The sequence below is a fragment of the Pseudomonas sp. BS3782 TE3695 genome, assembly GCF_050435305.1.
In the GTDB taxonomy this organism is placed as follows: domain Bacteria; phylum Pseudomonadota; class Gammaproteobacteria; order Pseudomonadales; family Pseudomonadaceae; genus Aquipseudomonas.
Map to the genome: position 1 here is coordinate 1,380,101 of NZ_JBNDKB010000001.1, position 57,671 is coordinate 1,437,771.

Consider the following 57,671-nt stretch of genomic DNA (forward strand, 5'->3'; position numbering starts at 1 on the left):
TTCGGCGTGCTGGCGTGGACGCTCGGATTGCCGGCGACCACAAACAGGTCCCAGGCAAAGCTTTTCGAGCCGTGATCATCGCGGTCGGTACGCCAGCGCAGGATCTGCCCGTAGACGTTCTTCGCGCGCGGGTTCGGCCCGTCCACCGGTTGGCCTTCTTCGCCGCGTTTGGCGTTGTTGGTCAGGGTGCAATAGACCTGGCCATCCTTGGGGCTGACGACGATCCATTCCGGACGGTCCATACGCGTGGCGTTCACCACGCTGGCCGCGAGGCGTGCATGAATCAGCACTTCGGCCTGATCGGCAAAACCGCTGCTGGCATCAATGCCGTTCTTGCCATGGGTCAGTTCGATCCACTGGCCCTGGCCTTTCGGGTGATCGGCGTTGCCGTCGCCCGCGTCGAAACGCGCCACGTACAAGGTGCCGTGATCCAGCAGGTCGCGGTTGGCCTTGGGGTTTTTGTGGTTGATCTTGTCGCGGCTGACGAATTTATAGATGAACTCGCCACGTTCGTCGTCGCCCATGTACACCACGGCGCGACCGTCATTGGTTTCGGCCAGGGCGGCGTTTTCATGTTTGAAGCGGCCCAGCGCGGTGCGTTTGACCGGCGTCGATTGCGGATCGAAGGGGTCGATTTCCACTACCCAGCCGTGACGATTGAGTTCGTTGGGGTTTTTCGCCAAGTCGAAGCGCGGATCGTGCTGGTGCCAGTTGATCTCCTTACTGGCCGCCACTGCACCGTAGCGTTTCTGCGCAGCGTCGAACTTCTGCTCGGCATTGCTGCTGCCGAAGCAGTCGGTGAAGTTTTCTTCGCAGGTCAGATAAGTGCCCCACGGCGTCTTGCCGTTGGCGCAGTTCTGGAAAGTACCGAGAACTTTCTTGCCGTGTTTGTCGGCGCTGGTTTTCATCAGCTCGTGACCGGCCGCCGGACCGCTCAGGCTCAATGGTGAGTTGCCGTGAATGCGGCGGTTGTAGCGCGAGCCTTGGACGAACTGCCACTGGCCATTCTTGCGCTGCACTTCGATGACCGACACACCTTCGCAAGCCAGGGCCTTGCGCACATCTTCCGCCGATTGCGGCATACCACCGTGGGGGTAGAGGTAGCGGTAGTTGGTGTATTCATTGTTGATCGCCATCAGCGCCCGGTCTTTTTCACCGGGAAATTCGAACAGGCTCATGCCGTCGTTGTTGTCGCCGAACTGGACTTCCTGCGCCTGGGCCGTGCCGTTGCCGCTCGGGTCGAACGCCGGACCATTCTTTTGCAGCGGCTGGCCCCAGCTGATCAATACCGAGGATTTGTAGCCCGGCGGCAAGGTAATGGTGTCGGTCGTGGCGGCGGCGATGCTGTCAAAACCCAACAGGTTGCTGGAACCGGCGCTGACGCTGGCGGCCAGCACGCTGCGACTCAGCAGGTTGCCACCGAGAAACATCGCCGCACCGCAGAGGGCGCCCGCGCTGATGAAGCCACGACGGCTGAGGCCGACCATTTTTTCGAGGTCGGTGGGTTGGTTGTCTTCTAATAAGCTCACATCAGGCTCCCTGCGGGTTTTTGCAGCCACCTTAATGGTGGTCGATGAAGCTTTTGTTGCAGCCGATGCTTTGATCTTCGTAGGAGCTGCCGAAGGCTGCGATCTTTTGATCTTAAATTCAGGATCAAAAGATCGCAGCCTTCGGCAGCTCCTACAGCGGAGTGCCCAGCAGAATGTTGGATGGCGCGAATTGCACCAACACCGGTTTTCCGGCGGTGAGTTCGAGGGTTTTCAAGTGCCGCTGCTCGACCAGGGCGCAAAGTGTCTGGCCATTGGGCAGGCCGATGCGCACTTCGCTCGGGCCGTCGTCGGCGTCAAGGATTTCTTCGATGATGCCCTTCAGGCAATTGTTGCCGGGCGTCGCGGTTTGATCGATGCCCAGCAGTTCCAGCCAACCGGCCTTGATCAGCGCCACTACTTCGGTGCCGGTCTGCAGTTCCAGGCGCAGAGTGCTGTCGTGGGTGATCTGCGCATCGATCCGCAAACCTTCAGCCAGTTCAAGACGGATGCGGTCGTTGCGTCCTTGTGCATCGATCGCCACGACCTTGCCGTGCAGTTGGTTGCGCGCGCTGGTTCTGAGCATCAGGCGACCGAGCAGGTCCAGGTCACTGGCCTCTTCGGCGGCTTCCAGCACCTGAGTCTGCAAGGCTTGCAGTTTTTGATACAGGCGCAACACCCGTTCACCTTCGCTGGACAGTTTGGCGCCGCCACCGCCCTTGCCGCCGACGCTACGCTCCACCAGCGGTTTCTGCGCGAGGTTGTTCAACTCGTCGATGGCGTCCCACGCCGCTTTGTAGCTCAGGCCGGCGCTTTTCGCAGCGCGGGTGATCGAGCCTTGTTCGGCGATGTGTTGCAGCAACGCGATGCGTTGCGGGCGACGAGCAATGTGCTGGGACAACAACGTAGGCAAGGACATGGCGAGACGCTTTGGGCTGTGACGATGGACAGGACGTTGGCGGCTTGAGGTGCGGGAGTCAAGTCAGTCCCCATCGCCAGGTTTTGGGGTACGGGCCAGGCAGTAGACATCGACCCGCGCGGCCCCCGCCTCCATCAACAGGCGAGCCAGGGCCTGGGCGGTGGCGCCGGTGGTCAGCACGTCGTCGACCAATGCGAAGTGGCGACCCTTGATCGAGGCAGTGGGCACCAGGGCAAAGGCGTGACGCAGATTCTTTTTACGGGCGTCGGCATTCAGCTCTTGTTGCGCGCTAGTGTCCTGAATCCTCAGCAACAGCGTTTCATCGCAAGGAATGTCGAGGCTAACGCTGAGCCAGCGGGCGAGCATTGCCGCCTGGTTGAACCCCCGCTGGCGCAGACGTTTGGCGGCCAGCGGTACAGGTATCAGCGCATCGGGCCGATCCAGGTCTTCATCGAAGCGATGTTGCAGAAACTGAGCGAGAAGTTCGGCGAGCAGGCGGCCAAACGGCCACTTCGCGCTGTACTTGAAGCGGGTGATCAAACTGTCGACCGGAAAGCTGTAAGTCCAGGGCGCGGCGACTCGCTCAAAGGCTGGCGGTTGTTTCAGGCATTGGCCGCAGGTCAGGCCCGTGGCAGGCAAGGGCAGGGCGCAGGTTTGGCAGTGCTCGCCCAGCCAGGGCAACTCGGTTTCGCAGGCCGTGCAGATAGGCGTGGTGTCGTCTGCGGCTTCTGCACAGAGCAAACAGGTCTGTTTGTTTTTTAACCAGATGTAAACCGGTCCTTCGTATCGTGGTTGACAGCGCATCGCTCTTCCTTAAATATGCCGAACATCCGTGTCGCGTCTGTGGGTATTCCATTCCCCAGCCGCAAGCCATGCATAAAACAAGGAAACGCCCATGAGCGCCAGCACCACTGCAACTCTGCGTCATGACTGGTCTTTGGCCGAAGTCAAAGCACTCTTCGTTCAGCCATTCAACGACCTGCTGTTCCAGGCGCAAACGGTGCACCGCGCGCATTTCGACGCCAACCGTGTCCAGGTTTCGACGCTGCTGTCGATCAAGACCGGTGCATGCCCTGAAGATTGCAAATATTGTCCGCAGTCCGGCCATTACAACACTGGCCTGGAAAAAGAAAAACTGATGGAAGTGCAGAAGGTCCTCGAAGAGGCCGCGCGCGCCAAGGCCATCGGTTCGACCCGTTTCTGCATGGGCGCCGCGTGGAAACACCCGTCGGCCAAAGACATGCCTTACGTGCTGGAAATGGTCAAAGGCGTGAAAGCCATGGGCCTGGAAACCTGCATGACCCTCGGTCGTCTCGATCAAGACCAGACCGTCGCCCTGGCCGAAGCCGGCCTGGATTACTACAACCACAACCTCGACACGTCGCCGGAGTTCTACGGCAGCATCATCACCACCCGTACGTACAGCGAGCGCCTGCAAACCCTGGCTTACGTGCGTGATTCGGGAATGAAGATCTGCTCCGGCGGCATTCTCGGCATGGGCGAGTCCCTCGACGACCGCGCCAACCTGCTGATCCAGTTGGCTAACCTGCCTGAGCATCCAGAGTCGGTACCGATCAACATGCTGGTGAAAGTCGCCGGTACCCCGCTGGAAAATGCCGACGACGTCGACCCGTTCGACTTCATCCGCATGCTCGCTGTCGCTCGCATCCTGATGCCAAAATCCCACGTGCGTCTGTCCGCCGGCCGTGAAGCGATGAACGAGCAGATGCAGGCCCTGGCGTTCTTTGCCGGCGCCAACTCGATTTTCTACGGCGAAAAACTGCTGACCACCGCCAACCCGCAGGCGGACAAGGACATGCAATTGTTCTCGCGTCTGGGCATCCTGCCGGAAGCCCGCGAAGAGCACGCCGACGAAGTGCATCAGGCCGCCATCGAGCAGGCGCTGGTGGAGCAGAAGAGCAGCGAGATGTTCTATAACGCGGCTGTCTGAAACCTTCACCGATTCCTCTGAAGGAATGCAAAACCCTGTGGGAGCGAGCCTGCTCGCGATAGCCATTAGATATTCAACACAGATGTTGGATGTCATGGCCTCATCGCGAGCAGGCTCGCTCCCACAAGGAACTGCGTAGAACCTGTGGGAGCGTGGCTTGCCCGCGATGGCCGCGACTCGGTTTGCAGCCAAGTCCATTGTTCCTGCATCAGATTGTCAAATGACCGTCGAGGCCTGCATGTCTTTCGATCTCGCCGCACGCCTTGCTGCCCGTCGTGCCGAAAACCTTTATCGCCAGCGTCCGCTGCTCGAAAGCCCTCAGGGGCCGGAAGTGGTGGTCGATGGTCAGCCGTTGCTGGCCTTCTGTAACAACGATTACCTGGGCCTGGCCAATCATCCGCAAGTGATCGAAGCCTGGCGCGCCGGCGCGTCGCGTTGGGGCGTGGGCGGTGGTGCTTCGCATTTGGTGATTGGTCACAGCGGCCCGCATCACGCACTGGAAGAAGCCCTCGCCGAGTTCACCGGTCGCCCGCGAGCGTTGCTGTTCACCACCGGTTACATGGCCAACCTCGGCGCGGTCACTGCATTGATCGGGCAGGGCGATACGGTCCTGGAAGACCGGCTTAATCATGCGTCGTTGCTGGATGCAGGGTTGTTGTCCGGTGCGCGTTTCAATCGTTATCTGCATAACGATGCGGCCAGTCTGGCCAAGCGCCTGGAGAAGGCCACCGGCAATACGCTGGTGGTCACCGACGGCGTGTTCAGCATGGACGGTGACGTCGCCGATCTGCCGGCGCTGGCGCGGGAAGCCAAGGCCAAAGGCGCCTGGCTGATGGTCGATGACGCGCACGGTTTTGGTCCGCTGGGTACCAATGGCGGCGGGATCGTCGAGCATTTCGGTCTGAGTCAGGAAGACGTGCCGGTGTTGGTCGGCACCCTTGGCAAGGCTTTCGGTACGGCCGGTGCTTTTGTCGCTGGCAGCGAAGAGCTGATCGAAAGCCTGATCCAGTTCGCTCGCCCTTACATCTACACCACCAGCCAACCGCCGGCGCTGGCCTGCGCGACGCTGAAAAGCCTGGAGCTGTTGCGCAGCGAACACTGGCGACGTGAACATCTGCAGACGCTGATTCGTCAGTTCCGCCATGGCGCCGAACAGATTGGCCTGGAGTTGATGGACAGCTTCACGCCGATCCAGCCGATCATGATTGGCGATGCCGGGCGCGCAGTTCGACTGTCGCAGATGTTGCGCGAATGCGGGCTGATGGTGACTGCGATTCGTCCACCGACTGTGCCCGCGGGCAGCGCACGTTTGCGCGTAACCCTCACCGCCGCTCACAGCGAGGCGCAGGTACAGCTATTGTTAAATGGACTGGCCGATTGTTTTCAACAACTGGGACCGGAGCCAAGCCATGCGTGATCGTCTGATTCTGCTGCCGGGCTGGGGGCTCGGGATTTCGCCGCTGGAACCCTTGGCGGCGGCGTTGCAGGGTTTGGATGAGCACCTGCGTGTCGAGATCGAGCCGTTGCCGGAACTGGAGTCGAGCGACCTTGAAGAATGGCTCGATGAGTTGGACTCGACGTTGCCACAGGATGCCTGGCTCGGTGGCTGGTCATTGGGTGGCATGCTGGCGTCCGAGTTGGCGGCACGACGCGGTGACCGCTGCTGCGGCTTGGTGACCCTGGCGAGCAACCCTTCCTTTGTCGCCCATGAACAATGGTTAAGCGCGATGCCCGGCGAAACCTTCGATGCGTTTCTGGCCGGCTGCAAGGCTGACTCGCGCATGACGTTGAAACGTTTTTCGCTGCTGTGCGCCCAAGGTGCCGAAGACCCGCGCGGAATGTCGCGACTGTTGCTCGCTGGCGCACCGCATACGTCTTCGCCGGTGCTGATGAGCGGCCTGGAATTACTGGCCCAACTGGATACTCGGCAAGCGTTGCAAGCGTTTCGCGGGCCGCAATTGCATTTGTTTGGCGGCCTCGACGGGCTGGTCCCGGCCGAAGCGGCGGGGGATTTGCTGGCGCTGCTGCCGGATGTCGAAATCGGTCTGATTGAACAGGCCAGTCACGCGTTTCTTCTGGAAGACCCTCACGGTGTGGCGGGGGCGATTCAGGCCTTTTTGCATGAGTTCGGTGATGACTGATTTATCCCTTCCCAACCTGCCCGGCGGTTTGCCCGACAAACGCCAAGTGGCGGCATCCTTTTCCCGTGCGGCGGCGAGCTACGACAGCGTGGCCGAATTGCAGCGCGATGTGGGCAGCGAGTTATTACGTCGGTTACCGGAAGATTTTGTCCCTGCTCGCTGGCTGGATATGGGCTGCGGCACCGGGTATTTCAGCCGAGCCTTGGCGCAGAAGTTTCCTGCGAGTGCCGGCGTGGCGCTGGACATCGCAGAAGGCATGCTCAATCACGCTCGTCCCTTGGGCGGCGCGACCCATTTCATCGCGGGCGATGCCGAGCGCTTGCCGTTGCAGGACTCGACCTGCGATCTGGTCTTCTCCAGCCTCGCGGTGCAATGGTGCGCGGATTTCGCCTCGGTGCTTGATGAAGCGTATCGGGTACTGAAACCGGGCGGAATCTTCTCGTTTGCTAGTCTGTGTGTAGGCACGCTGTACGAATTGCGTGACAGCTGGCGTCAGGTGGATGGCATGGTGCACGTCAACCGCTTCCGCGAGTTCAGTGTTTATCAACAGCTTTGCGCGCAAAGTGGCTTGAGGGTCATCAGCCTCGAAACGCAGCCACATGTGCTGCATTACCCCGATGTCCGCAGCCTGACCCATGAGCTGAAGGCGCTTGGGGCGCACAATTTGAACCCAGGTCGGCCGGGCGGTTTGACCGGCAGGGCGCGGATCCTCGGCCTGATCGAGGCTTACGAGCAGTATCGTCAGGCACAGGGATTGCCGGCGACTTATCAAGTGGTTTACGCCGTGTTGGAGAAACCCTTATGAGCGCAGCCTATTTCATCACCGGTACGGACACCGATGTCGGCAAGACCACCGTCGCCGCAGGGTTGCTGCATGCTGCGCGGTTGGCGGGCTTGAGCACGGCAGCGGGCAAACCGGTGGCCTCGGGCTGCGAGCTGACGCCCAAGGGGTTGCGCAACGCCGATGCGCTGGCACTGTTTGCCGAGTGCTCGATTCCGTTGACCTACGATCAGGTCAATCCGGTCGCGTTCGAACCGGCGATTGCACCGCATCTGGCGGCGCGAGAGGCTGGCGTGGCATTGACCGTGCAATCGCTGTTGACACCGATGCGGCAGATTCTCGATATGCAGGCGGACTTCACCTTGATCGAAGGCGCTGGCGGCTGGCGCGTGCCGTTGGCAGATCAGGACAATCTGTCGGACCTGGCCATGGCGCTGGGTCTGCCGGTGATCCTGGTGGTTGGTGTACGGCTGGGTTGCATCAATCACGCGCTGCTGACAGCCGAGGCGATCGCCCGGGATGGTTTGCAGTTGGCAGGATGGGTGGCCAACATCATCGATCCGAAGACCTCGCGCCTTGAAGAGAACCTCGCGACATTGGCCGAGCGCATCCCCGCGCCATGCCTGGGGCGAGTGCCAAAACTCAAGTCGGTGACCGCCGACGCGGTGGCCGCGCATTTGCAGTTGGACTTGCTGGACTGAGACTTCCTGGTTTTACCTATGGCAAGGCACTGTGCCATTAGTGTTTTTGTCGGGCCTTTTGTCGGCGTGTCTGGTTCAATGGCCGCTGTTGATCCTTTGCAGGACGAGTTCTCCCATGGAAATCTCAGGAAACACCGCTTTTTATGCCGGTCTGAGCACTATTCAGACCGGGCAGAACCGCGTCGATCAGGCTTCGGGTCAGATCGCCAACAACACCATCGAGCGTTCGGTCACCAGTCAATCCTCCGAGATTCAGGTTGATCGCCTGCGTTCGGTAGACCGCAGCCAGCAATCGGACTTGGCCAGCAATATGGTCGAGATGTCTCAGGGAAAATTCCAGGTGGAACTGGGCGTCAAAGTCGCCAAGGCATCCGATGAAATGCTCGGTACGCTGATCGATACATTTGCCTGAATCCTCGCTGAATCCGCTACTCCAACGCCGCGCCTGTTCGCGGCGTTTTTCTGCGTAAGTCCTTCTGCCTCAACTAATCTCTCCTACATGGCGTGTTGCTCAGTCAACGGCGGTGTGCAACTGCGTGGCCGAGTTTTTGTTGACGCGATGACGAACGGCAAAAGATCGGCGCTTGACAAGAATTGGGCGTAAACGTATGTTTCAAACAACTGTTTGACCGTCACAACAAATCAACACGGTCGTTCATTCCCGGTTACATCAGCAGAGGTTTATCGCTATGCCTGACTACAAGGCCCCCTTGCGTGATATTCGCTTCGTTCGTGACGAACTGCTCGGCTACGAAGCGCACTATCAGAGCCTTCCGGCTTGTGCAGACGCAACTCCGGACATGGTTGACGCCATTCTCGAAGAAGGCGCCAAGTTTTGTGAGCAGGTACTGGCTCCGCTGAACCGCGTGGGTGACACCGAAGGCTGCACCTGGAGCGAGTCCGGCGTTAAAACCCCGACGGGTTTCAAAGAAGCCTACAAGCAATTCGTCGAAGGTGGCTGGCCAAGCCTGGCTCACGACGTCGAGCATGGCGGTCAAGGCCTGCCAGAGTCCCTGGGTCTGGCTGTCAGCGAAATGGTTGGCGAAGCCAACTGGTCGTGGGGCATGTACCCAGGCCTGTCCCATGGCGCGATGAACACCATCTCCGAACACGGTACGCCTGAGCAGCAAGAGGCTTACCTGACCAAACTGGTTTCCGGCGAATGGACCGGCACCATGTGCCTGACTGAACCGCACTGCGGCACTGACCTGGGCATGCTACGCACCAAAGCCGAGCCTCAGGCCGACGGTTCCTACAAAGTGTCCGGTACCAAGATCTTCATCTCGGCCGGCGAACACGACATGGCCGACAACATCGTTCACATCGTTCTGGCACGTCTGCCGGATGCACCGGCCGGCACCAAAGGCATTTCCCTGTTCATCGTTCCGAAGTTCCTGCCGAACGCAGACGGTTCGATTGGCGCACGCAATGCCGTGACCTGCGGTTCCCTGGAACACAAGATGGGCATCCACGGTAACGCCACGTGCGTGATGAACTTCGACGCGGCCACCGGTTACCTGATCGGCCCGGCGAACAAAGGCCTGAACTGCATGTTCACCTTCATGAACACCGCCCGTCTGGGTACCGCGCTGCAAGGTCTGGCGCATGCCGAAATCGGTTTCCAGGGCGGTCTGAAATACGCTCGCGATCGTCTGCAAATGCGCTCCCTGACTGGCCCGAAAGCGCCGGACAAAGCCGCTGACCCGATCATCGTTCACCCTGACGTACGTCGCATGCTGTTGACCATGAAGGCGTTCGCCGAAGGCAACCGTGCGATGGTTTACTTCACCGCCAAGCAAGTCGACATCGTCAAGTACGGCGTCGATGAAGAAGAGAAGAAGAAAGCCGACGCACTGCTGGCTTTCATGACTCCGATCGCCAAAGCCTTCATGACTGAAGTCGGTTTCGAATCCGCTAACCACGGCGTACAAATCTACGGCGGCCACGGCTTCATCGCCGAGTGGGGCATGGAGCAGAACGTTCGCGACAGCCGCATTTCAATGCTGTACGAAGGCACCACCGGTATTCAGGCACTCGACCTGCTGGGCCGTAAAGTGCTGATGACTCAAGGCGAAGCGCTCAAAGGCTTCACCAAGATCGTCCACAAGTTCTGCCAGACCAACGAAGGCAACGACGCGGTCAAAGAGTTCGTCGAGCCACTGGCTGCGCTGAACAAGGAGTGGGGCGAGCTGACCATGAAGGTCGGTATGGCTGCCATGAAAGACCGCGAAGAAGTTGGCGCCGCGTCGGTGGACTACCTTATGTATTCCGGTTACGCCTGCCTCGCCTACTTCTGGGCTGACATGGCGCGTCTGGCTGCCGAGAAACTGGCCGCCGGCACTACCGAAGAGGCGTTCTACACCGCCAAGCTGCAAACTGCGCGCTTCTACTTCCAGCGCATTCTGCCGCGTACCCGCACTCACGTTGCAACCATGCTGTCGGGCGCCAACAACTTGATGGACATGAAAGAAGAAGACTTCGCGCTGGGTTACTAAGTCCTACGCTGTCTCTTCACAAAGCCGCTGCTCCCTCGGGAGCAGCGGTTTTTTTGTGCCTGACGCAAACGGGCTGCGCCTGTAAAAATTCCTGACTAAAACGCTAAGAAGAACGCCATTGCTGCCGTTAAAGAGGATGGCGATGTGACATACGTCACATTGCATGTGCTTAGCTGCTCAAGTTGCAGGCACAACGCCATCTTTGTTTGACGGGTCGGAGCTTTACCCTTGCTGCGTTCTTCCGCTTTACGTTTCAGTCATTTTTTGCCATCGCTGCTGTTGTTGCTGGCGGGGCTTGCAGCTGCCTACGTCAAGGATCTCAACGTCTTCTTCACCTCGCTGTTCAACGTGCTGCCGACATTGGTGCTGTTGCTCGGCGGGGCGTATTGCGCGGTTTATCGACGTCAGCGTGAACTGTTTCTGATGGTCACGGTGTACATCGCCTACTTCCTGCTCGACACCCAGACCGACTATTACCGGGACAACGGCAAAGTCCGTGAAGACGCCGCTGTAGTCTTCCATTTGTGCTGTCTGTTGCTGCCATTACTCTTCGGCTTGTTCGCCGCCTGGCAGGAGCGCACCCATCTGTTTCAGGACATGGTGGCGCGTTTCGCCGTGTTGCTGGCGTTTGGCAGCGTGGCGCTGGGGCTGGAACAGAGTTACCCACAGGCGCTGTTGATGTGGCTCTCGGAGATCCGCTGGCCAGCCCTGCATGGTGCCTGGATGAGCCTGATCCAATTGTCCTACCCGGTATTCATCGCCTCGTTCCTGTTACTGGCCTGGCAATACTGGCGCAACCCAAGACCCTTGCATGCCGCGCAATTGGTCGGTCTGTTGGGATTGTTCTGGATGTTGCCGAAAACCTTCATCCTGCCGTTTACCCTGAACATCATGTGCAGCCAGGTGATGTTGATGATTGCCGCTGCAGTTGCCCATGAAGCCTATCAAATGGCGTTCCGCGATGAACTCACCGGTCTGCCGGGCCGTCGTGCCCTGAACGAACGCATGCAACGGCTGGGGCGCAATTATGTGCTGGCCATGGGCGACGTCGACCACTTCAAGAAATTCAACGACACCCACGGCCACGATGTCGGCGATCAGGTGCTGCGACTGGTCGCCAGCAAGCTGTCGAAAATCAGCGGGGGCGGTAGGGCATATCGCTACGGCGGTGAAGAATTTGCTCTGGTGTTCGCAGGCAAAACCCTCGAAGAGTGCATGCCGCATCTGGAAGTCATCCGCGAATCCATCGCCACCTACAATATCCAGCTGCGCAATCAGGACAGTCGTCCTCAGGATGACCAGCAGGGACGCCAGCGCCGCGCGGGTTCAGGCGCCTCGAGTGTATCGGTCACCGTCAGCATCGGTGTCGCCGAGCGGTTGGAGCAGCGCACGCCGGAAGAAGTGCTCAAATCCGCTGACCAGGCGCTCTACAGCGCCAAAGGCGCGGGGCGAAACTGTGTGATGGCTTTCGGTCAGAACCGCCGTGGCGCGGTGCGTATGGACGCCGCTGCGGGTTGAGTGATGATGGCGCATTCAGCGTCTGGACTGTGATTGTGAGGCGTAGTGCGCGGCAGTAGGTTTGAGCAATCTGCTGCCGGAGAAATGACCATGCCCGATTACAAAGCTCCCCTGCGCGATATGCGCTTTCTGATCGACCACGTCTTCGATTTTCACAGCAACTACGCTGCGCTGGGCGCCACCGATGCCAGCCCGGACATGATCAATGCGATCCTTGAAGAAGGCGCGAAATTTTGTGAGAACGTTCTCGCACCGCTGAACCGAAGCGGCGATGAGGAAGGCTGCCATTTCGACAACGGCGTGGTCACAACGCCTACAGGTTTCAAGCAGGCTTTCGCGCAGTACGTGGAAGGCGGCTGGCATGGTCTGGCGGCTGATCCGGCTTACGGCGGCCAGGGTTTACCCAGTTCTTTGGGGCTGGTCATCAGTGAGATGGTCGGTTCCAGCAATACCTCCTGGGGCATGTACCCCGGCCTGACTCACGGTGCGATGTCGGCGATTCACGCCCATGGCACCGAAGAACAGAAACAAACCTACCTGAGCAAGCTCACCGCTGGCCAATGGACCGGCACCATGTGCCTGACCGAAGCCCATTGCGGCACCGATCTGGGCATCATCAAGACCCGCGCCGTACCTAAGGCTGACGGCAGTTACGCGATTTCCGGCAGCAAGATTTTCATCTCCGCCGGAGAGCACGACATGAGTGACAACATCATTCATCTGGTGCTGGCCAAACTGCCAGACGCGCCAGCCGGTACCAAGGGCATTTCGCTGTTTATCGTTCCTAAATTCCTACCTAATGTCGAGGGCGAGGCGGGCGAGCGCAATGGTGTTTCCTGCGGTTCGATCGAACACAAAATGGGCATCAAGGCCTCGGCCACCTGTGTGCTCAATTTCGACGATGCGAAGGGCTTCTTGATCGGTGAGCCGAACAAGGGCCTGAACTGCATGTTCACCATGATGAACCACGCGCGGCTCGGTACCGGCATGCAAGGTCTGTGTCTGGGCGAGGCAAGTTTCCAGGGCGCGATCAAGTACGCCAACGACCGCTTGCAAATGCGCTCGCTGACCGGTCCGAAAGCCCCGGAAAAAGTCGCCGACCCGATCATCGTTCATCCCGATGTGCGCAGGATGTTACTGACCATGAAAGCCTTCAATGAAGGCAACCGGGCGCTGACTTATTTCACCGCGCAGTTGCTGGACGTCGCTCATCTGAGCCCGGATGAAACGGCGCGTCAGGAGGCCGAAGATCTATTGGCATTCCTGACGCCGATCTGCAAAGCCTTCATGACCGACACCGGGCTGGAGGTGACCAACCTCGGCATGCAGGTGTTTGGCGGCCACGGTTTCATTCGTGAGTGGGGCATGGAGCAGCTGGTTCGCGACTGCCGGATCGCGCCGATCTATGAAGGCACCAATGGCATTCAGGCGCTGGACTTACTTGGACGCAAGGTCCTTGGCAGTCAGGGAAGACTGCTGCGCGGTTTCACCAAAATTGTCCATAAATTCTGTGCGGCAAACGCTGAACATCCACAACTCGGCAACTATGTGGCGCAGCTCAATGGTCTGAATCAGCAGTGGGGCGAGTTGACCACCAAGGTCGGCATGGCCGCGATGAAAAATCCGGATGAAGTCGGTGCCGCCTCGGTGGATTACCTGATGTACAGCGGCTACATCATCCTCGGTTACCTGTGGCTACGTATGGCGTTGGTGGCTCAGGTGCAGTTGGATGCAAGCGGCGTCGATGCCGATTACTGCAAAGGCAAACTGGCGACCAGCGAGTTTTACTTCAAGCGTTTGCTGCCGCGTACGGCCGCTCATCGGGCGGCCATCGAGGCGGGCAGCGATTGCCTGATGAAGCTGCCGGCGGAGTTGTTTGCGCTCTGACGATCAGGCTTGAAAAGCATCGCGGGCAAGCCTCGCTCCTACAGGTCGTGTCGTACGCATTTAACGGTGAACGACATAGAACCGTAGGAGCTAGGCTTGCCCGCGAATGCGTTCTGGCAGGCGAGAACGATCGCAGCTGAAAGGCTGGTGACTAAAAATAACAAAACGGTCATGGGCTGACCCTATGTGTCGTAAAAGTTGTTGAGGTACACTCGGACACAACAAAATCACTATTCTACGAACCACCTGTTTAGATCTTGCGAGGTTTGCCATGGCTGACTACAAAGCGCCCCTGCGCGATATGCGCTTCGTCCTCAATGAAGTTTTCGAGGTCGCCAAACTCTGGGCCGAATTGCCTGCGCTGGCCGAGACCGTCGATGCGGAAACGGTCGAAGCCATTCTCGAAGAAGCCGGCAAGGTCACCAGCAAAAGCATCGCGCCCCTGAGCCGTGCGGCTGACGAAGAAGGCTGCCACTGGGCGGACGGTGCCGTCACCACCCCGACCGGTTTCCCACAGGCTTATCAGACTTACGCTGAAGGCGGTTGGGTCGGTGTCGGTGGCGATCCGGCCTATGGCGGAATGGGCATGCCCAAGGCTGTTTCGGCGCAGGTCGAAGAAATGGTCAACTCCGCGAGCCTGTCGTTCGGTCTGTACCCGATGCTGACCGCCGGCGCCTGCCTGTCGATCAACGCTCATGCCAGCGAAGAGCTGAAAGCGGCATACCTGCCAAACATGTACGCCGGTGTCTGGGCTGGCTCCATGTGCCTGACCGAGCCGCACGCCGGTACTGACCTGGGGATCATCCGCACCAAGGCCGAGCCTCAGGCCGACGGTTCCTACAAAGTCAGCGGCACCAAAATCTTCATCACCGGCGGTGAACACGACCTGACCGAGAACATCATTCACCTGGTATTGGCCAAGCTGCCGGACGCACCGGCGGGGCCGAAGGGCATCTCTTTGTTCCTGGTGCCGAAGTTCATGGTCAATGCCGATGGCAGCCTGGGCGCACGTAACCCGGCGAACTGCGGTTCGATCGAACACAAGATGGGCATTCAGGCGTCCGCGACCTGCGTGATGAACTTCGACGAAGCCGTGGGATACCTGGTCGGCGAGCCGAACAAAGGCCTGGCGGCGATGTTCACCATGATGAACTACGAGCGTCTGGGCGTCGGCATCCAGGGCCTGGCCACTGGCGAGCGCTCGTACCAGAACGCTATCGAATACGCTCGCGACCGTTTGCAAAGCCGCTCGCCGACCGGCGCGCAAAACAAAGACAAGGTCGCTGACCCGATCATCGTCCACCCGGACGTGCGCCGCATGCTGCTGACCATGAAAGCTGCGAACGAAGGCGGCCGTGCTTTCTCGACTTACGTGGCGATGCAGCTGGACACCGCCAAATTCAGCGAAGACGCCACCACCCGCAAGCGCGCAGAAGACCTGGTTGCCTTGCTGACCCCGGTGGCCAAGGCATTCTTGACCGACCTGGGTCTGGAAACCACGGTTCACGGCCAGCAGGTGTTTGGCGGTCACGGCTACATCCGTGAGTGGGGCCAGGAGCAACTGGTGCGCGATGTTCGCATTACGCAAATCTACGAAGGCACCAACGGTATTCAGGCGCTGGACCTTGTAGGACGCAAAATCGTCGGCAGCGGCGGGGCGTTTTACAATCTGTTCGCTGATGAGATTCGTCATTTCATCGGGACAGCCAATGCTGACCTGGCGGAATTCACCCAGCCCCTGAATGATGCGGTGGACACCCTCGATGAACTGACCGCGTGGTTGCTGGACCGTGCGAAAAACAACCCGAACGAGATCGGCGCGGCGTCGGTGGAGTATCTGCAAGCATTCGGTTACATGGCCTACGCCTACATGTGGGCATTGATGGCCAAGGCAGCCTTCGGTAAAGAAGCGCAGGACGACTTCTACGCAAGCAAACTCGGTACGGCGCGGTTCTATTTCGCACGTCTGCTGCCGCGTATTCACTCGTTGAGCGCATCGGTAAAGGCGGGCAGCGAATCGCTGTTCCTACTGGATGCAGGACAATTCTGACCTTGTAATGTTATGTAAGCATTCTCTTACATAACGTGCTGCTGTTTTCCCCTAGGCGAGGATTGGATCCAGAGCTAATCTACTTCACATGGACGTCGCGCAGGAAGCGCAAAGCAACAACACGGACACGTAGGATTCTGCCAGGACGGCGGAGTGAAATGGATGTCAGGGAAACAGTCTGCAAAGCCCCGCTTCGGCGGGGTTTTCTTTTGTCCGCAAAAAAGTATTCAGCCAACCCGTCCAATATCGCCGGACTTCTATTTCCTTCAGCAAAGTCCGCAACCAACGGCTGTAATCCGAACCCACACTGAACCCTGAAGAACACCGCAGTGTCGATAAACTGTATGGCCCATAGAGCCAACATCAATCAGGAGCTACCCCATGGATTTTATTCGTATCATCATCGCCATTCTGTTGCCGCCACTGGGTGTGTTTCTGCAAGTCGGTTTCGCTGGAGCGTTCTGGCTGAACATTCTGCTGACGTTGTGCGGTTACATTCCGGGGATCGTGCATGCGGTGTACATCATCGCCAAGCGCTGAGTTTTGCTGCGCCGATTAGATCGCATTCGCGAGCAAGCCCGCTCCCACATTTGATCTCTGGTGTTCACACATAATGTGTTCACAGAAGGTCCAGTGTGGGAGCGGGCTTGCTCGCGAATGGGGGCACCGCAAATACCTGCCCTGAGCGAAGACTCAGCCCGCCAACTCCATCACCCGCCGATAAAACAACCACTCCTGTTCCAGCGCATGGGCCTGATTGCCGGCCTTGCGAAAGCCGTGGCGCTCGTCGGCGTAGTAATGCGCTTCAACCAGAATGCCGTTGTCCTGCAACGCCTTGACCATGTCGCGGGTCTGTTGCGGCACCACCACGGCGTCCAGTTCACCCTGAAAGAAAATCACCGGAACGCTGATGTTGTTCGCGTGCAGCAAGGGCGTGCGCGCGGCATAGCGTTCAGCGTCCTGCACCGGGTCGCCGATCAACCAATCCAGATAGTCGCCTTCGAACTTGTGGGTGGCGCGGCCTAGCGCAACGGGATCGCTGACGCCATACAGGCTGGCACCCGCCCGAAAGACCTTGTGAAAGGCCAGTGCGCATAACGTGGTGTAGCCACCGGCGCTGCCTCCACGAATAAACGCCTTGTCGCCGTCGATCAGCCCTCGATCGGCGAGGTAAGCCACCACCGCACAGGCATCTTCCACATCAACATCGCCCCAGCTCAAATGCAGCGACTGGCGATACGCGCGGCCATAGCCGCTGCTACCCCGGTAGTTGAGATCGGCCACGGCGAAGCCGCGTTGTGCCCAATACTGGATCCGCGGGTCGAACATCGGGTAGCAAGCCGAAGTCGGGCCGCCGTGAATGAACACCACCAACGGCGGTTTCGTGTCACCGGTCATCGCCGGGTAGAAGAAACCGTGGGCCTCGCCCGAACCGCTGGGATAGCGCAGGGTTTGCGGGCGGCTGATCTGCTCGGCGGGCAGCGGTGCAACACCGCCGGCGAGGGTCTTCACCTGCCGGGTTTTACGGTCGATGGCGATCACCGCAGACGAACTGACCGGCGAAGCGGCAATGCAGTAGATGAACTGTTCATCCTGTGCGAGATGACGAAAACGGCTGTAGTCGCCAGTGAAATCGTCACGGGAACCATTGCCATGACAAAGCCCCAGTCGACCGAAACCTTCTTCAGTCCAACTCGCCAGATAAGTGTCTTCGTCCAGCGGCAACCAAGTGCAACCACCCAGTTGCCAAGGCGCCGGTCCATGGTCGGCGGCAGCGCTTGGGAGTGGACTCAAGCCGTTGCCGGACTCCACCCACGGCTGCCAGAAACCGCCGCGATCGGTCAGACAAAACAAACGGCCACTGGCATCGAATCGAGGTTGTTGCAGTGACTCCTGGCCACTGTCGCCCGCCACACAGCGCGGTGGCGAAAAGGTTTGATCACTCTGGCGTTCGGCAACCATCAGGCGAGTGGCGGTCCAGGGCTGATCCGGACGGTTCCATTCGATCCAGGCCAAACGCTGACCGTCAGGACTCAGGGTTGGAGCCGCGTAAAAATCGGCGCCTTCGGCCAGCGGATGACGGTGGCCTTCAGCCAGATCGATCGCTACCAGGCGATGCCGATCACGGTTCTCTTCCACCGCCAGCACCTGGCCATTGGCAAAGTGCAAATCGCCGTAGCGGCATTCACTCGAAGTCAGTACCTCAGGCGCCTCACCGGTTAGCGATTGGCGATACAGCTGCTGATCGGCTTCGTTGACGAAAACCAGCCCGTCATCGGTCAGACAAAACGCACCACCGCCATATTCGTACACCCGGCTGCGCACACTGAAGGTGGGCGGCGTCAGGCAGCGAGCCTGGCCGTCGCGCCACTGCCAGATCCGGCAGGCGGCGTCCTCGGGGCGGTATTCGTTCCAGAACAGGCCATGTTGCCCGACCTGTAACTCGGCGAAGTCGATGCCGGCCGCGACAGCCCTGGCGGCGCTCAAGGGTTCAGCTTTTGGCGATGAGGCGTGAGTTTCGTTCATTGCGAAAGGCCAATTGTTCGATGGTCTGGGTCGCGTGTTCGGCTTCTTCGCGGGCCTTTAGAATCACGCCGTGATGTTCCGACTTGCTGCACACCGGGTCGGCATTGCTCGCGTCACCCGTGAGCATGAATGCCTGGCAGCGGCAGCCGCCGAAGTCCTTTTCTTTCTCGTCGCAGGAGCGGCACGGCTCGGGCATCCAGTCGTAACCGCGAAAGCGGTTGAAGCCGAACGAGTCGTACCAGATGTGCTGCATGCTGTGGTCGCGCACGTTGGGAAACTGCACCGGCATCTGTCGGGCACCATGACAAGGCAGGGCGGTTCCGTCCGGCGTGACGGTCAGAAAAATACTGCCCCAGCCATTCATGCAGGCTTTCGGACGTTCTTCGTAATAGTCCGGCGTCACGAAAATCAGCTTGCACGGATGCCCTTCGGCTTCCAGTTTGGCGCGGTATTCATTGGTGATGCGTTCGGCGCGCACCAATTGTTCTTTGGTCGGCAACAGGCCGACCCGATTGAGCTGGGCCCAACCGTAGAACTGGCATGTCGCAAGCTCGACGAAGTCCGCTTCAAGGGCAATGCACAGCTCGATGATCCGGTCGATCTTGTCGATGTTGTGCCGATGGGTGACGAAGTTCAGCACCATCGGGTAGCCATGAGCCTTCACCGCACGAGCCATTTCGAGCTTTTGCGCGAAGGCCTTTTTTGAGCCGGCCAGCAGGTTATTCACTTGCTCGTCGCTGGCCTGAAAACTGATCTGGATGTGGTCCAGACCGGCCTTTTTGAAATCGCTGATTTTCTGCTCGGTGAGGCCAATGCCCGAAGTGATCAGGTTGGTGTAGAAGCCCAGCTTGCGCGCTTCAGCGATGAGTTCGGCAAGGTCTTGGCGCACCAGTGGCTCACCGCCGGAAAACCCCAACTGCGCCGCGCCCATCTCCCGGGCTTCGCGAAAGACCTTGATCCACTGCTCGGTGGACAACTCTTTGCCCTGCTCGGCGAAATCCAGAGGATTGGAGCAGTACGGGCATTGCAGCGGGCAGCGATAGGTCAGCTCGGCCAGCAACCACAGTGGCAGGCCGACTTCAGGCTTGGGCGGTAACTTTTCTGACGCGCAATCAGGCAAGTTCGATCCAGTGCTGAGCACGGGCGACCTCCATGAATTGCTCGATGTCTTCACCAAGCTCGGGCACGTCGGGGAATTGCGTGTTCAATTCGGCGATGATCGCCGCGACATCCCGCCGACCATCAATCAAACCGCCAATCAGCGCAGCGCTGTCGTTGAGTTTGATCATGCCTTCCGGGTAGAGCAGCACATGGCCTTTTTGTGCCGGCTCGTACTGGAAACGATAGCCTGGGCGCCAGGTCGGGGTTTTGCTGCGATCGAAACTCATACGATGATTCCTTTATGCCAGACCCGCTGTTCGGTCACGCTGTGGTACGGCGGGCGGTTCAGTTCGTAGGCCATGCTCATGGCATCGAGCATGCTCCAAAGAATGTCCAGTTTGAACTGGAGAATTTCCAGCATGCGCTCCTGGCCTTCCCGCGTCGTGTAGTGCTGCAAAGTGATCGCCAGACCGTGCTCTACATCCCGGCGCGCCTGGCCCAGGCGCGTGCGGAAATATTCGTAACCGGCCGGGTCGATCCACGGGTAATGCTGCGGCCAGCTGTCGAGGCGCGATTGATGGATCTGCGGCGCGAACAGCTCGGTCAGGGAGCTGCTGGCGGCTTCTTGCCAACGGGCCCGGCGGGCGAAGTTGACGTAGGCATCCACGGCGAAACGCACGCCGGGCAGCACCAATTCCTGAGAGCGCAGTTGATCCGGGTCGAGGCCGACCGCTTGGCCGAGGCGCAGCCAGGCTTCGATACCGCCTTCTTCGCCGGGGGCGCCGTCATGGTCGAGCAAACGCTGAATCCATTCGCGACGAATCTCGCGGTCCGGGCAGTTGGCCAGAATCGCGGCGTCCTTGAGCGGGATGTTCACCTGATAATAGAAACGGTTGGCGACCCAGCCCTGGATTTGCTCGCGGGTTGCCCGGCCTTCATACATCGCCACGTGATACGGGTGATAGATATGGTAGTAGGCACCCTTGGCGCGCAGGGCCGCTTCGAATTCGGCGGGGGACATTGCGGTGTCAGTCATTGCGGTTCTCCGGGGTACAACCGGTGGATTCTTTGGTGTCTGATCTGACGCCTTCGCGGGCAAGCCCGCTCCCACAGGTTTACGCGAACTACTGTGGGAGCGTGGCTTGCCCGCGATGGTGCCTCGCTACAACACAATACTCATGCCGTCATACGCCACTTCAACCTCGCGCCGAACCAGTTCCGCACGCTCCGGCGAATCCTCGTCGAGAATCGGGTTGGTGTTGTTGATGTGGATAAGCACTTTGCGCTGTTTGGGCAACTGTTCCAGCACTTCCAGCATGCCGCCGGGGCCGTTCTGCGCCAGGTGGCCCATTTCCCGGCCCGTGCGGGTACCGACGCCGCGGCGCTGCATTTCGTCGTCGTCCCACATCGTGCCATCCACCAACAGGCAATCGCTGCTGGCCATGATCTTCAGCAGCGATACGTCGACCTTGCCCAGGCCCGGTGCATAGAACAGTTTGCCGCCAGTGCTCAGGTCTTCGACGATCAGGCCGATGTTGTCGCCCGGATGCGGGTCGAACCGATGCGGCGAGTATGGTGGCGCGGCGCTCCGCAAGGGCAGCGGGGTAAAGCGCAGGTTCGGGCAGGCCGGGACGGTGAAGCTCTGATCGAGTTCGATACGGTTCCAGTTCAACCCGCCATTCCAGTGAGTCAGCATGGTGAACAGCGGGAAACCGGTGCTCAGGTCTTCGTGGACCATGTCGGTGCACCACACTTGATGCGGGCAACCTTCGCGCAGGCTGAGCAGGCCGGTGGTGTGATCGATCTGGCTGTCCATCAGGATGATGGCGCTGATGCCGGTGTCACGCAGCGCGCGGCCCGGCTGCATTGGCGCAAAACTCTGGAGCTGGGCGCGGATGTCCGGCGAAGCATTGCACAGCACCCAGTTCACGCCGTCATCGGAAATCGCGATGGACGACTGGGTACGTGCCTCGGCCCGCAGGCTGCCGTCGCGAAAACCTGCGCAGTTCACGCAGTTGCAGTTCCACTGGGGGAAACCGCCGCCGGCGGCGGAACCTAGAATCTGGACAAACATGACCGCTCCATCATTGAAAGCTGAAAATAAAAACGCCCCGGCGAGCCGAGGCGTAGCACTGCATTCTCTACCAGACGGCAGAGCTTAGCGGCTTGCGAAGTACATGGTGACTTCGAAGCCGATACGCAGGTCGGTGTAAGCAGGTTTGGACCAGGACATAGAAGCGCTCCTTCAGGTGGATGGGACAGTTGAGACCTATACATATAGTCCACCTCCAGCCGGAGATGTTCAGATAGTTAGGTGGCTATGTTACTCAAAATTACAGAGCGATTGGCCACGAATCTTTGATAAAGCTAATTGCAGCGTCGGTAATGATCATTTTGCCACTTGCCAAGTCGCCCCGGAACAAGGCCCGTTGGCCAGACAGCGCCACCCGCCGTCGGCCCGATTCAGTCGTTGGGCCGCCGCCAGCAAGGCTTCACGGTCGATCATCAGAATCGCCTGAGGCAGACGCTGCAGGTAATCAGACGAGTGGCCGGCCAGTTTTCCTTGCCAGAGCAGCTCGGCAGCCTGGGCATTGGGCAGTGCGATACTGTCGAATTGATCGGCCAGGGCTTGGCGCTGGGCGACGAAGATCGATTCATCGATGCATTCGATCATCCCTTCCAGTTCACTAAGGAACTGTCCGATGTGCTCCAGTAAATCCATGGGCGCGACGCTCGGCGATTGCACGCCAAACAGGAGCCCGGTCTGACCGTTTATCTGGCGTAGTCCGCTGAACACGGCATACCCAAGTTGCAACTCTACCCGGAGGCGCTGGTAGAACGGCGTCTGGCACACGTGTGCGAGCACACGCCAGGCGGCTTCATCGGCGATGTCATGGGTTGTCGTCGGACAAAAGAGTAACAACGCGTGTTCGCTGGAGCCGGTATCGACGGAGTTCCACAGATGCTGCGACCGAATCGACGGAGGTGGCGTCAGTTGACTGTCCGCAGTGCCGGGAATACGACTCAAGGCAAGCCCCATCGCTGCTTGAGTCTGGGCAGACAGGCCTGTGGCCAGGCCATCCCAGCGTGCGCTCGACCAGAGTTGCTGCAGATCATCCGAGACTACGCTGTGCTCATGGCATAGATCGGGCAATGCTTTGAGAAGCTTTCGAATCGGCATCAATGCAACGGCTGCAGGCGCTTCCTGTGACAAATCGGCATCAGGTTTTGTCAGTTCTTTCAGCGCATGTTCGAGGATTATCGGCATCGGTTCCTGCAGCCCCGTCATTTTCAACAGCCATTCGTTGCCCGAAGCACTGAAGGAAAAGTCGACACCGGCCTGACGCGCATCTTCGCGCAGCCTGCGCAGGTTGTTTTCCAGGTTCGACTGAAGACGGTTGTGAGGTGCGAACTCCAGGCGCCAGCGCAGATAAACTGCACCTTGATTGGTGTTGTCCGGCAATGCCTGACTGAACTGCATCGGCGATTGTTCACGGCGACTGCGTGAGCGATCCTGGGCAAACGTCCGCAGGCCGCGGTGGGCGCTGGTCTGGCCGCGAATCAATCCGGCATTCGGGGCTGGCGTCTCGGCGCGCAAAAACGGGTTGGGAGTCGGCAATTGCCACTGACCGGTGAAGTTATCCACAGCGCCGATTTGCTTGAGGATTGCCTTGAGGGCGACGACGCCTTGTTCGGACAGTCCGAGTTCAAGCTGTTCGCTGTCTCGTCGGGCCAGTTGCAAGGCGCTGCTGACTTGCTGTTGGCGCTGCAGCAGGGCGGTATATTCTTCGCGCAATTCGGCCCAATCCTGATGGGAGGCAAAAAAGCCTAGCCAATCCAGGAGCCGTTCGCGGATCACGTTGTCCGGTTGCGTGGCGCGGGCGGATAGTGTGAATTCGATGTGCAGCAAAGCTTGGCCTGCATAGTGATAGAGCGGCGCGGCTTTCAGATTGTCCGCCAGCCCATGTTCTCGCAACTGCGCCAACAGGCCGCCGGGTTTTTCGGCGTTCAGCCAATGGCACAGGAATGCCAGCGCTTCGGGCGATGAGTCGGGCAGCGCTTCGAAGGCGAACAGCAGATCCAGCCGACGTTCTCCAGCCTGTTGATAACTATTGTCTGAAGCATCCATCAACAGGGTGGGTTTTGTCTGAGGGGCTTTCTCGCCGGAGGGAATAGCAACAGCAAACGCCTGTGCCATCCCCTTCAATTCATCGAGACTCTGTGGGCCAGCCAAGCTTAGCGTCATCTGCCCGCTCTGATAAAACCGCTGATGGAAGTCCTTCAACGCTTGCTGGAATTCAGGCTGCGGCACCGGCAGGCTGTAACGGTTTCCCGCATGAAACGCCCGCAACGGATGAGCCGCCGAGAGCCCATCGAACAGCGCAAACTGCTGTTGGGCCGTCGCATCCCGCGACCAGGCGACAAATTCGGCGTGCAGCACTTCTCGTTCCCGCCGCTGATCGTCCGGATTCATACGCGGATGAGCGAGCATGTCTGACAGGCGCTCCACCCCACCCCTGAACGCCTGAGGTGGCAGCTCGAAAAAAAAGTCCGTCGTACGTTCGCTGGTTCGCGCATTGACCTGCCCGCCATGACCTTGCACGTAGGCCATCAACCCTTGCTCTGCAGGAAAGCGCTCTGTACCCAGGAACAGCAAATGCTCAAGAAAGTGCGCCAGCCCCGGCCAGGCCAGTGGCACGTCGTGACTGCCAGCTGCGACCCGCAACGCAGCGGCGCAACGCTTCAAATCCGGCGCGTGACGCAGCGTCACCCGCGGGCCATTGGCGAGGGTTTCAGTGTGGAGGCGAGGGTGATTCAGCGCAGGCATGAGCACTTCCAGAACAGAGAAGCGCTAATGCTAGCGGATTAGGGCTTGTTCAGCTCGCCGTATAGCTCGGGACGGCGGTCGAGGAAGTAGCGATTGGCAGCGCGGGAGTCGATCATCAGCTGACGATCCAGTTCGCCGACAATCAGCGCTTCATCAAGTCCGGCCTGGGCGATGCGGCTGCCATCCGGCGCGGCGATGCTGCTCTGGCCGCAATACTGGATGTCGCCTTCGTGCCCGCAATAGTTGGCGTAAGCCACATAACACTGGTTTTCGAAGGCCCGTGCGCGGACGGTGACGTCGGCAATGAAATCGTAGGGAATCATGTTCGCCGTCGGTACCAGAATCAATTCGGCGCCGGCCAACGCCAGACGCCGGGCGTTTTCCGGGAACTCCAGGTCGTAGCAGATCAAAAAGCCAAGCTTCCAGCCGTTGAGTTCGACCAGCGGAAACTCATCGGGCCCGGGGCTGAACATCGAGCGGTCGAGGTCGCCGAACAAGTGAGTCTTGCGGTAGTTGCACAACCGCTCGCCATTGGCGTCGATCAACTGCACGGCGTTGTAGATCTGCCCGTCCTCGGTACGCTCCGGGTAGCCATACAAAATGGCGATCCCCGTCGTTTTGGCAATGCGCGCGATTTGCTGCGCCGATTCACCGTTGTGCACTTCCGCCAGCACGCTGACCGCATCGATGCCGATGTTGTAGCCGGTCAGGAACATCTCCGGCAGCACCAGCAAGTCTGCGCCCTTGGCCTCCAGCGCCAGTTGATGCAGGCGTTGCAGATTACCTGCGACATCCAGGGGCAGCGGTGGACATTGGTAAAGGGCTACGCGCATTTCGGATTCCTCTTACTCGGGCAGGGCGATCGGACCGATTTCGTTGAACACATCTCCTGGACCTGGGTTTTCGGCGTGAGTTTCACCGCCGAAGTGTTTCATGATCCCCCACACCGCGTTGAGCGACGTCTGTACCGCGCCTTCGACCCAGGCCGGCGTCCACGAAACGTCATCGCCGGCGATGAAAATCCCCCGTTGCTCGGGCGGCATGTCGTCTTGCATGAAGTGCGCGTACATGCGCTGATTGTAGCGGTAGTGGCCGGGCAGAGCGCCTTTGAAGGCACCGAGGAAATGCGGGTCGGCTTCCCACGACACGGTGATCGGATCGCCGATGATCCGCGCGGCGATATCGACTTTCGGGTAGATTTTCTTCAATGCATCCAGCGCCAGCTTCACGCGTTTTTCCACCGGGTGTGGGAGCATTTTCAGGGCGTCGCTCATCCACGAGTACGACAGGCAAATCACTCCTGGCTTATCGTCGCCGTTATCGAACAGGTACGTGCCGCGGGTCAGGCGATCAGTGAGGGTCATGCTCATCAGGTCGCGACCGGTTTCCGGGTCCTTGTCTTTCCAGAATGGGCGATCGACCATCACGAATGTCTTCGACGATTGCATGTAGCGGGTGCGGTCCAGGGCCATCCACATCTTTTGCGAGAACAGGCTTTCGTCGCATTCGATCTGGGTGGTCAGCAGCCAGCTCTGGCAGGTGGTCAGTACGGCCGCGTATTCGCGTGTGTCGCCGTAGTTATCGGTGACCGTAAAACGTCCGTTCGGCGCGTGGGCAATTTTCTTCACGCCGGAGCGCGGCGCACCGCTGTGCAGCGAGCTGAGACTGGTGCCTTCAGGCCAATGCACGCAACGCTCCGGCACATGGCGCCAGATGCCCAGCGGCACTTGTTCCACACCGCCGACGACCAAGTGCTGATGATCGTCGCAGTTGGTCATCACCACGCGGAAGATTTCCAGCATCGAGTTGGGGAAGTCCGAGTCCCAGCCGCCAGTACCGAAACCGACCTGACCGAATACTTCGCGGTGATGGAACGAGAGCTTGGCGAAGGCTTCAGAGGTGGCGACGAAATCATAGAACGTGCGGTCGTCCCACAGCGGCACCAAGGTGTTCCATAGTTCCTTGAGGCGCGGCACGTCGCGGTCACGAATCGCTTGCTGGATATCGGAGAACTGCGAACCGGCTTCCAGAGCGTCCGCCCAGGCGTCAGCGACTTCCTGGAACAGTGCAGGAAGATCCGCCAGTTTCTGTGCGTAATGAGTTTTGCCTTCCAGATCGATTACCGTGCTGCCCGACGCAGGCGTCAGCGGGTTCGGGAAGGGTTTGGTTTGAAGGCCGAGCTTGTCGACGTAGTGATAAAACGCGGTCGATGACACAGGGAAACGCATACCGCCGAGTTCAGCGATGATGCCTTCAGCACCGTTGAAGGCCTGGGAGCGCAGACGGCCGCCCATCTTCGAGGCTTCGTAGACGACGGGTTTAAGGCCCAGCTTCATCAATTCGTAGGCGGCCACCAGGCCTGCAATGCCGGCGCCGACAATCGCCACCTCGGCGCCGTGATTGTGTGCCGGAATGCTGCCCAGCCCGGCCGGGTGCTCGATCCAGTTATCGAAAGCGAAAGGAAAGTCCGGGCCGAAAACGGTGACCGGTTTTTTACCGTCTGCAGGATGGCGATTGTTCTTGTTCATGGCTGACCTTGCTGGCGACCTGACGCAGAGTGCGCGTCTGAGTATAGGAAAAGATGGCAGCCATTCTAGAGAGCGTAGAACACGTTAATAAGACGCAATGTGTCGTCATTTTGCTAATTAACTGATCAATATGACGATCTACAACTACATACTGTAGGAGCGAGGCTTGCCCGCGAAGAGGCCTACCCAGACACCGAAGACCTACCTGTTGAAACTCAAACCGGCTGCCCCCGATCAATCTTGCTGCTCAGGATGATCGAAGTCGTCGTCTTCTCCACACCATCCACGCTGCCAATCTGATCCAGCAACTGATCCAGCTGCTCCGGCGAGTCGGTGCGCAACCACGCCACATAATCGAATTCGCCACTCACCGCACACAACTGCTGCACCTGCGCCATGGCGCTAAGACGACGCAGCACTTCCTTGCCGGACCGTGGTTGCACCGTGATCCCGACGTATGCCTGCAATCCACCATCCACCACGCGCTGTCCCAGGCGTACACCGTAACCGGTGATTACCTTGGCCTTTTCCAGCCGCGCCAGGCGCGACGTGACGGTGGTGCGGGCGATGCCCAGCTGCCGGGCGAGCATGGCGACACTTTCGCGGGCATTGATTTGCAGGGCCGCGATCAATTGGCGGTCGATTTCGTCAAGGACGGGCGGGCGGGTGTCAGGCAAAGGGGCATCTCCAGCGGTATAGAGCAATGGGCAGGCATGTTACAGGCAGTCCATGCCCTCAACGGGTTAATTGGATGGACACAAATTGTCACTCGTAGTCGAATGCGCAACCAAGGGCTGTGAAGCGAGGGGATCGAAATGAAGGGCATGCCAGCGGCTCTGCGAGACTATGCACTGCAGATTGCCAATCACGAAATGGGGCATTACGTCGTAGCCCGAGCTCTGGGTTTTGAAACGGGTGATGTGACCCTGAAAGTTACCATGGGCCTGACCCACCATGGAGGGGCTTCCATTACCTTGACGCGGTCAATTTCGTCGATCGATGCCATGAAGGAGCATTTGGAAGCCCGGATAATGGTCCTCTTCGCCGGAGCCATGGCGCAGACATTACCTGCAAAGCATTCGCCCGAGAAACACGTCGATAAGTCGAAAGCGGCAGCCATCCTGAAAGGAGAGTTTGGAGCGGAACAGGATCACGCAAAAATAAGAGAGTTGCGGTACTTGCTTCGAAATATCGCCTACCCCGATACGAATCCAGCGTCGTCCGACAGCATCATTGCTGAGCTGACAGAAATTAATGATCGCTTGTGGTTGCGCACTCAACAAATCGTAGAGGCATTGGCCGATACGATTACTGGATTGGCAGGGGGTCTGGTAGACCGCATGGTCCTCGTGGACCTGTGGGGGAGGGCCGGGGATTCGTATGAGGTTGTGTTGGCGGGGGAAGTGCTTGAAGGGCTGGTGCCCGTGCAGGCGATACCAGCTTTGAGTGTTTGGGAGTAAGTATCCAGGTGGCCGCTGGGGGCATGGGGCAAGTCGTAAATGAGCAGCTGATGTTCATTAGAGTCTTGGTCTTGGTGAGCACCGGAGCTTTTGGTTTTCTATTGAATTATTCAGCTATTTGCCAGAACGGGTCTTGGTGCCAGTCTTGTGGAAACCCCATTGCTCGCTGGGCGCAAATATTACGGATGGTCGTCAATGTATGCAGCCATGACTGCAACAGTGGTGCTGGCAGTTCGAGGCATCTGGCGATGACTTTTTTGTCGGCGTCTCGCGCCAGCCCTTTGTAAAGATGTGACAGATCACCCAAGGTCAGTTCTTCCAGCATGGCCCATCCGGGCATCAGTGACGGCTGGTCGTACGTTACTGGATAGTGCCGCGCGTAGCTTTCCTTGGCTCGTTGGTGTTTTAGATGATCCTTTCGCCCTTCATCGGTTTGTAAGCGATCTATCCGTTGACACTCTTTTTCGTAATCGCGTCTAGCAGCATTTTGCTTGGTACGGATGGTTTCCAGCAATCGAGCATGGTCGTAGGAGTGCTGAAACAACCGCGCCTCCATGTACCAGTGCCCACCATGATTCGGTCCCATGTGATTGCTGATCAGTGAGCGAACTGCAACCTCGACGCGTTCGATGGCATCCATGACAAGTAGGCGCAGGCGACGGTCGAAATCATATAGCGTGGTCAGGTCACGAAATCCAGCGCCTTTGCGGAAGGGGTGGTCTTCGTCCTCCGCTTGCTGGAAAGTTCGCATGTAGGGGGTTAGGCGGAAGAAGCTCACTGCCTGTAAAAAGTGGCGAGCCCGTGTGTCATCCTGAATATGCAACCCACGCTGCTTGAGCAATTCGATCTGTGCGGTGATATCGATGACGGGCTTATGGAAAACTCTCATGCCCTAAAAGCTCCGGGCAAAAAAAACCCGCGCAATTTGTGCTTAGCTGCTGAAGCAACCATAGGCATGGCGGGTGTGTTGCGGGCAAGACTAGGTTCAACCGCATTGGTTTGCAAGTTTTTTGCTGAAGGCTCGATAGGCGGATGTACCTGGTTTTGCATGATCTCGATGCTCTTGTTGGCGGGGAACTGATCTTTTTCAGGTGAAAGCCACGCATTGCGTGGCTTTCTGATTGGTCCGACTAAACCTCGGATTCGTCTTTGGTCCGAGCCGGTCGCGGCGTAAGTACCTTTACCACATCATCAATCACCGCTTTGCTCATCGCCGTCAGATAGTGCGCGGCCCAGGCGTGGCGGTCGGTGTCTTTTGCGTAGGCTGCGTCCTCGGCAAATGATTTGGCGAGGTACAGCAGATCGGAGGCCTGAGTCAATGCGTCGAGGATGGGGACGCCAGCGCTGACGTGGAGCAGTGGCTGATCCGAGCAATAGGTGAAGGGCGTGAAACCGATGGTTTTTAGTTCTGAAGTTGCGGATGGATTTGTTTTGGTCATGGTTTTACTCCTGGGTTCGAGGAGCTGCCCTTTTCGTTACCACACGAAAAGGTGGCAGCTGTACGCAGGGTGGTAAACCGGGAACCAAGGAAACCGGCACGCCCGAGGGCGTCCCACGCACAGCCGCCATATCAAGATCACAGGCATAAAAACTGCCTGTATCCGTAATGAGTGCACTGTTGCGCTGGTTTCACCGAGTTACCACACCCGATCGCTGCATTTGCAGCGACGTCCGGAGAGTATCCCGTCGAAGAAAAGCCCAACAAGGCGGAAAAGCGCCTAAACGCACCCATTACGCAATTCTCGGAGTTTGCCTACAAGGTCTGCGGGCGTCATCCGATATTGCGACACCTTCAGCAAAACAAATCTACACGTCAGGCACGAAAAAGCCGCGCATTTGCGCGGCTTTCGTGTTTGGTGGGCCCAGTAGGACTCGAACCTACGACCAAGGGATTATGAGTCCCCTGCTCTAACCAACTGAGCTATAGGCCCTCAGTAGGCCGCGGATTATAGCGATGGTTTCTCGGCTGTGCTATCCGAAAAATCCAATATGGCTGTACGAAGAAACGTCGCGGCGAATTCGTCGGGGGGAAGTGGCAGGCTGACGATGTAACCCTGGATCTGTTCGCAGCCTTCGGCGGTGAGAAATTGCTGCTGCGCCTGGGTTTCGACGCCCTCGGCGATGACGGTGAATTGCATGCTGCGGCCCAGGGCGATGATTGCGCGAACAATGGCCGCGTCGTGTGGGTCGTCCGGCAGGCCGCGGACGAAGGATTGGTCGATCTTGAGGATGTCCAGCGGCAGGCGTTTGAGGTAGCTCAGGGACGAATAGCCAGTACCGAAATCATCGATTGCCAGTTGCACACCCAGGCGTTTGAGTTGATGTAGCACCGCCAGCGCTTCTTCGGCCTGGCTCATGATGAAGTTTTCAGTGATTTCCAGTTGCAGGAAGCCGGGATTGAGGTGGTTGTCTTTGAGTAATTGCTCGATCCGGCCGAGCAGGTTCGGCTGGCGCAGTTGCGCGCCTGCGAGGTTGACTGAGAGTGGGCCCAGGCACTCATAGACCTGATTCCACTCGTACATCTGTCGGCAGGCGGTCTCAAGTACCCAATCGCCGATTTGCAGGATCATGCCGTTTTCTTCAGCCAGGGGAATGAAGTGCTCGGGAGGTACATCGCCAAAGGTAGGGTGATGCCAGCGGATCAGCGCTTCGGCACCTACCACCCGATGGTCATCCAGACTGATTTTTGGCTGGTAGTACAAAAACAGCTCATTGCGCTCGATGGCGCGCCTCAGTTCATGTTCCAGCGCCACGCGCTCGCTGGCTTGGGCGGTGAGGTCCCGGGTGTAGCTTTCAACCCGGTTACGACCCTTGGCTTTGGAGCGATACATCGCGGCATCGGCGTTCTTGACCAGCGTCGCGACGTCGCAGCCGTCCTTCGGATACAAACTGGTGCCGATGCTGGCGCTGATGAAAAACTCGTGTTCGCCGGCCTGGAAAGGGGCTGAGAAGCAGTTCAGCAGCTTGGTGGCAATGTTGTCGGCATCGCTGGACTGTTGCAGACCCGGGAGCAGGATAATGAATTCGTCGCCACCGAGCCGCGCCACGGTATCGATATCGCGCAGCTGCTCCTTGAGGCGCACGGCGATGCCTTTGAGCAACAGGTCGCCGACCGGGTGGCCGAGGCTGTCGTTGATGTGCTTGAAGCGGTCCAGGTCGAGGAACAGCACTGCGCCTTGGCCGCCATTTTCCTGCTGGCTGTTCAGTGCCGTCAACAGCCGACTCTCGAACAATGTGCGGTTTGGCAGGCCGGTCAGCGGGTCGTGGTGCGCCTGGTAGTCGAGTTTGGCCTGAGCGTGCTTGAGGCTGGAAATGTCCGCGAACACCGCCACAAAGTGGGTGATGAGTTTGTCCCGGTTGCGCACTGCACTGATGGTCAGCCAGCTCGGGTAAAGCTCGCCATTCTTGCGTCGGTTGGAAATCTCGCCCTGCCAATGCCCGTCGGCGGTCAATTGATGCCACATCGCCGCATAAAATGCGCTGTCGTGCAGGCCCGAGGCGAGCAGGCGAGGGGTATGGCCCAGCGCTTCGCTCTCGCTGTAACCGGTAATTTCGGTGAACGCACGATTGACCGCACTGATGTGCTGCTGGGTGTCGGTGATCAATACACCTTCGGCAGTGCTCTCGAACACCGTGGCGGCCTGTTGCAGTTTCTCCTGCATCAGATGCCGCTCGGTGATGTCCCGGGCAATGGTCAACATGCAGTCTTCATCGCCGATGGGCAACGGCCGGCTTGAAACCTCACAGAGCCGGATCTGCCCGTCTTTGCGGCGGATGTGGCAACTGAAGTCACGCACGAAACCGTCCCGGTGCAACAGTTCGAGCATCTGTTTGCGTTCATTGAGATTGACCCAGATCCCCAGGTCCAGGGCCGACCGATCCACGGACATTGCGCTGTTGAAACCGGTAATGCGGCTGAAACCTTCGTTGACCTCCAATAGCAAACCGTCACTCTGCCGGGACAGCAGCAAGCCATCGGGGGAGGCATGAAAGGCCTTGGCGAATTTTTCTTCGGAAGTTTGCAGTTGTTGCTGGGTTTCCTTGAGCTGACTGATGTCCCGCACGACGACCACCAAGGCCGGGGTCGTATCGAGATCGAAAGGCTCGGCGGAAATCAGGCCGGTAAACACCTGGCCATTGCTGCGGCGAAAGGGCATCTCCAGGTTGCGGATGCTGCCGGCCTGCAAACGCTGCAACAAACCTGGGCCCACGCCGGGCACGCCCCAGATATTCAGGTCGGTGGCGGTCTGGCCGATGACGTCTTCGGCCTTGAGACCGATCTGTTCTTCGAACGCTTCATTGACTTCCAGCAGACAACCGTCGGAAAGCCGCGCGATCACCAGAATATCCGGGCATTGCTGGAACACAGAAGCAAACTTCTGTTCCGACAGGCGCAACGCCTCTTCGGTGCGCTTGGCTTCGCTGATGTCGATCATCAGCCCGCGCAGTACCGGTTCATGGGCATGCTCGATCAGGCTGACGATATCGCGGACCCACAGACAACGGCCGTCGGCGGTGATGACCCGATAATCGACGCTGTGATCGCGCCCGGCCGCCACCTCACGGTCGCAGAAGGTTTGGGCCCGAGTCAGATCCGCCGGGTGGATGATGTTGCGCCAGAAGCCCGGAATCAGCCAGTGGGGCAAGGGGTAACCAAGGAGTTCCTCAGCATGAGGTGACACGTAGCTGTAGGTGTAATCGCTGATCCGGGCTTCCCAGGCGATGGCCGAAAGACTCTCCACCAGCCCGCGATAATGGTATTCGCTGCTGCGCAGCTCCTGTTCCAGAGCGACCCGACGGGCAATTTCCGAACTGAGTCGGCGATTGATCCGGATAACCACTGCCAGCACGATCATCAGAAACAGTAATCCAGGCAGGCCGTAAGTCAGCACGTCGAGCCAGATGGTTCGATGGTCCAGGACGTTACCGACCCAATGTTCCTGGATGGCACTGATTTCACTGGGGGTCATGTCCGCCAGGACTTTGTCCAGGATGCTGACCAACAGCTTGTTGTTCGGTGGCACGGCCATCGCCAACTGGTAGCGATAGGGTGTTTCACCGCTGACGTAAAGCCCGTCGAGCTTGAGCTGGCGCAGGCTCCAGACACTGGAGGCAAGATCGCCTACTACGGCGTCCACGGCGTCGGTGGCAAGCGCCTGCAGTGCGGAGCTGACGTTGGGCATCGCCACCAGATTCAGGTCAGGATGGCGGGTGCGCAATAGTTCATGGGGAGCGTAGTTTTCCACCACGGCGATCTTCAGCCCGTACAGGTCTTCGAGTTTGCGCGGTTGGGCACCTCCGACGTGAGCCAGAATGACAATCGGAAAGTCGAGATATGGGCGGGTGAACGACAGATACGTCTGACGCTCGGGCGTCGACATGATGCCCGGCAAGATGTCTAGCTTGCCTTGTTTGGCCTGCTGCAAGACTTCAGTCCAGCTGACCGGCTCGATGGGCGTGAGTTTGATGGCTAGCCGTTGACGGATGACGTTGATGTAGTCCGCTGCCAGGCCCTGATAACGCCCGTGCTCGTCGCGAAATTCAAACGGCGGCCAGGACGCGTCCACGCCCAGGCGCAATTCCGGGTGAGCCGTTAGCCAGCTACGTTCTTCGTCGGTCAGAGTCAACGCGCCAGCCGTTGCGGTCCAGGTCATCAGCGACAGCAAAAAAAGCACGGTCGGCCATCTGGGCATAACGGTCTCGTTACGGCTTGGGGGGAATGCTTCGAGTGTAGACGGGCTATGCGGCGGGGGGGATGTACGGGGCATTTAATCTGCATAAAGCAAAACCCCCGGCCTGGGCCGGGGGTTCTGTGATCACTCGTCGAGGAAGGAGCGCAAATGCTCGCTTCTCGTCGGGTGGCGCAGCTTGCGCAGCGCCTTGGCTTCGATCTGACGAATCCGTTCACGGGTCACGTCGAACTGCTTACCAACCTCCTCAAGGGTGTGGTCGGTATTCATGTCGATACCGAAGCGCATGCGTAGAACCTTGGCTTCACGGGCAGTGAGGCCGGACAGGACTTCGCGAGTCGCTTCTTTAAGGCTCTCAACAGTGGCGACATCGATTGGCGACTGCATGGTCGAGTCTTCGATGAAGTCACCCAGATGAGAATCTTCGTCATCACCGATCGGGGTTTCCATGGAGATCGGCTCTTTAGCGATCTTCAATACCTTGCGGATCTTGTCCTCAGGCATTTCCATACGTTCGCCCAGCTCTTCCGGGGTCGGTTCGCGACCCATTTCCTGCAGCATTTGCCGGGAAATACGGTTGAGCTTGTTGATCGTCTCGATCATGTGCACCGGAATACGGATGGTGCGGGCCTGGTCGGCGATCGAGCGAGTGATCGCCTGACGGATCCACCAGGTGGCATAAGTCGAGAATTTGTAGCCGCGGCGGTATTCGAACTTGTCTACCGCTTTCATCAGACCGATGTTGCCTTCCTGGATCAGATCGAGGAATTGCAGGCCACGGTTGGTGTACTTCTTGGCGATGGAGATCACCAGACGCAAGTTCGCTTCGACCATCTCTTTCTTCGCGCGGCGGGCCTTGGCCTCACCGATCGACATGCGACGGTTGATGTCCTTGATCTCGGCGATCGTCAAACCGGTTTCGGTTTCCAGCGCGATCAGCTTCTGCTGGCAACGAATGATGTCCGGTTGCAGGCGACCAATGGCTTCAGCGTATTTGCTTTTGCCTTTGGCCAGTGCATCGCTCCAGCTTTCGTCGACTTCGTTGCCTGGGAACTGGCGCAGGAAGTCGGCACGCGGCATGCGGGCATCACGAACGCACAACTGCATGATCGCGCGCTCTTGCTGACGCAGACGATCCAGGGCACTGCGAACACGCTCGACCAGGCCTTCGAATTGCTTCGGCACCAGTTTGATCGGCATGAACAGCTCAGCCAGGACTACCAGCTCGGCAATAGCCAGCTTGTTGCCACGACCGTGCTTTTTCAGGGCCTTGCGGGTGATTTCCATCTGATCGGCGACAGCGCCAAAGCGCTGTGCGGCGATTACCGGATCCGGACCGCTTTCGGCTTCTTCTTCGTCATCGCTTGCTTCTGCGTCATCGTCGTCGGAGTCGTCGTCCGCTTTCACGGCTTTCGGGTCGACAGGCGGTGGCACTTCGGCTGCAGGCGGCGCAATGCCGTCGTCCGGGTCGATATAACCGCTCAGAACGTCGGACAGGCGGCCACCTTCGGTGGTGACGCGAGTGTACTCGGAGAGAATATGGTCAACCGTGCCAGGGAAGTGCGCGATTGCGCCCATCACTTCGCGGATCCCCTCTTCAATACGCTTGGCGATTTCGATTTCGCCTTCACGTGTGAGGAGCTCTACCGTACCCATTTCACGCATGTACATGCGCACTGGGTCGGTGGTGCGACCAATGTCGGTCTCGACCGCTGCCAACGCTGCTGCTGCCTCTTCGGCCGCGGCTTCGTCGGTATCGGCGTCGGCCAGCATAAGGGAATCCTTATCTGGCGCAACCTCGAATACGTTGATCCCCATGTCATTAATCATGCGGATGATGTCTTCCACCTGTTCCGGATCTGAAATATCCTCCGGCAGGTGGTCGTTGACCTCCGCGTAAGTCAGGTAGCCCTGCTCACGACCAAGTGTGATCAACTCTTTGATACGAGACTGCTGTTGCGCTTTTCCGGACATAACACCCTATCCACTGAAGGTCTTGGCGGGCAAAAAACAAGCCGAGGATTATACCTGAGCTATGACCTCACGCGCCAGTTGAGGTCGGGCTTGATGCGGAAACATTGCGACTTAAAAGGTCGCGCAGTTGATTTTTCTCTTCGGCACTCAATTCACTTTGACGTGCTTTTCGAAGAAGTTGTTCCAGGTTTCGCTCGCGTTGGCGTGCTGACAAGCTAGTAATGGTGTCGAAAAACTGTTGTTCAAGGTTATCTCCATCAATCAGCCATTCCTTTTCTGCCAGCGCTTTGAGCAGTCGGCCTTGTTCGGTGCCGTGCCAACGCGCAATCAGTTGAAATGAGTTTAGCTTGGGATTCTTCTGTACGGCTTCGAGCAGGGCGACCAGCAGTTGCGTATTGGTATGGTCCTCGGCGGCGAAGTGCCCGGCATCCTCGACTTTCTCAGCCAGTTGCGGGTGATGCAGCAGCGTGCGCAAGGCGGCCAGGGTAGGCGGCTCTACAGCGGCCGGAATCCGTGGTGCGCGCGGTTGATCGCGATCACCGCCGCGTTTGCCATTCTTGTCCCACGGTTTCTTGTCCCATTTCTTGCCGCCTGCGCCAGGCTTCTTCGGCGTCCATTCTTGCTGTGGCGCGTACATCTCTTGTGTCTGCGGCTGATGGTAGTCGCTGTAATCCGGCATGGCGTCATAATCGATGCCTGGATCGTAAGCGGGTGGCGCTTCCTGAGGCTGAGGCGTGCTTTGCACCAGTTGGCTCACGGCTTCACCGCTAAGCCCGGTAATCTCGCTCAGGCGCTGGCGCATCAGGATGCGCAGGTTGGCGCCCGGGACTTTGTCGATCAGCGGCGCGGCGAGGGTGGCCATGTGGGCCTTGCCTTCGAGGGAGCGCGGGTCCGATTCTTCGGTCAGCTGTTGAAAAAAGTAATCGGCCAGCGGCTGGGCATGCTGATTGATCCGTGCGCGGAAGGCGTCAGTGCCCTCGGAGCGGACCAGGGTATCCGGATCTTCGCCTTCAGGCAGGAATAGAAAACGCGCCCGACGGCCGTCTTGCAAGCATGGCAGGGTTGCCTCCAGTGCCCGCCAGGCGGCATTTCGGCCCGCCTGGTCGCCATCAAAGCAGAACAGCACGCTAGGCACGACGCGAAACAGGCGTTTCATGTGTTCTTCGCTGGTGGCGGTGCCCAGTGTTGCGACGGCATTGCGCAGGCCTTGCTGGGCGAGGGCGATGACGTCCATGTAGCCTTCGACGACGATGATTTCGTCGAGGTTGCGATTGTTCTTGCGTGCTTCATAAAGGCCGTAGAGTTCCTGGCCCTTATGGAAAACCGGCGTTTCAGGTGAGTTCAGGTATTTCGGCTTGTCGTCGCCCAGTACCCGGCCGCCAAAGGCAATGATGCGCCCGCGACTGTCGCGGATCGGGAACATCACGCGATCGCGGAAGCGGTCATAGCGCTTGCCGGTTTCGGCGTTTTCGATCAACAGGCCGGCATCGATCATGGCCTTTTGCTGCAGGGTATCGCTGCTCAGGTGTTTGTACAGATTGTCCCAGCCAGGCGGGGCAAAACCGAGGCCGAAGTCCCGGGCAATTTCACCCGTTAGTCCACGACCCTTCAAATAATCCACGGCGGCTTTGCGCGATGGATGGCTTTTAAGGGCTTGACGATAAAAGTCGGCGGCGGCAGTGAGTAGCGGGTACAGCGGCGAATCAGTAGGTTGGCGCGGCTTGTGCGCCCGACCACTTTCTTCGCGGGGGATTTCCATGCCGGCGGCTTTGGCCAGTTCTTCGACAGCCTGGACGAAATCCAGATTGTCATGGTCCATCATGAAGCCGAGGGCGTTACCGCCAGCGCCGCAGCCGAAACAGTAGTAGAACTGTTTGTCGGGGCTGACGCTGAAGGAGGGGGTTTTCTCTTTGTGGAACGGGCAGCAGGCAGTGTAGTTCTTGCCGGCTTTTTTCATTTGCAGGCGCGAGCTGACCACGTCGACGATGTCGGTGCGGTTCAGAAGGTCGTCAATGAAGCTCTGGGGAATTAGCCCGGCCATGGCGTTCTCGTCATCTGCGCTGAAATGGACCCAAAACGAAGGGCGGCCAAACGCGGGTCGTTGTTCGAGGCGCGCAGGGTGTGCGGCTCGACCTGTGTCGTCTGCGTATCGCTGTCGGGAAGTGTATCTGCCGAAAATCAACTGACGTTAATACCGATCAGTATTCGACTATTTGAAAGTGTTTCGCTGAATCCGGCGACGGCCAGTCGTTGGCCTCGGATAGCTCATAAGCGAGCACGCAAGAAGGTGCCTTGGGCTGATCGTCGTGAGAGGAATCAGTGGGTGTGCTCGTCAGTAGCCTTGGAAGGCTCGTCAGAAAAGACGTGCACCGCTGGCAAAAGAGCCAGGTCTGACGCTGTGAAGCAGATTTGTCTCGGTCGCGTCTGCGGCTTTGACGGTGAAGCATCAAGCGTTGTCCGCAAATGCCATTAGCCCGGCTGAGGGCCGGGCTTGGCAGAAGCTTGCTACGATCGTCTGCGTATTAGTACAGACGAACGGCGCGGCGCTGTTCGCGCTGAACTTTCTTGGCGTGACGCTTAACAGCGGCTGCTGCTTTACGCTTACGCTCAGAAGTTGGCTTCTCGTAAAATTCGCGGCTACGAACTTCAGCCAGTACACCGGCTTTTTCGCAGGAGCGCTTGAAACGACGCAGAGCTACGTCGAAGGGTTCGTTCTCTTTTACTTTGACGGCTGGCATCCAGAGCTACCTTCATTCATTACCGGGGTCAACATCCTCGCGGCAAAAGAGCACTTGAAGACGTCGGTTTTTAAGGGTTGCGGATGTTAACCCCTCATCGCTCGGAATGCAAAGCCTCTGATCGAAAACCGCTGGTCGGGGCATCACGCGACGACTATTATGCGCGCCTTCGAATTCAGCCTCTACAAGGCGCAAACCCATGCTAGTACTGGGATTAGAAACCTCTTGCGACGAAACCGGTGTCGCACTTTACGACAGTGAACGCGGGCTGTTGGCCGACGCGCTGTTCAGTCAGATCGATCTGCATCGCGCCTATGGTGGCGTGGTACCGGAGCTGGCGTCGCGTGATCACGTCAAGCGCATGCTGCCCTTGATTCGGCAGGTCCTGGCCGAGGCCGGCTGTGTGCCGACCGAGATCGACGCCATCGCTTATACCGCCGGTCCTGGCCTCGTCGGAGCCTTGCTGGTGGGGGCTTCCTGCGCCCAGGCGCTGGCCTTTGCCTGGGGCATTCCGGCCTTGGGCGTGCACCACATGGAAGGACATTTGCTGGCGCCGATGCTGGAGCCGCAACCGCCTGAGTTCCCGTTCGTCGCTTTGTTGGTATCGGGTGGTCATACGCAGCTGGTTCAAGTCGATGGGATTGGTCAATACACGCTCTTGGGCGAGACCCTCGACGATGCGGCCGGCGAAGCGTTCGACAAGACCGCGAAGATGATGGGCCTGAATTATCCGGGCGGCCCGGAAATCGCGCGTCTGGCGGAACAGGGCGTTGCAGGACGTTTCACTTTTCCGCGTCCGATGTGTGATCGTCCAGGCTTGGCTTTCAGCTTCAGCGGCCTGAAAACCTTCGCCCTGAACACCTGGCAGCAGAGCGTCAGCGCCGGGGACGACAGCGAGCAAGCCCGTTGCGACATCTCGCTGGCGTTCCAGCAGGCCGTGGTGGAGACTTTGACCATCAAGTGCAAGCGAGCCCTGAAGCAGGCGGGTCTCAAGCGTCTGGTGATCGCAGGGGGCGTCAGCGCCAACAAGGCGCTGCGGGTTTCACTGGAAAAAATGCTCGCCGACATGAAGGGCGAAGTGTTTTATGCCCGTCCGGAGTTCTGCACCGATAATGGCGCGATGATTGCGTTTGCCGGTTGCCAGCGTTTGCAGGCCGGTCAGCATGAAAGCCTGGCGATCAGCGTGCAGGCACGCTGGCCGATGGAGCAATTGTCGGCGCTGTGATGAGGGGCGCTCACGTGCGGTATTTAAAAATGCCGTTCGCGCCCGGCAAACAGGTCGCGTAGATTGCCGCGATGACGCCAGACGATCAGCCCCGTGAGTGCGCTCATGGGCAGCAGTGCCGCTGGTTCTTGCCACGCCAGCAATGGCAGGGTCAGTGGTGTGGCAATCAGCGCTGCGAGTGAACTGGTGCGGGTCAGATAGAACGTCATCAGCCAGGCGCAGACCGCCAGCAATGCGGCGGGCGGGTAGAGCCCCAGCAGCATGCCGGCCGCGGTGGCGACACCCTTGCCACCACGAAAGCGGAAGTACAGCGGAAACAGATGACCGATAACGGCGCAGACGCCAATCCAGGCCTGTTGTTGCAGTGAAAGGCCCACTGCACCTGCGATCAATACGGGTAGCAGACCTTTGTTCAGGTCGCCGAGCAAGGTCAGGATGGCGAGTTTTTTGCCGGCCAGACGCAACATATTGGTGGCCCCGGCATTGCCCGAGCCACTCATTCGCGGATCGGGGTTACCGGTCAGGCGGCTGAGCAAAATGGCGAAGGACAGAGAGCCGAGCAGGTAGGCGAGGATCGCCAGTAACCAAAACATGCTAACTATTCCGGGCGAGGACGCCCTGATTCTAACGGCGCATTGCGCCCTTGTCGTGCAGTGGAGAGAAGTGCTTGGACAGAGTGTTTATCGAGGGCCTGGAAGTGGACACCGTGATCGGTGCCTACGACTGGGAACGAGGCATCCGACAGTGTCTGCGACTTGATCTGAGCTTCGCCTGGGACAATCGTCCGGCCGCCGCCGGTGATGACCTGGCCCTGGCGCTCGACTACGCGAGCGTTTCGTCGCGCATCCAGGCGTTTGCCGAGCAGGCGCAGTTCCTGCTGGTAGAGACCTTTGCCGAGCGTCTGGCGCAAGTGCTGATGAGCGAATTCAACATCACCTGGATGCGCCTCAAGCTGACCAAGCCAGGTGCAATCCCGGCTGCCACCGGTGGTGTTGGCGTGGAGATCGAGCGCGGATGTCGCTGACTCAGGTGTATCTCGGGCTCGGTAGCAATATCGAGCGCGAATCCCATTTGCAGGCAGGCCTGGACGCCCTGGCGGGTTTCCTGGTGGATATGCGCTGCTCTGCGGTATTCGAAAGCCAGCCGGTGGGGATCAAGAGCGGGCCGTTTTTCAACTTTGTGGTCTCGGCCTTCACCGATCTGCCGCTGATGGAGCTGGATCGACGGTTGAAATTCATCGAGGCGGATAATGGCCGTTACGCACCCGACCGCAAGGGTTTGCCGCTGGATATCGACGTGTTGCTGTTCGGTGACCTTGTGGGCAACTTCGATGGTTTGATCTTGCCGCGGGCAGAGATTCTGAAAAATGCCTTCGTGCTGTGGCCGTTGTCGCTGATTGCACCGGATCGTGTGCATCCGGGCGTAGGCAAGAGCTTTTCAACCCTGTGGGAAGAAGCGCAGATCGATCAGGTATTGGCGCCGGTGGCTTTCGAGTGGCGCGGTAAGCAGTTGACCCCTTCCGATATGCTGTAAAGCAAAAGATCGCAGCCTACGGCAGCTCCTACAGGGTTCACCATTTCTCTCTGTAGGAGCTGCCGAAGGCTGCGATCTTTTGATCTGGCTTATGCTTGATCTTTGTAAGCCTTCAACGCCTTGAGCCGCTCGCTCTTGATCGCCTCGCCCAATTCCGGTCCTTTGAATCCCTTTTCCAGCAACGGCTGAACGGCAATACTTCGTGCCGCAATTGCCGCGCCCCGTAAATAATCCGCCTGTGGATAACTTCTCTGTTCCAGGCCTTTACGCCCTCGAGCGTCCATCTCGCACGCCGCGATAAATTCCTCAAAACGCTGGGGTCGACGATAGACGTCGAAGCTCTGCAGTAACTCCAGCAAGGTGGACGGTTTCAGCTCCAGTGCACGATGGCCATGGGTGTGATACTTGCCCACCAGCAGCGCCAATTCCTGACAGTCTTTCGGTGCCTTGAAGCGCTCGTTGACCGCTTTGATCAGCTTCAGGCCTTTGTGTTCGTGGGCGATGTGGCGGGGCCATTCTTCCTCGGGGGTCAAACCTTTGCCCAGATCATGCAGCAGGCAAGCCCAGCGTACGGTCAGCGGTTGTTTGTGCAGCGCCGCTTGCTCCAGCACGCTCAGGGTATGCACGCCCGTATCGATTTCCGGATGATGGGCTTCGGGTTGCGGTACACCGAACAGCGCCTCGACTTCCGGCATCAGTACTTTGAGCGCGCCGCAGTCGCGCAGCACCTCGATGAATACTTGCGGTTGGTCTTCCATCAGCGCGCGAGCGATTTCCTTCCAGCTGCGTTCGGGCGTCAACGCCTCCAATTCACCTGATTCGCTGAGTTGACGCATCAACTCCAAGGTCTCGGGGGCAACGGTGAAACCCAACTCCGCATAACGCGCGGCAAAGCGGGCAACGCGCAAAACACGGAGCGGATCTTCGGCGAACGCGGGGGAAACGTGACGAAGCAGGCGCGCCTCGAGGTCCCGCTGGCCATGGTAGGGGTCGGTCAGGTTCTGTTGATCGTCCTCGGCCATGGCGTTGATCGTCAGGTCACGGCGAATCAGATCTTCTTCGAGGGTGACATCAGGGCTGGCGTGAAAGATGAAGCCGCCATAGCCGCGCCCGTTTTTGCGTTCGGTGCGGGCGAGGGCGTATTCCTCACCGCTTTTGGGGTGAAGAAACACTGGGAAGTCCGCGCCCACCGGACGAAAGCCCTTGGCGAGCATTTCTTCGGTAGTGGCGCCTACAACGACCCAGTCGATATCGGTGACAGGTTTGCCCAGCAGGCGATCGCGGACCGCACCGCCGACTTTATAAATCTGCATAAAAAACCTCCGTTAGCCCGACAGAATAACCTTTGCGTCGAACTTCCGGAGGCAGAAAAACAGGATCAAAGATGAATGACTGCCAGGTCCAGCCGACCATAATCCCCTTCGCCATGCTCACTTCTGGGCGGAACATGGTGGGTTTTCATCACCTGATCCCCTTGCAGGGTTTCCAGGTGGATGTCGAAGCCCCAAAGGCGGTGCAGGTGCTTGAGCACTTCGTCGGTGGAATCGCCCAGTGGTTTGCGATCGTGTTGTTGGTGACGCAAGGTCAGGGAACGGTCACCACGCCGGTCAATGCTGTAGATCTGTATGTTGGGTTCGCGATTGCCCAGGTTGTACTGCGCCGCCAGGGTTTCACGAATGGTTCTATAGCCTTCTTCATCGTGTATCGCCGGAACAAGCAGATCGTCCTTCTGATCGTCATCGAGGATGCTGAACAGCTTGAGGTCGCGGATCACCTTGGGTGACAGGTACTGCAGGATGAAACTCTCGTCCTTGAAGCTGCTCATGGCGAATTTGATGCTGGATAACCAGTCGGTGCCGGCGATTTCCGGAAACCAGCGATAGTCCTCTTCAGTGGGGTGTTCGCATATCCGGCGGATATCACGATACATGGCAAAACCCAGGGTGTAGGGGTTGATGCCGCTGTAATAGGGGCTGTCGAAACCGGGCTGGAAGACCACGCTGGTATGGGAGGTCAGAAACTCCATCATGAAACCGTCGGTAACCAGACCTTCGTCATACAAGTCGTTCATCAACGTGTAGTGCCAGAACGTGGCCCAGCCTTCGTTCATCACCTGGGTCTGGCGCTGCGGATAAAAATACTGGGCGATCTTGCGCACGATCCTCACGATTTCGCGCTGCCAGGGCTCCAACAATGGCGCGTGTTTTTCGATGAAATACAGGATATTTTCCTGAGGTTCGGCGGGGAAGCGCATATTGTCCTTGTCGCTGTACTTGTCCGCGCCTTTTGGAATCGTCCTCCACAAATCGTTGATCTGCTTCTGCAGATGCTCTTCCCGATCCTTCTGCCGACGGCGTTCTTCTTCGGCGGAGATCGGATACGGGCGTTTGTAGCGGTCTACCCCGTAATTCATCAGCGCATGGCAGGAGTCGAGCAAGTCCTCTACCGCATCGATGCCATGGCGTTCTTCGCACTGCATGATGTACTGCTTGGCGAACACCAGGTAATCGATGATCGAGCTGGCGTCGGTCCAGGTGCGGAACAGGTAGTTGCCTTTGAAGAAACTGTTATGGCCATAGCACGCGTGAGCTACCACCAGCGCCTGCATGCAAATGGTGTTTTCTTCCATCAGGTAGGCAATGCAGGGATCCGAGTTGATCACAATCTCGTAGGCCAGCCCCATCTGGCCGCGGCTGTAGGATTTTTCAGTACTGAGGAAGTGTTTGCCATAGGACCAATGGTGATAACCCAAGGGCATGCCGACAGAGGCATAGGCGTCCATCATCTGCTCGGCGGTGATCACTTCAATCTGGTTGGGATACGTATCCAGCGCGTAGCGGGCCGCGAGACGACTGATTTCACGGTCGTAGGCCTGGATCAGCTCGAATGTCCATTCGGAGCCGGTGGAAATGGGTTGGCGCTTCTGCTCTTTGGCGGTCATGTCACTAACCTGCGCTGGAAGAGTTCACGAAAGACCGGATAGATATCCCCGGCCGAGACCAGTTGCTGCTGGGCAAAAGTGTCAGAGAAGGCTTCGGCGATGCGTTCGTACTCGAACCACAGGGCCTGGTGTTCGCGCGGGGTAATCTCAACATAAGTGTAGTACTGCACAAACGGCATGATCTGATTGATCAGGATGTCGCGGCAGATCGGCGAATCGTCGTTCCAGTTGTCGCCGTCGGACGCCTGGGCGGCATAGATATTCCATTCGTTGCTCGGATAACGCTCGGCCATGATCTCTTGCATCAGTTTCAGGGCGCTGGAGACGATCGTGCCGCCGGTTTCCCGGGAGTAGAAAAACTCCTCCTCATCCACTTCACGGGCGCTGGTATGGTGGCGGATAAACACGACGTCGATTTTGTCGTAGTTCCGCTTGAGGAACAGGTACAGCAGGATGAAGAAGCGTTTGGCGATGTCCTTGGTCGCCTGGGTCATGGAGCCGGACACGTCCATCAAACAGAACATGACGGCTTTGGAGCTGGGGTTCGGCTGCTTGATCAGCAGGTTGTACTTGAGGTCGAAAGTGTCGAGAAACGGCACTCGGTGAATGCGCGCGCTGAGCTTCTCGATTTCTGCTTCGAGATCCTGGATATCGCCGAAGTTGTCCGGTTCTTCCCGTTTCAGCCGCAGCAGTTCCTCTTTGGCTTCGCGCAGTTTCGCCCGGCTGCTGCCGGACAAGGCAATGCGTCGGGCATGGGCCGAACGCAGCGTGCGGATAATGTTGATCCGCGACGGGTTGCCCTCGTTGCTGATACCGGCGCGTACGGTCTTGAAGGTGTCGGTGCCGGTCAGGTGGCGTTTGACCAGGTTAGGCAGTTCAAGGTCCTCGAACATGAATTCGAGGAATTCTTCCTGGGTAATCTGGAAGACGAACTCGTCCATCCCTTCGCCCGTGTTACCGGCCTTGCCCGGGCCTCTGCCGCCGCCACCTCCTGGCGGGCGGGCAATGTGATCGCCGCTGGTGAATTCCTTGTTGCCGGGGTGCACGATGGTTTGCTTGCCGCCACGACCATGGTGAAGCACCGGTTCGTCGATGTCGCGACCGGGAATGCTGATTTGCTCGCCGTGTTCCATATCGGTAATGGAACGCCGGCTGACCGCCTCTTCGACAGCCTTTTTGATGTGATCACGGTAGCGCCGCAGAAACCGCTGGCGGTTTACCGTGCTCTTGTTCTTGCCATTGAGACGTCGGTCGATCACATAGCTCATAGGTGGCCCTCCGGGCAGCTTCAAGTTGTGAGCTGCAAGCTGCAAGAAGAAGCAGTTGCCCAGATATCAGGGCTTAGGCGCTTTTTTCTTGCAGCTTGTGGCTTGTAGCTTGCCGCTGCTTCACTGCGACTTCCGGACCCGTAGGTACCATTCGGAGAGAAGCCGTACCTGTTTGTCGGTGTAGCCCCGCTCGACCATCCGTGTGACGAAGTCGTTGTGCTTCTGCTGGTCCTCTTTGCTGGCCTTGGCGTTGAAGCTGATGACCGGCAGCAAGTCTTCGGTGTTGGAGAACATTTTCTTCTCGATGACCACCCGCAGTTTTTCGTAGCTGAGCCAGGTTGGGTTCTTGCCGTTGTTGTTGGCTCGGGCGCGCAGTACGAAGTTGACGATTTCGTTGCGGAAATCCTTCGGATTGCTGATGCCGGCCGGTTTTTCGATTTTCTCCAGTTCCTCGTTCAGGGCTACGCGGTTGAGGATCTCGCCGGTTTCCGGATCGCGGTATTCCTGATCCTGAATCCAGAAGTCGGCGTACAGCACGTAGCGATCGAAGATGTTCTGGCCGTACTCGCTGTAAGACTCGAGGTAAGCAGTCTGGATCTCCTTGCCGATGAATTCGATATAACGCGGTGCCAGGTATTCCTTCAGGAAGCGCAGATAGCGTTCACGGGTCTCCGCCTGGAACTGTTCCTGTTCGATCTGCTGTTCCAGCACGTAGAGCAGATGTACCGGGTTGGCGGCGATTTCGTGCGGATCGAAGTTGAAGACCTTCGACAGAATCTTGAAGGCAAAGCGGGTCGACAGACCGTTCATGCCTTCGTCGACCCCCGCTGCGTCGCGGTATTCCTGGATCGACTTGGCCTTCGGATCGGTATCCTTGAGGTTTTCGCCGTCATACACGCGCATCTTGGAATAGATGTTGGAGTTTTCCGGCTCCTTGAGGCGCGAGAGTACGGTGAACTGCGCGAGCATTTTCAGGGTATCGGGCGCGCAATGGGCCTTGGCCAGCGAGCTGTTGAACAGGAGTTTGTCGTAGATCTTCACCTCGTCGCTGACGCGCAGGCAGTACGGCACTTTGACGATATAGATCCGGTCGATGAATGCTTCATTGTTCTTGTTGTTGCGGAAGGTGTGCCATTCCGATTCGTTGGAGTGAGCCAGCAGGATCCCGGTAAACGGAATCGCCCCCAAACCTTCGGTACTGTTGTAGTTGCCTTCCTGGGTGGCCGTCAGCAATGGGTGCAGCACCTTGATCGGTGCCTTGAACATTTCGACGAACTCCATCAAGCCCTGGTTGGCCCGGCACAGTGCGCCCGAGTAGCTGTAGGCATCGGCGTCGTTCTGCGGGAACTCTTCCAGTTTGCGAATATCGACCTTACCCACCAGTGCCGAGATGTCCTGGTTGTTTTCATCTCCCGGCTCGGTTTTCGCCACTGCGATCTGGTTGAGGATCGACGGATAGAGTTTCACCACGCGGAACTGGCTGATGTCGCCGCCGAATTCGGCCAGGCGCTTGGTGGCCCATGGCGACATGATGGTATTGAGATAGCGCCGGGGAATGCCGAAGTCTTCCTCGAGGATCGCGCCATCTTCGGTGGCGTTGAACAGACCCAAAGGCGACTCGAAAACCGGCGAGCCCTTGATTGCGTAGAAGGGCACTTTCTCGATCAGTTGTTTGAGCTTTTCGGCCAGGGACGACTTACCGCCACCGACAGGGCCGAGCAGGTAGAGGATCTGTTTCTTCTCTTCCAGACCCTGGGCCGCATGGCGGAAATACGACACGATCTGGTCGATGCATTCTTCCATCCCGTGGAAGTCTTCAAAGGCCGGATAGCGGCGGATCACCTTGTTGGAAAAGATTCGCGACAGCCTCGAGTTGGTCGAGGTGTCGAGCAGCTCCGGTTCTCCGATGGCCAGCAAGAGACGCTCGGCGGCGGAAACGTAGGCGCTGCGGTCCTTTTTGCACAGCTCCAGGTACTCCTGCAGAGAGAGTTCTTCCTGGCGCGTGGACTCGAAGCGTTGTTGGAAGTGGCTAAAGATACTCATGACGTCACCTCGCTCGATACGTGGAGCCGACGCCGGATCACTCAGTCGATGCTGGCAGCAACCGAACAGGCAGTTGCTGTTTACCCCCCAGAACTCTCCCGGAGATGACGACTCCGAAAGCTACTCCCGATGACCCGCGCGCCGGTGTACCGGCTCTCCCCTGTTTTGGATGGCCTGCGCTTAAGGATAGTTGGGAATTTGGAAGGTAAATGCAAGATGCGTAATAAGTTGTGAAAGACCGTTCGTCTGTCAGTGCGCTAGCCCGCGGGGACCGGGGCTTGCGCACAATGAAAAAAATTATTCGGAAGTGCCTTGCGCCGTTTCCGAAGGATAAATCGTACGCCACAGTTCAAAACCGCCATCCATGCTGTAGACGTCGGAGAAGCCCTGGCTGATCAGATAGGCCGCCGCGCCCTGGCTGGAATTGCCGTGATAGCAGACCACCACGGTCGGTGCGTCGAGATCGGCGGCACGGATGAAATCCGAGATGGAATGATTATCCAGATGCTGCGAGCCGGCGATGTGCAGTGCGGCAAACGTTGCCGGGTCACGGACATCGACCACCACCGCGCCTTGTTCGCGCAGGGCCTGGGCCTGTTCTGGGGGGATACGTTTGAATTCGCTCATGGCGGGCTCCTGTGGCTCGGCTGAAAGCGCAGTCTAGCGCGGGGCGCTGGCTGACGTTTGTTCGGGGATGGAAGCGGCGACTGGCGGCCGGGTATTGCCCCGGGCGTCGCATTTGCATTGCAGGCGCTCACCGGTGTCGACGTTCATCAGGGTCATGGCGCCACCCCAGACGCAACCGGTGTCGAGTGCAAACAGACCTGGCTCGTTGCACTGGCCTTCGAGCGCCGCCCAATGGCCGAAGATGATCTTCAGGCCTTTGGTCTTGCGCTCCTTGTGGGTAAACCATGGCGCATAACCGGGTGGCGCGGTGTCGATGCCTTCCTTGCCCTTGAGGTCGAGTTTGCCGTCGCTGGTGCAAAAGCGCATCCGGGTGAAATAGTTGGTGATGATCCTCAGGCGGGCCACGCCTTTGAGGTCGTTGTCCCATTTCACCGGTTCATTGCCATACATGCCGTCAAGGTAGGGCGCGAAGCGATTGTCATCGTGCAGGGCGTCTTCGACTTCGGCGGCGTACTTCAAGGCTTTTCGCAGCGACCATTGTGGCGGTATGCCGGCATGGACCAGGGCGATATCGCGCTGCTCGTCGTAATGCATGAGCTTTTGTTGGCGAACCCACTCCAGCAGCTCCGCGCAATCGGGTGCTTCAAGAATCTCGCGAAGCGTGTCGGCCTTCTTCAGGCGTTCGATGTTTTGCCCGACCGCCAGCAAGTGCAAGTCGTGGTTGCCGAGTACGCACACCAGCGATTCGCGGATGCTATAAAGGAAGCGCAAGGTCTCCAGCGAGTGTGGGCCACGGTTGATGAGGTCACCCACCAGCCACAAGCGATCCTTTGCCGGGTCGAAAGCGACTTGCTTGAGCAGGCATTGCAGCGGCTCAAGGCAGCCTTGCAAATCGCCGACGGCATACGTCGCCATCAGTGCAGGGCTCCGGGTACGGCCAGGCGAAACGGAGCGATGACGGCGTCGAAATGTTTACCGTCCTCGGCGACCATCTCATAAGTGCCCTGCATCGTGCCGACCTTGGAGGTCATGACGGTGCCGCTGCTGTAAGTGTGGCTCTTGCCCACGTCGATCAACGGTTGCTGGCCGACGACGCCGGCACCACGAACCTCCTCGACATGCCCGTCACCGTCAGTGATCACCCAATGCCGCGACAGCAGCTTGGCCGGTAACTCGCCATTGTTCTGCACGGTGATGGTGTAGGCGAAGGCAAAGCGATTTTGCTCGGGTTGCGATTGTTCTGCCAGATAGCGGGTGACGACGCTGACGTCGACCTGATAACGAGGATCGGACATGCAAAAGGCCTTAGAAACGAAGCGGGACGCGGGGCATAGCTGATAGAACTCAGTCTAGGCCAAGTATCGGGTAGTAAACCAGAGTGGCGTCCTGCCCGATAGCGCTCATCGCCTTTCAGTCGGTGGCAGGCTTGTGTAGGACTTGTTCGCTGAGCTTGTCGGCCAGGCGAACGAAAGCCGCCAGATCGAGCTGCTCGGGGCGTAGGCTGCCATCGACGCCGGCGGCTTCGATTTCAGCGTTGCTCAGCAACAATTTCAGCGTGTTGCGCAGGGTTTTACGGCGCTGGTTGAAGGCTTCGCGCACGACGCGCTCCAGCAGTTTGTGATCTTTGGCTGGATGCGGCAGTACCGCGTGAGGCACCAGGCGCACGATGGCCGAGTCGACTTTCGGCGGCGGATTGAATGCGCCCGGGCCGACGTTGAACAGATGCTCGACCCGGCAATGGTACTGAACCATGATCGACAGGCGACCCCAGTCACCGCCACCAGGTCCCGCCGCCAGACGCTCAACCACTTCTTTTTGCAGCATGAAGTGCATGTCACGAATCAGGCTTGCGTTGTGCAGCAGATGAAAGATCAGCGGCGTAGAGATGTTGTACGGCAGGTTGCCGACCACTCGCAGGCTGTTCGGCGCGGCGTTCAGGCTGTTGAAGTCGAACTTCAGTGCGTCGCCCTGATGCAGGTGGAAGTTGCTCTTGCTGGCGAACTGCTGGTTGAGGATGGGGATCAGGTCCTTGTCCAGCTCCACCACGTCCAGTTGGGCGCCGCTGTTGAGCAGGCCTTCGGTCAATGCGCCCTGGCCCGGGCCGATTTCCAGCAGACGGTCTTCAGGTTTGGCGTGAATGGACCGCAGGATGCGGTCGATAACGCCGGCATCGTGCAGAAAGTTCTGGCCGAAGCGCTTGCGCGCCCGGTGTTGGTAATGCTCGGTCATAAACGGGTCTCGGCCATCTGGTAGGCGGTTTCCAGGGCGACTTGCAGGCTGCCGGTGTCGATTTTGCCGCTGCCGGCCAGATCCAGGGCGGTGCCGTGGTCGACCGAAGTGCGGATGATCGGCAAGCCGAGGGTCACGTTGACTGCCGCGCCGAAACCTTTGTATTTCAGCACGGGCAGGCCCTGGTCGTGGTACATCGCCAGCACCGCGTCGCAGTGCTCCAGATATTTGGGGGTAAACAGAGTGTCGGCGGGCAGGGGGCCGCGAAGGTCCATGCCCTCGCCGCGCAGGCGCTCTAATGTAGGTTCGATGATGTCGATTTCTTCATGGCCCAGGTGACCGCCTTCACCGGCGTGCGGGTTGAGCCCGCAAACCAGGATGCGTGGCTGGGCGATGCCGAATTTTTCTTGCAGGTCGGCGTGCAGAATCCGCGTGACCCGCTCCAGCCGCTCCGGCGTGATTGCGTCGGCAATCTCGCGAAGGGGCAGATGAGTCGTAACCAGCGCTACTCGCAATCCGCGAGTGGCGAGCATCATCACCACTTGCGCGGTATGAGTCAGGTCAGCGAGAAATTCCGTGTGCCCGGAAAAGGTGATTCCGGATTCGTTGATCACGCCCTTGTGCACGGGGGCGGTGATCATGCCGGCGAAATGCCCGTCCAGGCAGCCCTGGCCAGCACGCGTCAGGGTTTCCAGAACGAAAGCCGCATTGGCCTTGTCCAGTTGCCCGGCGATGACCTTGGCGTTAAGCGGCGTATCCCACACATACAGGCTGTTGGCGGGTGCAGGAACGTCCGGCCAACTGTCCGGTGTTACCGACAGCAGATCGACAACCACGCCCAACTGCGCGGCCCGCTCGATGAGCAGGTCGCGGCTGGTAATGGCAATCAGGGGGTGTGGCTGAGCTTGCGAGGCGAGCAGCAGGCACAGGTCAGGACCTATGCCGGCCGGTTCGCCGGGGGTCAACGCGAAACGCTTGGGTTTCACTGCGTTGCCTGGTCTGCACCAGGGAGCTTGATTTCTACATACGCTTCGTCACGGATCTGACGCAGCCAGGTTTGCAGCTCTTCGTCGTATTTGCGGTTACGCAGTACGGTCATCGCTTGTTGTTCACGGGCCTGGCTGGTGCTGTCCGTGGCGCGGCGGCCCAGGACTTCCAGAACATGCCAGCCATATTGAGTCTGGAATGGCTTGGACAGCTGACCTTGTGGCGTCTTGGCCATCACTTCGCGGAATTCAGGCACCAGTGCATTCGGGTCGATCCAGTTCAGATCGCCACCGTTGAGGGCGGAACCCGGGTCTTCCGAGAAGTTTTTCGCCAGCTCGCCGAAGTCTTCGCCCGCTTCGATACGGGAATAGAGCGAATCAGCCAGGGCCTTGGTTTTTGCTTCGTCGCGGATCGGGCTTGGTTTGACCAGGATGTGACGTACATGCACTTCGTCACGCACCTGGGCTTCGCCGCCACGCTTGTCGAGGATCTTCAGAATGATGAAGCCGCCCGGTGTACGCATAGGCTGGGTGATGTCGCCAACAGACATGGTGCTCAGCAGGCGATCGAACGGAGGTGGAAGTTGGGCGGCTTTACGCCAGCCCATATCGCCGCCTTCCAGCGCGGTTTCGCTGGCGGATTTGGCGATTGCCAACTGACCGAAGTCAGCGCCTTGCTTGAGCTGCTGGTAGACCGCGTCGGCTTGTTTGGCGGCATTCTGAATCGCGTCGGAGTTGGCGCTTTCCGGGGTAGGAATCAGGATGTTGGCCAGACGGAACTCTTCGGACAGTTGCATCTTGCCCAGGTCGGACGCCAGGAAGTTCTTCACTTCCTGCTCGGACACCTGGATGCGTTCGGCTACACGACGCTGGCGCACACGGCTGATGATCATTTCGCGGCGGATCTGGTCACGAGCGTCGTCATAAGACAGGCCGTCGCGAGCCAGGGCGGCGCGGAATTGATCGATCGACATGTTGTTGCGCTGGGCAATGGTGCCGACAGCCTGGTTCAGTTCTTCATCGGTAATGCGAATGCCGGAACGCTCGCCGATCTGCAATTGCAGGTTTTCGACGATCAGACGTTCGAGCACCTGCTGATCCAGCACGCCCGCAGGCGGTACGGCAGCACCGCGCTTGGCGATGGTTTGCTGAACTTCACGAACACGCTGGTCCAGTTGGCTCTGCATGACCACGTCGTTGTCGACGATGGCCACCACTTTATCGATGGACTGTACCGCAGCGTTGGCCGCGGTACCCAGGAACAGCGCGCCCAGCAGCAGCGGGCGCAGACAATCAGAAAGCTTGGTCTTCACGTTCACGATAACCTTGGATGCCTTTGTCGAGGAAGCTCTCTACCTTGGCGCCGGTGAGGCCGCCGAGTCCCTTCAGAACAATTTGGAGGAAGACGCCGTGGTCGCCTTTTTCGTTTTCCGGGGCGTTCTGACTGAACTCGTCATAGCTGACCCAGTAACGGTTGATCAGGCGCAATTTCCAGCAGCAGTTGTCGTATTCGAAACCACCGAAGGCTTCCAGAGTACGGTTGCGGTTGTAGTCATACTGCCAGCGGCTGATAGCGTTCCACTGCGGCACGATTGGCCAGATCACCGAGAAGTCGTGCTGCTTGATCTTGTAGTAGTCCTTTACGTACCCAGGAGTGCCCGGAGTACCGTAGTCGCCACCACCCACCGCCCATTTGCCGGTGTTCTGGTCGTAACGGACCTGGTCATTGCGATAGCGATAACCGGCGTTGATGACCTTGTTCGGGTTGTCTTCAGGCTGGTAGTGGAACATTGCGCTACCCGAGCGAGGGCTGCGGCTGTCCGGGTCCCAGTTGTAATCGGCAGTGGTGCGCCAATCGCGGTTCCAGCGGTATTCGTATTCCAGCGCGTAAGGCGAAACACTGGATTTTGCATCGTCGCGGGTTTTCGCATCGATACCTGGCAACTGGACTTCGCGGTCCTTGAAGTACAAGGCCTGGCCGACGCTGATGCGTTGACGTTCGAAGCCGTTATCTTCAATCCAGCGGTTGGTCACGCCCAGCGACAGCTTGTTTTCGTCGCCGACACGGTCGGAGCCGGAGAAGCGGTTATCGCGAAACAGCGAGGCGTAGTTGAAGGTGTATTCGCCTGTGTCGAATACCGGAATGTCTTCCTGGTCTTCCTCAGGTACATAGAGGTAGAACAGGCGAGGTTCCAGGGTCTGGCGATAGTTTTTGCCGAACCACTGGGTATTGCGATCGAAGTACAGGCCGCTGTCGATACTGGCAATCGGTACGCCACGGTTTTGATTGCTGCTGTAGGTGCCGTTAAGGCGGTCCGCTTCTGCGCTTTGTGCAGCAATCTGGCTCTTGCCAATACCATCCAGATCCAGTTGGTACTGGGTGTACTGATACTTGAGCGATGGCTTCAGGAAGCCATAGGTCCAGTTCAACGGCAGGCTGACACCTGGCTTGAGATTCAAACGGTCGCCGGTAGCGCGAGCCAGGCCGGTCACGTTGTTATCAAGACGCGGTTCGACGCTGCCATCTTCGTTAACGAAGTTGCCATTTTTCAAATCACGGTCGAACCGGACGATTTCAGTCTCGTAATCGAAATCCAGACCTTGCGGATGATACGGCAGCTGGCCATTGAAGGTGATCTGCGGCAAACGATCATAAGGCGTGATGTTCGAAACGGTCGCCAGCTGATAAGCCTGGGCATTCAAACGAGCGGTGTAGCTGTCGCCACGATAGGTGACAGACCCTTGCTGATTCACGAAATCGGCACTTTTCACACCGATCTGATCAGTCTGCAGATCCTGGAAGTAATACGGATCGCTGATCTTGGTGTAATCGACCTGAGTCATTACGCGCGAATCCAGACCACCCTTGTGCTGCCAGTTGTACATGTAGCGGGTTTCTTCGTAGTCGGTCTGCAGCTTGCGATCATCGTTCTCGTCGTTGAGGTACGCGGCGCCGAACTGACCTTCGCTGGACTTGGTCAGGTAGCGGAATTCGCCTTCCATCAACAGACCACGCTTGCTCATGTAGCGTGGGTACAACGTGGCATCGTAGTTCGGTGCCAGGTTGAAGTAATAAGGGGTAACGAGCAGGAAGCCGGTATCGCTGCCGGTGCCCACAGTCGGCGGCAGGAAGCCGGACTGACGACGGTCGTCGATCGGGAAATAGATGTACGGCGTGTACAGAACCGGAATGTCCTTGACGCGCAGCGTCACGTTGGTCGCGGTACCGAAACCGGTCGCCGGGTTCAAGGTGATGTTGTTGCCCTTGAGCTGCCAGGCGTTGCTGTCCGGTTCGCACGTGGTGTACGTACCATCCTTGAGACGGATGATCGCGTTCTCGGCACGCTTGGCGTACAGCGCATTACCGCGGATACGCGATTTGTGCATCACGTATTCGGCGTTGTCGACCTTGGCTTCACCGGTGTCGAGCTGCACGTCGGCGTGGTCGCCCACGATCAATGCGCCGTTGTCGCGAATGCGCACGTTGCCACTCAGTTCGCCACGGCTTTCAGCCTGGTACAGGTTTGCTTCGTCGGCTTCGGCCTGCATGCTGCCCTGACGCATGACCACGTCACCGGCCAGGGTAGCGATCTGCTCTTCCTGCTTATAGCGGGAGGCTTTGGCGCCGATAAAGGTTGGCGCGTCACTTTTATCCGTCTTGTCATTCATGCCAGGACGAATCGGTTCGATATAGGAACCAGCGCAGTAAGGACCGGTTTCGGCCAATTGCGCTGCGGTGAGCTTCTCGCGCGGAACCCAGTCGAGGTGGCTGTAGTCTTCACTACGCGACTTCAGGCCACGGCCCTTGGACTCGGTAACCAGCACTGGCTTGGCGCCGGTGTCTGCGCTGGAGCCGGTGTCTGCCGCAGCTTCGCCGGTGGCGGAAACTGCACTGCCGTCATGGACAGGACGTGGCGGCAATGCAGCAGCCGGTGCCTTTGGCGCACAATCCCAGGCACCCGAAGCAGAGACTGAGCAGTCATACTGTTGCGCAGCGACCACGAACGAAGTGGCTAGAGGTTGCAGGGCCAGCAGACTGCCGGTGACCAACAACGGAAATTTTTTACGAAACGCGGGGGATTTCAATGCCATCTTATTAGTCCGGGCTTCCTGCGTGCCATCTGCCCGCGGTGTGGGCCGCACGCCTCTCGATGGTCTGAAAAAGATGCTGGATAATAAAGCATGACCCGCTTGACGGCTAGCGCCGTCGGAGACCCTTGCAATGCCTGACCAAGATGTACGCTTGCAACACCTGAAAGTTTGGCTCGATGAACAGTTGGCTATCCTCTACGCAGAACAGAATTGGGGCTCCGTGCCCCCGGCCACGTTGACTGCGGCCAGTAGCGACGCGAGTTTTCGGCGCTATTTCCGCTGGCAAGGCGCAGGCCGAAGTTTCGTCGTGATGGACGCGCCGCCGCCCCAGGAAAACTGCAAACCCTTCGTGGATATCGCTTTTCTGCTGGCGAAATCCGGAATAAACGTGCCGAAAATTTATGCCGAAGACCTCGAGCGTGGTTTTCTTTTGCTCAATGACCTGGGCAACAAGACTTATCTGGACGTGATCGACAGCGAAAACGCCGATGATTTGTTCAAGGATGCCCTGCAAGCACTGCTGGCTTTCCAGCAGTTGCCGATGGTGGCGCCGCTGCCGAGTTATGACGTGGCGCTGTTGCGTCGCGAGCTGGAATTGTTCCCCGAGTGGTACGTGAAACGCGAGCTGGGCATCGAGTTCGACCCGGCGCAGCAAACGCTCTGGCAACAGGCCAGCGACTTGCTGATCGACAGCGCTCTGGCTCAGCCCAAAGTCCTGGTGCATCGCGATTACATGCCGCGCAACCTGATGCTCAGCGAGCCGAACCCCGGTGTGCTGGATTTCCAGGACGCGGTGTACGGCCCGGTGACTTATGACGTGACCTGCCTGTTCAAGGATGCCTTTCTCAGTTGGCCTGAGGAGCGCGTGCGTGGCTGGCTGGAGGATTACTGGCAGCAAGCCGGCGCGCTCGACATCCCGGTGCAGCCAGACTTTGAAGATTTCTTGCGCGCCAGCGACCTGATGGGCGTGCAACGGCACTTGAAAGTCATCGGCATTTTCGCCCGCATCTGCCATCGCGACGGCAAGCCGCGTTACCTGGGCGACGTGCCGCGCTTCTTTGCTTATATAGACGCGGTCATCGCACGTCGCCCTGAGCTGGCGAAGTTGGGTGAATTGCTGGCGAGTCTGCGTGCTGGAGCGACGGCATGAAGGCAATGATTCTGGCGGCGGGTAAAGGCGAGCGCATGCGTCCGCTGACTCTGACCACGCCAAAACCGCTGGTTCGCGCCGGCGGAGTGCCCCTGATCGAATATCACCTGCGCGCCTTGGCGGCTGCCGGGTTTAGCGAGATCGTGATCAACCATGCCTGGCTCGGTCAGCAGATCGAAGATTATCTGGGCGATGGTTCGCGGTACGGCGTGAGCATTCAGTATTCGGCGGAAGGCGAACCCCTGGAAACCGGTGGCGGTATTTTCCGTGCGTTGCCGTTGTTGGGTGACGAGGCCTTTATGGTGGTCAACGGTGACATCTGGACCGACTACGACTTCAGCGTGTTGCATCAGCCTATCGCCGGGCTCGCTCATTTGGTATTGGCGGACAACCCGGCGCATCACCCAAGTGGAGATTTCACTTTGGTCGATGGCCATGTGCAGGACGGTCGGCCGGGTACATCAACCTTGACCTACAGCGGCATCGCCGTGCTGCACCCGCAGCTGTTTGACGGGTGTTCGGCCGGAGCCTTCAAACTTGCGCCGCTGCTGCGCAAAGCCATGGCTGAGGGGCAAGTGACCGGCGAACGCCTGAATGGGCATTGGGTGGATGTCGGCACCCACGAGCGCCTGGCTGAAGTAGACACTCTGATAGAAGCGAGACGCTGACATGTTGTGGCCAGGGACTCTGATTGGAGCCGGAGCGGGCTTTGCCATAGCCAGCATTCCGGGGGCCATGCTCGGCGCTTTATTGGGACAGGCGC

49 protein-coding genes and 1 tRNA gene (2 of these 50 running past the window's edge) are annotated in these 57,671 nt (G+C 58.7%); 18 read left to right on the forward strand and 32 right to left on the reverse strand.

Annotated features, from left to right (window positions below):
* From ABH909_RS06180 to ABH909_RS06190, 3 genes are all read right to left on the reverse strand, one after another.
* A protein-coding gene (locus ABH909_RS06180; RefSeq protein WP_429431288.1) for a PhoX family protein crosses the window boundary here: on the reverse strand, positions 1-1,529 show its 5' portion. The gene continues 373 nt to the left of window position 1, outside the view; 1,529 of the gene's 1,902 nt are visible here — the first part of the coding sequence; it begins with the start codon at positions 1,527-1,529; its stop codon lies beyond the left edge, outside the window.
* Between the two features lie 151 nt (positions 1,530-1,680).
* Positions 1,681-2,445, reverse strand: coding sequence for a TOBE domain-containing protein (locus tag ABH909_RS06185; protein WP_429431290.1), 765 nt, complete (start codon positions 2,443-2,445; stop codon positions 1,681-1,683).
* A 63-nt stretch (positions 2,446-2,508) separates the two neighbouring features.
* Positions 2,509-3,249, reverse strand: a complete 741-nt coding sequence (locus ABH909_RS06190) for a ComF family protein (RefSeq protein WP_429431292.1) — start codon at positions 3,247-3,249, stop codon at positions 2,509-2,511.
* A 91-nt stretch (positions 3,250-3,340) separates the two neighbouring features.
* Here ABH909_RS06190 and bioB point away from each other — a divergent pair, with 91 nt between their 5' ends.
* From bioB to ABH909_RS06245, 11 genes are all read left to right on the forward strand, one after another.
* Positions 3,341-4,396 (forward strand): biotin synthase BioB, encoded by a 1,056-nt coding sequence (gene bioB, locus ABH909_RS06195; RefSeq protein ID WP_007904183.1) that lies wholly within the window; start codon positions 3,341-3,343, stop codon positions 4,394-4,396.
* 238 nt (positions 4,397-4,634) lie between these two features.
* Positions 4,635-5,813: an 8-amino-7-oxononanoate synthase gene (gene bioF / locus ABH909_RS06200; protein WP_429431294.1), complete on the forward strand. Its 1,179-nt coding sequence runs from the start codon at positions 4,635-4,637 to the stop codon at positions 5,811-5,813.
* On the forward strand, positions 5,806-6,537 hold the full coding sequence (locus ABH909_RS06205; RefSeq protein ID WP_429431296.1) for an alpha/beta fold hydrolase: 732 nt from the start codon (positions 5,806-5,808) through the stop codon (positions 6,535-6,537). Before bioF ends, ABH909_RS06205 begins: the two co-directional genes overlap by 8 nt.
* On the forward strand, positions 6,530-7,342 hold the full coding sequence (bioC, locus tag ABH909_RS06210; protein WP_429431298.1) for a malonyl-ACP O-methyltransferase BioC: 813 nt from the start codon (positions 6,530-6,532) through the stop codon (positions 7,340-7,342). The genes ABH909_RS06205 and bioC overlap by 8 nt, the downstream gene beginning before the upstream one ends.
* On the forward strand, positions 7,339-8,019 hold the full coding sequence (bioD, locus tag ABH909_RS06215; RefSeq protein WP_063342337.1) for a dethiobiotin synthase: 681 nt from the start codon (positions 7,339-7,341) through the stop codon (positions 8,017-8,019). Before bioC ends, bioD begins: the two co-directional genes overlap by 4 nt.
* 115 nt (positions 8,020-8,134) lie before the next feature.
* Positions 8,135-8,431 carry a hypothetical protein gene (locus tag ABH909_RS06220; protein ID WP_030129975.1) on the forward strand — a complete coding sequence of 99 codons (297 nt, stop codon included), beginning with the start codon at positions 8,135-8,137 and terminating at the stop codon, positions 8,429-8,431.
* A gap of 277 nt (positions 8,432-8,708) precedes the next feature.
* The gene (locus tag ABH909_RS06225; RefSeq protein ID WP_095630857.1) at positions 8,709-10,514 is read left to right on the forward strand and encodes a phenylacyl-CoA dehydrogenase; all 1,806 of its coding nucleotides are present in this window, start codon (positions 8,709-8,711) and stop codon (positions 10,512-10,514) included.
* A 228-nt stretch (positions 10,515-10,742) separates the two neighbouring features.
* Positions 10,743-12,032 (forward strand): GGDEF domain-containing protein, encoded by a 1,290-nt coding sequence (locus ABH909_RS06230; protein WP_429431300.1) that lies wholly within the window; start codon positions 10,743-10,745, stop codon positions 12,030-12,032.
* A gap of 90 nt (positions 12,033-12,122) precedes the next feature.
* A complete protein-coding gene (locus ABH909_RS06235) occupies positions 12,123-13,919 on the forward strand; it encodes an acyl-CoA dehydrogenase C-terminal domain-containing protein (protein ID WP_429431302.1) in 1,797 nt (598 codons plus the stop codon).
* A 271-nt stretch (positions 13,920-14,190) separates the two neighbouring features.
* Positions 14,191-15,969, forward strand: coding sequence for an acyl-CoA dehydrogenase C-terminal domain-containing protein (locus ABH909_RS06240; protein WP_429431304.1), 1,779 nt, complete (start codon positions 14,191-14,193; stop codon positions 15,967-15,969).
* 381 nt (positions 15,970-16,350) lie between these two features.
* Positions 16,351-16,509, forward strand: coding sequence for a YqaE/Pmp3 family membrane protein (locus tag ABH909_RS06245; protein ID WP_007904205.1), 159 nt, complete (start codon positions 16,351-16,353; stop codon positions 16,507-16,509).
* A gap of 153 nt (positions 16,510-16,662) precedes the next feature.
* On the opposite strand, the gene ABH909_RS06250 is transcribed toward ABH909_RS06245, so the two are convergent.
* From ABH909_RS06250 to ABH909_RS06295, 10 genes are all read right to left on the reverse strand, one after another.
* A complete protein-coding gene (locus ABH909_RS06250; RefSeq protein ID WP_429431306.1) occupies positions 16,663-18,495 on the reverse strand; it encodes a S9 family peptidase in 1,833 nt (610 codons plus the stop codon).
* Positions 18,461-19,615: a pyrroloquinoline quinone biosynthesis protein PqqE gene (gene pqqE, locus ABH909_RS06255; protein WP_429439762.1), complete on the reverse strand. Its 1,155-nt coding sequence runs from the start codon at positions 19,613-19,615 to the stop codon at positions 18,461-18,463. The genes ABH909_RS06250 and pqqE overlap by 35 nt, the downstream gene beginning before the upstream one ends.
* Entirely contained in the window at positions 19,608-19,883 is a 276-nt protein-coding gene (pqqD, locus tag ABH909_RS06260) for a pyrroloquinoline quinone biosynthesis peptide chaperone PqqD (RefSeq protein WP_429431308.1), read from the reverse strand. The genes pqqE and pqqD overlap by 8 nt, the downstream gene beginning before the upstream one ends.
* The gene (pqqC, locus tag ABH909_RS06265) at positions 19,880-20,632 is read right to left on the reverse strand and encodes a pyrroloquinoline-quinone synthase PqqC (protein WP_123497360.1); all 753 of its coding nucleotides are present in this window, start codon (positions 20,630-20,632) and stop codon (positions 19,880-19,882) included. The genes pqqD and pqqC overlap by 4 nt, the downstream gene beginning before the upstream one ends.
* Positions 20,633-20,758: 126 nt before the next feature.
* Complete coding sequence (gene pqqB / locus ABH909_RS06270) at positions 20,759-21,670, reverse strand: pyrroloquinoline quinone biosynthesis protein PqqB (RefSeq protein WP_192344806.1); 912 nt, start codon at positions 21,668-21,670, stop codon at positions 20,759-20,761.
* Between the two features lie 84 nt (positions 21,671-21,754).
* Positions 21,755-21,829: a pyrroloquinoline quinone precursor peptide PqqA gene (gene pqqA, locus ABH909_RS06275; RefSeq protein ID WP_009045898.1), complete on the reverse strand. Its 75-nt coding sequence runs from the start codon at positions 21,827-21,829 to the stop codon at positions 21,755-21,757.
* 156 nt (positions 21,830-21,985) lie between these two features.
* Entirely contained in the window at positions 21,986-24,424 is a 2,439-nt protein-coding gene (gene pqqF / locus ABH909_RS06280; protein WP_429431310.1) for a pyrroloquinoline quinone biosynthesis protein PqqF, read from the reverse strand.
* A gap of 38 nt (positions 24,425-24,462) precedes the next feature.
* On the reverse strand, positions 24,463-25,257 hold the full coding sequence (locus tag ABH909_RS06285; protein ID WP_401177116.1) for a carbon-nitrogen hydrolase family protein: 795 nt from the start codon (positions 25,255-25,257) through the stop codon (positions 24,463-24,465).
* 12 nt (positions 25,258-25,269) lie between these two features.
* Complete coding sequence (locus ABH909_RS06290) at positions 25,270-26,952, reverse strand: flavin monoamine oxidase family protein (protein WP_429431312.1); 1,683 nt, start codon at positions 26,950-26,952, stop codon at positions 25,270-25,272.
* A 215-nt stretch (positions 26,953-27,167) separates the two neighbouring features.
* Complete coding sequence (locus tag ABH909_RS06295; protein WP_007980298.1) at positions 27,168-27,629, reverse strand: Lrp/AsnC family transcriptional regulator; 462 nt, start codon at positions 27,627-27,629, stop codon at positions 27,168-27,170.
* 138 nt (positions 27,630-27,767) lie between these two features.
* Here ABH909_RS06295 and ABH909_RS06300 point away from each other — a divergent pair, with 138 nt between their 5' ends.
* The gene (locus ABH909_RS06300) at positions 27,768-28,412 is read left to right on the forward strand and encodes a peptidase M41 (RefSeq protein ID WP_429431314.1); all 645 of its coding nucleotides are present in this window, start codon (positions 27,768-27,770) and stop codon (positions 28,410-28,412) included.
* Between the two features lie 106 nt (positions 28,413-28,518).
* Here the strand turns inward: ABH909_RS06300 and ABH909_RS06305 are convergent, their stop codons facing one another.
* The 7 genes from ABH909_RS06305 to rpsU all read right to left on the reverse strand — a co-directional run bounded on the left by ABH909_RS06305 (position 28,519) and on the right by rpsU (position 38,814).
* Positions 28,519-29,301, reverse strand: coding sequence for an Abi family protein (locus ABH909_RS06305; RefSeq protein ID WP_429431316.1), 783 nt, complete (start codon positions 29,299-29,301; stop codon positions 28,519-28,521).
* Positions 29,302-29,542: 241 nt separating this feature from the next.
* The gene (locus ABH909_RS06310; protein ID WP_429431318.1) at positions 29,543-29,851 is read right to left on the reverse strand and encodes a DUF3077 domain-containing protein; all 309 of its coding nucleotides are present in this window, start codon (positions 29,849-29,851) and stop codon (positions 29,543-29,545) included.
* A gap of 415 nt (positions 29,852-30,266) precedes the next feature.
* A tRNA-Ile gene (locus tag ABH909_RS06315) sits at positions 30,267-30,343 on the reverse strand.
* Positions 30,344-30,358: 15 nt separating this feature from the next.
* The gene (locus ABH909_RS06320) at positions 30,359-34,105 is read right to left on the reverse strand and encodes a bifunctional diguanylate cyclase/phosphodiesterase (RefSeq protein WP_429431320.1); all 3,747 of its coding nucleotides are present in this window, start codon (positions 34,103-34,105) and stop codon (positions 30,359-30,361) included.
* A gap of 123 nt (positions 34,106-34,228) precedes the next feature.
* Positions 34,229-36,076, reverse strand: coding sequence for an RNA polymerase sigma factor RpoD (gene rpoD / locus ABH909_RS06325; RefSeq protein ID WP_429431322.1), 1,848 nt, complete (start codon positions 36,074-36,076; stop codon positions 34,229-34,231).
* Between the two features lie 67 nt (positions 36,077-36,143).
* A complete protein-coding gene (gene dnaG / locus ABH909_RS06330) occupies positions 36,144-38,117 on the reverse strand; it encodes a DNA primase (RefSeq protein ID WP_429431324.1) in 1,974 nt (657 codons plus the stop codon).
* Positions 38,118-38,598: 481 nt separating this feature from the next.
* The gene (gene rpsU, locus ABH909_RS06335) at positions 38,599-38,814 is read right to left on the reverse strand and encodes a 30S ribosomal protein S21 (protein WP_002551877.1); all 216 of its coding nucleotides are present in this window, start codon (positions 38,812-38,814) and stop codon (positions 38,599-38,601) included.
* A 199-nt stretch (positions 38,815-39,013) separates the two neighbouring features.
* Here rpsU and tsaD point away from each other — a divergent pair, with 199 nt between their 5' ends.
* Entirely contained in the window at positions 39,014-40,039 is a 1,026-nt protein-coding gene (tsaD, locus tag ABH909_RS06340) for a tRNA (adenosine(37)-N6)-threonylcarbamoyltransferase complex transferase subunit TsaD (protein ID WP_429431327.1), read from the forward strand.
* A gap of 23 nt (positions 40,040-40,062) precedes the next feature.
* Here tsaD and plsY read toward each other — a convergent pair whose 3' ends face one another.
* On the reverse strand, positions 40,063-40,632 hold the full coding sequence (gene plsY / locus ABH909_RS06345) for a glycerol-3-phosphate 1-O-acyltransferase PlsY (protein ID WP_429431330.1): 570 nt from the start codon (positions 40,630-40,632) through the stop codon (positions 40,063-40,065).
* Between the two features lie 74 nt (positions 40,633-40,706).
* Between plsY and folB the strand changes: the two genes are divergently transcribed.
* Positions 40,707-41,063, forward strand: coding sequence for a dihydroneopterin aldolase (gene folB, locus ABH909_RS06350; RefSeq protein ID WP_429431333.1), 357 nt, complete (start codon positions 40,707-40,709; stop codon positions 41,061-41,063).
* Complete coding sequence (gene folK, locus ABH909_RS06355) at positions 41,054-41,572, forward strand: 2-amino-4-hydroxy-6-hydroxymethyldihydropteridine diphosphokinase (protein ID WP_429431336.1); 519 nt, start codon at positions 41,054-41,056, stop codon at positions 41,570-41,572. Before folB ends, folK begins: the two co-directional genes overlap by 10 nt.
* A gap of 89 nt (positions 41,573-41,661) precedes the next feature.
* On the opposite strand, the gene ABH909_RS06360 is transcribed toward folK, so the two are convergent.
* The 11 genes from ABH909_RS06360 to ABH909_RS06410 all read right to left on the reverse strand — a co-directional run bounded on the left by ABH909_RS06360 (position 41,662) and on the right by ABH909_RS06410 (position 55,758).
* Complete coding sequence (locus ABH909_RS06360; RefSeq protein ID WP_429431339.1) at positions 41,662-42,885, reverse strand: multifunctional CCA addition/repair protein; 1,224 nt, start codon at positions 42,883-42,885, stop codon at positions 41,662-41,664.
* Positions 42,886-42,950: 65 nt separating this feature from the next.
* Positions 42,951-44,513, reverse strand: a complete 1,563-nt coding sequence (locus ABH909_RS06365; protein ID WP_429431342.1) for a SpoVR family protein — start codon at positions 44,511-44,513, stop codon at positions 42,951-42,953.
* Positions 44,510-45,781 carry a YeaH/YhbH family protein gene (locus tag ABH909_RS06370; RefSeq protein WP_429431345.1) on the reverse strand — a complete coding sequence of 424 codons (1,272 nt, stop codon included), beginning with the start codon at positions 45,779-45,781 and terminating at the stop codon, positions 44,510-44,512. The genes ABH909_RS06365 and ABH909_RS06370 overlap by 4 nt, the downstream gene beginning before the upstream one ends.
* A 120-nt stretch (positions 45,782-45,901) precedes the next feature.
* Entirely contained in the window at positions 45,902-47,824 is a 1,923-nt protein-coding gene (locus tag ABH909_RS06375) for a PrkA family serine protein kinase (protein ID WP_007904259.1), read from the reverse strand.
* A 297-nt stretch (positions 47,825-48,121) separates the two neighbouring features.
* On the reverse strand, positions 48,122-48,451 hold the full coding sequence (gene glpE / locus ABH909_RS06380; RefSeq protein WP_429431348.1) for a thiosulfate sulfurtransferase GlpE: 330 nt from the start codon (positions 48,449-48,451) through the stop codon (positions 48,122-48,124).
* A 33-nt stretch (positions 48,452-48,484) separates the two neighbouring features.
* Positions 48,485-49,366 carry a symmetrical bis(5'-nucleosyl)-tetraphosphatase gene (locus ABH909_RS06385; RefSeq protein WP_429431351.1) on the reverse strand — a complete coding sequence of 294 codons (882 nt, stop codon included), beginning with the start codon at positions 49,364-49,366 and terminating at the stop codon, positions 48,485-48,487.
* Complete coding sequence (apaG, locus tag ABH909_RS06390) at positions 49,366-49,746, reverse strand: Co2+/Mg2+ efflux protein ApaG (protein WP_429430069.1); 381 nt, start codon at positions 49,744-49,746, stop codon at positions 49,366-49,368. The genes ABH909_RS06385 and apaG overlap by 1 nt, the downstream gene beginning before the upstream one ends.
* 115 nt (positions 49,747-49,861) lie before the next feature.
* The gene (gene rsmA, locus ABH909_RS06395; protein ID WP_008067426.1) at positions 49,862-50,680 is read right to left on the reverse strand and encodes a 16S rRNA (adenine(1518)-N(6)/adenine(1519)-N(6))-dimethyltransferase RsmA; all 819 of its coding nucleotides are present in this window, start codon (positions 50,678-50,680) and stop codon (positions 49,862-49,864) included.
* Entirely contained in the window at positions 50,677-51,666 is a 990-nt protein-coding gene (pdxA, locus tag ABH909_RS06400; RefSeq protein WP_429431354.1) for a 4-hydroxythreonine-4-phosphate dehydrogenase PdxA, read from the reverse strand. The genes rsmA and pdxA overlap by 4 nt, the downstream gene beginning before the upstream one ends.
* The gene (surA, locus tag ABH909_RS06405) at positions 51,663-52,979 is read right to left on the reverse strand and encodes a peptidylprolyl isomerase SurA (RefSeq protein ID WP_429431357.1); all 1,317 of its coding nucleotides are present in this window, start codon (positions 52,977-52,979) and stop codon (positions 51,663-51,665) included. Before surA ends, pdxA begins: the two co-directional genes overlap by 4 nt.
* Entirely contained in the window at positions 52,960-55,758 is a 2,799-nt protein-coding gene (locus ABH909_RS06410; RefSeq protein ID WP_429431360.1) for an LPS-assembly protein LptD, read from the reverse strand. The genes surA and ABH909_RS06410 overlap by 20 nt, the downstream gene beginning before the upstream one ends.
* Before the next feature lie 130 nt (positions 55,759-55,888).
* Between ABH909_RS06410 and ABH909_RS06415 the strand changes: the two genes are divergently transcribed.
* The 3 genes in view from ABH909_RS06415 to ABH909_RS06425 are tightly spaced (at most 1 nt apart) and all read left to right on the forward strand, a layout consistent with a single transcriptional unit that may run on beyond the window.
* On the forward strand, positions 55,889-56,908 hold the full coding sequence (locus ABH909_RS06415) for an aminoglycoside phosphotransferase family protein (RefSeq protein WP_429431363.1): 1,020 nt from the start codon (positions 55,889-55,891) through the stop codon (positions 56,906-56,908).
* The gene (gene murU, locus ABH909_RS06420) at positions 56,905-57,576 is read left to right on the forward strand and encodes an N-acetylmuramate alpha-1-phosphate uridylyltransferase MurU (protein ID WP_429431366.1); all 672 of its coding nucleotides are present in this window, start codon (positions 56,905-56,907) and stop codon (positions 57,574-57,576) included. Before ABH909_RS06415 ends, murU begins: the two co-directional genes overlap by 4 nt.
* 1 nt (position 57,577) lies before the next feature.
* Positions 57,578-57,671, forward strand: the start of a protein-coding gene (locus tag ABH909_RS06425) for a TerB family tellurite resistance protein (protein WP_429431368.1). 674 nt of this gene lie beyond the right edge of the window; only the first 94 of its 768 coding nucleotides appear in the window; it begins with the start codon at positions 57,578-57,580; its stop codon lies beyond the right edge, outside the window.

What these genes read in the sequence shown, in the direction of transcription:
- ABH909_RS06385 (WP_429431351.1), bottom strand. Translation starts at nt 49,366, where the DNA reads ATGGCGACGTATGCCGTCGGCGATTTGCAAGGCTGCCTTGAGCCGCTG.
- bioB (WP_007904183.1), top strand. Translation starts at nt 3,341, where the DNA reads ATGAGCGCCAGCACCACTGCAACTCTGCGTCATGACTGGTCTTTGGCC.
- ABH909_RS06190 (WP_429431292.1), bottom strand. Translation starts at nt 3,249, where the DNA reads ATGCGCTGTCAACCACGATACGAAGGACCGGTTTACATCTGGTTAAAA.
- pqqB (WP_192344806.1), bottom strand. Translation starts at nt 21,670, where the DNA reads ATGTTTGTCCAGATTCTAGGTTCCGCCGCCGGCGGCGGTTTCCCCCAG.
- ABH909_RS06415 (WP_429431363.1), top strand. Translation starts at nt 55,889, where the DNA reads ATGCCTGACCAAGATGTACGCTTGCAACACCTGAAAGTTTGGCTCGAT.
- ABH909_RS06300 (WP_429431314.1), top strand. Translation starts at nt 27,768, where the DNA reads ATGAAGGGCATGCCAGCGGCTCTGCGAGACTATGCACTGCAGATTGCC.
- ABH909_RS06285 (WP_401177116.1), bottom strand. Translation starts at nt 25,257, where the DNA reads ATGCGCGTAGCCCTTTACCAATGTCCACCGCTGCCCCTGGATGTCGCA.
- pqqD (WP_429431308.1), bottom strand. Translation starts at nt 19,883, where the DNA reads ATGAGTTTCGATCGCAGCAAAACCCCGACCTGGCGCCCAGGCTATCGT.
- ABH909_RS06410 (WP_429431360.1), bottom strand. Translation starts at nt 55,758, where the DNA reads ATGGCATTGAAATCCCCCGCGTTTCGTAAAAAATTTCCGTTGTTGGTC.
- tsaD (WP_429431327.1), top strand. Translation starts at nt 39,014, where the DNA reads ATGCTAGTACTGGGATTAGAAACCTCTTGCGACGAAACCGGTGTCGCA.
- ABH909_RS06320 (WP_429431320.1), bottom strand. Translation starts at nt 34,105, where the DNA reads ATGCCCAGATGGCCGACCGTGCTTTTTTTGCTGTCGCTGATGACCTGG.
- ABH909_RS06225 (WP_095630857.1), top strand. Translation starts at nt 8,709, where the DNA reads ATGCCTGACTACAAGGCCCCCTTGCGTGATATTCGCTTCGTTCGTGAC.
- ABH909_RS06205 (WP_429431296.1), top strand. Translation starts at nt 5,806, where the DNA reads ATGCGTGATCGTCTGATTCTGCTGCCGGGCTGGGGGCTCGGGATTTCG.
- plsY (WP_429431330.1), bottom strand. Translation starts at nt 40,632, where the DNA reads ATGTTTTGGTTACTGGCGATCCTCGCCTACCTGCTCGGCTCTCTGTCC.
- murU (WP_429431366.1), top strand. Translation starts at nt 56,905, where the DNA reads ATGAAGGCAATGATTCTGGCGGCGGGTAAAGGCGAGCGCATGCGTCCG.
- ABH909_RS06360 (WP_429431339.1), bottom strand. Translation starts at nt 42,885, where the DNA reads ATGCAGATTTATAAAGTCGGCGGTGCGGTCCGCGATCGCCTGCTGGGC.
- bioC (WP_429431298.1), top strand. Translation starts at nt 6,530, where the DNA reads ATGACTGATTTATCCCTTCCCAACCTGCCCGGCGGTTTGCCCGACAAA.
- ABH909_RS06370 (WP_429431345.1), bottom strand. Translation starts at nt 45,781, where the DNA reads ATGAGCTATGTGATCGACCGACGTCTCAATGGCAAGAACAAGAGCACG.
- ABH909_RS06220 (WP_030129975.1), top strand. Translation starts at nt 8,135, where the DNA reads ATGGAAATCTCAGGAAACACCGCTTTTTATGCCGGTCTGAGCACTATT.
- ABH909_RS06375 (WP_007904259.1), bottom strand. Translation starts at nt 47,824, where the DNA reads ATGAGTATCTTTAGCCACTTCCAACAACGCTTCGAGTCCACGCGCCAG.
- rsmA (WP_008067426.1), bottom strand. Translation starts at nt 50,680, where the DNA reads ATGACCGAGCATTACCAACACCGGGCGCGCAAGCGCTTCGGCCAGAAC.
- ABH909_RS06305 (WP_429431316.1), bottom strand. Translation starts at nt 29,301, where the DNA reads ATGAGAGTTTTCCATAAGCCCGTCATCGATATCACCGCACAGATCGAA.
- bioD (WP_063342337.1), top strand. Translation starts at nt 7,339, where the DNA reads ATGAGCGCAGCCTATTTCATCACCGGTACGGACACCGATGTCGGCAAG.
- bioF (WP_429431294.1), top strand. Translation starts at nt 4,635, where the DNA reads ATGTCTTTCGATCTCGCCGCACGCCTTGCTGCCCGTCGTGCCGAAAAC.
- ABH909_RS06365 (WP_429431342.1), bottom strand. Translation starts at nt 44,513, where the DNA reads ATGACCGCCAAAGAGCAGAAGCGCCAACCCATTTCCACCGGCTCCGAA.
- rpsU (WP_002551877.1), bottom strand. Translation starts at nt 38,814, where the DNA reads ATGCCAGCCGTCAAAGTAAAAGAGAACGAACCCTTCGACGTAGCTCTG.
- folK (WP_429431336.1), top strand. Translation starts at nt 41,054, where the DNA reads ATGTCGCTGACTCAGGTGTATCTCGGGCTCGGTAGCAATATCGAGCGC.
- ABH909_RS06290 (WP_429431312.1), bottom strand. Translation starts at nt 26,952, where the DNA reads ATGAACAAGAACAATCGCCATCCTGCAGACGGTAAAAAACCGGTCACC.
- apaG (WP_429430069.1), bottom strand. Translation starts at nt 49,746, where the DNA reads ATGTCCGATCCTCGTTATCAGGTCGACGTCAGCGTCGTCACCCGCTAT.
- ABH909_RS06310 (WP_429431318.1), bottom strand. Translation starts at nt 29,851, where the DNA reads ATGACCAAAACAAATCCATCCGCAACTTCAGAACTAAAAACCATCGGT.
- ABH909_RS06245 (WP_007904205.1), top strand. Translation starts at nt 16,351, where the DNA reads ATGGATTTTATTCGTATCATCATCGCCATTCTGTTGCCGCCACTGGGT.
- ABH909_RS06235 (WP_429431302.1), top strand. Translation starts at nt 12,123, where the DNA reads ATGCCCGATTACAAAGCTCCCCTGCGCGATATGCGCTTTCTGATCGAC.
- ABH909_RS06185 (WP_429431290.1), bottom strand. Translation starts at nt 2,445, where the DNA reads ATGTCCTTGCCTACGTTGTTGTCCCAGCACATTGCTCGTCGCCCGCAA.
- pqqC (WP_123497360.1), bottom strand. Translation starts at nt 20,632, where the DNA reads ATGACTGACACCGCAATGTCCCCCGCCGAATTCGAAGCGGCCCTGCGC.
- pqqF (WP_429431310.1), bottom strand. Translation starts at nt 24,424, where the DNA reads ATGCCTGCGCTGAATCACCCTCGCCTCCACACTGAAACCCTCGCCAAT.
- ABH909_RS06240 (WP_429431304.1), top strand. Translation starts at nt 14,191, where the DNA reads ATGGCTGACTACAAAGCGCCCCTGCGCGATATGCGCTTCGTCCTCAAT.
- glpE (WP_429431348.1), bottom strand. Translation starts at nt 48,451, where the DNA reads ATGAGCGAATTCAAACGTATCCCCCCAGAACAGGCCCAGGCCCTGCGC.
- rpoD (WP_429431322.1), bottom strand. Translation starts at nt 36,076, where the DNA reads ATGTCCGGAAAAGCGCAACAGCAGTCTCGTATCAAAGAGTTGATCACA.
- ABH909_RS06250 (WP_429431306.1), bottom strand. Translation starts at nt 18,495, where the DNA reads ATGAACGAAACTCACGCCTCATCGCCAAAAGCTGAACCCTTGAGCGCC.
- dnaG (WP_429431324.1), bottom strand. Translation starts at nt 38,117, where the DNA reads ATGGCCGGGCTAATTCCCCAGAGCTTCATTGACGACCTTCTGAACCGC.